Below are 54707 nucleotides of genomic sequence, written 5' to 3'. Positions count from 1 at the left end.
GCGGCGCTCCTCCCAGATTGCACGTTGGGAGAAATCTATGCCGGCCACCGTGGGGGCGCTTATCAATCAGTCTTGGGCGCTTATCGATGCGTCTGAAAAAGTCGCGCCGTCCACCGTTCGATGTGCGACCCTTACCGCCTGCCGACGCTTTCGAAAAATTACTCCAATTTTAGGTAGCGATACAAAGCTCTGATATCACCGGGTGGGTTTCCGTTTAGCCCCTTGAAGTAACGAACAATACGCTCTTGCTCACCCCAAGCTTGAAAATCGTACGTCGTCGAGCACGTAAGACGCAACGCCGCAGGAGCAAGACATGACGCCACGTACTCCATAAGTTGTGTCCCATTTATAAACCACGGTTGGTTCGGCCGCCTTGATTCTTTTTCGGGACTGAACAACAGCGCTCGAACCCGCGTCCTCTGTGAACCTTCTACAACAGGATGGTCGTTTGAGTTGGCCGTTCCCGAGAGAAGACCCGCCAGCTTACCAGCGATTTGAACGACTTCCTGCTCATCGAAGGCACCGCACCACCTAAGAACAGTAGCAAGAGCGGCGGCATCCGAGGTCAGCGCTTTGTTAAAGCGTATCTGCTGCCCACTGCTTTTGACTTCACATATAAGAATATCGGTCCACTCTTTTGATGTTTTAAGGTTGGGGTCAGGGCCGACGACACGCTCCGGCTCCGCACTATGAGGAAGCCTAATCGCAATTGCATCCATCTCGGTTTTGTTTTTTCCCGAGACTGACGAATGCACGATGAATTTTGTGACAAAGTAACCGTTCAGCCGCAAATAAAGATTTACCAGATCTTCTTGCGCTCTGACTTGTTCGCGTCTTTTGTCCATTGTCATTTTTAGCCGATAGAACTCAACGCCGCGTGCAATTGGCACAAAATTATAATAGCGGCGGCCAGCCTACGCCGTCGCCCGCGCCGCTTCCCGATAGATCGTCGGCGGCACGCCGGCATGGTCGCGGAAGAAGCGGGTGAAATTGCCTTGCGAGGTGAAGCCGAGGTTGCAGGCGACGGAGGTCAGCGAATCCTGCGACTGGAGCTGCTTCAGCGCCTCCTCCATGCGCAGCGTGTTCCAGTAGACGTTGGGCGTCAGGTTGGTCTGTTCCTTGAACAGCGCGAAGAAATGCGGCCGCGACAGGCCGACGCTCCTCGCCACGTCATCGAAGCAGATGCGCTCGCAGACATTCGATTTCATCAGCTCGATGGCCTTGCGCACGCGGTGGTCTTGCAAAGCGCCGGCGCCCGCGGGCGCCTTGCGCGGCCTCGCCATGTCGGCCGCGTCGATCAGGCTGTCCACCAGCCGCTCGGTCTCGTAGCTCGCCAGCTCATCTCCGGCGCCGTCGTTGAGTTCGTCGTAGAGGCTAACCGCCGCGCGGTAGAGCCAGCCGTCCAGCGGCAGCGCCGGCATGGCGAACAGCGGCACCTTCGGCGCCAGGCCGAGGCGGCGGCGCGCCCAGTCGGGATCGATATAGAAGGCGAGGAACCGACCGGGCGCGCTGCCGTCCGACAGCGCGTGGCTGTGCGGCTGGAACGAGTTGATGCAGGCGGCCATGCCGGCGCCGAGCCGCACGACCTCGCCGCCGATCGTCATTTCCCCGGCGACACCGTCCAGCCAGATGATGAGGTGGGCCTCGGCATGGGCGTGGGTGACGAAATTGCTGCTGACGTTCAGCATGGAGACATGGCCGAACGTGCCCCTGAAGAGCCTGATCGAGCTCGACATCATTTCCTCCCAGAGCTTCGTTTCATCCGATGCGTGGCTCTGATTTCATTTTTGCGGCAAATCTTGAGGCCGCGCCGAAGGACCGTCAAGAGCGCGACGCGCTTCTCGCACCGCCCTCGCCCGAAAATGACCTTGCGGAAAGCATTGTGCAGCGCAGCACATTTTCCCCCTTGCGTGTTTAGTAAATTCTGTTTCAACTAAACAAAATTACTCAACACGCCGTGATGCGTGTGGGCGCCTTCGGGAGGGGCGGACTGGTTCTTGAAGCCGTCATTCGGACGGTTTCGCACATGGGAGGTAGGGATGAAATCGACATTGAAAGTGTCGCTCGGCCTGGTCGCGGGGCTTGCCGCCTCGACGGCCATGACGGGCGTTTCGCAGGCCGAGGATCTGACGCTTTGCTGGGCCGCCTGGGACCCGGCCAATGCTCTGGTCGAGCTGTCCAAGGACTTTACCGCGCAGACCGGCATTGGCATGAAATTCGAGTTCGTGCCTTGGACGAACTACGCCGACCGCTTCCTCAACGAGCTCAACTCCAAGGGCAAGCTGTGCGACCTGATCATCGGCGACAGCCAGTGGATCGGCGGCTCGGCCGAGAACGGCCACTACGTCAAGCTCAACGATTTCTTCGACAAGGAAGGAATCAAGATGAGCGACTTCGTCGACGCTACCGTGGTCGGTTATTCGGAGTGGCCGAAGAACACGCCGAATTACTGGTCGCTGCCGGCCTTTGGCGATGTGGTCGGCTGGACCTATCGCAAGGATTGGTTCGCCAAGCCGGAACTTCAGGCCGCATTCAAGGAAAAATACGGTCGTGATCTGGCCGTGCCCGCGACCTTTGCCGAGTTGAGGGACATTGCGGAATTCTTCCAGGGTCGCGAGGTGGACGGCAAGAAGGTCTACGGCGCCTCGATCTATACCGAGCGCGGCTCCGAAGGCGTCACCATGGGCGTCATGGACGTGCTCTATTCCTTCGGCTTCAAGTACGAAAACCCCGACAAGCCCTACGACATGGAAGGTTTTGTCAATTCCGAGAAGTCGGTGAAGGGCCTCGAATTCTACAAGGCGCTCTACGACTGCTGCACGCCGCCCGGCGCGTCGAACAGCTACATGGGCGAAGGCATCGACGCCTTCAAATCCGGCCAGGTGGCGTTGCACATGAACTTCGCCTTCACCTGGCCGGGACTGCAGAAGGACGAGATGGTGGGCGGCGAGAAGGTCGGCTTCTTCGCCAACCCGGCGGGTCCCGACGGTGAGAAATTTGCCCAGCTCGGCGGCCAGGGCATCTCGGTCGTGGCTTATTCGGACAAGCAGGACGCCGCGCTGCAGTACATCAAGTGGTTCGCCACGACCGACGTGCAGAAGAAGTGGTGGTCGCTCGGCGGCTTCTCGTGCCTGAAGTCGGTCGTCGAAGACCCTGGCTTCGAGGCCAGCCAGCCCTACGCCAAGACCTTCCTCGACTCGATGGCCATCGTGAAGGACTTCTGGGCCGAGCCGAGCTACGCCTCGCTGCTGCAGGCCTCGCAGAAGCGCTTCCACGATTATGTCGTCGCCGGCCAGGGCACGGCAAAGGAAGCGCTCGACGGCCTGGTCAAGGACTGGACCGAAGTGTTCGAAGACGACGGCAAGATGTAACCACGTCCTCCCAACTCCGCCCCGCGCCGTGTTAGCCTGGCGCGGGACGGAGACCGCTCATCATGCAAGACCTGCCCGGCAGAAAGCCCGTCGTGACCGACACCCACCCTTCCCTACTGGATCGGACCATGGAGGCCGCCGCCCGGGCAACGCCGGAGCCGCTGGCCAAGACGGTGCGCGGGCTTTCCGACCGGATGGTCGCCTGGCTGTTCATCGCGCCGACCATCCTGCTGCTGCTCGCCATAAACATCTTCCCGCTGATCTGGGCGATCCAGCTTTCCTTCACCAATTACCGCGCCAACCGCCCGAACGAGGCGGTCAAGAACATCGGCCTGCAGAACTATGAGCGAATCCTGACCGACAACGACACCTGGATCGCGATGCAGACGACGGCGCATTTCGTGTTCTGGACGATCCTGCTGCAGACGCTGATCGGCTTCACTCTGGCCTATCTGATCGACCGGAAGTTCCGTGGCCACGCCTTCTGGACCACCATCATCCTGGTGCCGATGATGCTCTCGCCGGCCGTGGTCGGCAATTTCTGGCGCTTCCTCTACGAGCCGCAGATCGGGCTATTCACCTACATCGTGTCGTTTTTCACCGGCATCCCGACGACCGACATATTGATGCTGTCCAATGTGAAGCTCGCGCCGTGGGCGATCATCATCGTCGATACCTGGATGTGGACGCCCTACGTCATGCTGATCTGCCTGGCGGGGCTGCGCTCCATTCCGGACTACATCTATGAGGCGGCCGAGGTAGACCGCGCGTCCAACTGGCGGCAGTTCTGGTCGGTCACCCTGCCGATGGCGCTGCCCTTCATCATGCTCGCGGTGCTGTTCCGCGGCATCGAGAATTTCAAGATGTTCGACATGGTGAACCTCCTGACCGGAGGCGGGCCCGGATCGACCACCGAGGTCGCCTCGATCACGCTGAAGCGCGAAGCCTTCGAGAAATGGCGCACCGGCTTCTCCTCCGCCTTCGCCATCATCCTGTTCGTCGCCGTCTTCGGGCTGGCCAACATCTACGTCAAAGTCCTGAACCGGGTGAAGAGCCGATGAGTGCCGCCGCCCATTCCGTCGTCGAGCCGAGCACGACCTCCAAGCGCGTCGCAGCCACGCTGGTGATCGTCTATGCGGTGGTGTCGATGATCCCGCTGTTCTGGATTTTTGCCACCAGCTTCAAGACGCCGCCGGATTCGATCGCCTATCCGCCGAAGGTCGTCTTTACGCCGTCGATCGAGGGTTATTGCAACCTGTTCACGACGCGCACGCGGCAGACGCCGGAATACATCAACTCGCTGCCGCCGGCGACGAGCTTCTGCGACGAGACCACGCGCAAGCGCAACATGGTGATTGCCGGCCCGTCGAACTTCCTGCCGCGCTTCCTCAACTCGATCATCATCGCCTTCGGCTCGACCTTCCTCGCCGTGTTCCTCGGCACGCTGGCCGCCTACGGTTTTTCGCGCTTCAAGGTACCGCTGGCCGACGACCTGCTGTTCTTCATCCTCTCGACCCGCTTCATGCCGCCGATCGCGGTCGCGATCCCGATCTATCTCATGTATCGCGAGCTTGGTCTCTCCGACACGGCGCTGGGCATGATCCTGCTCTACACCGCCGTCAACGTGTCGCTCGCGGTATGGCTGCTCAAGGGTTTCATCGACGAGATCCCGCGCGAATACGAGGAAGCGGCGATGATCGACGGCTACACGCGGCTGCAGGCTTTCTGGCGGGTCGTGCTGCCGCAGGCCACGACCGGCATCGCCGCAACCGCCATCTTCTGCCTGATCTTTGCCTGGAACGAATATGCATTCGCGGCACTGCTGACCTCCGGCACCGCGCAGACCGCCCCGCCCTTCATCCCGACCATCATCGGCGAGGGCGGCCAGGACTGGCCGGCCGTCGCGGCGGGCACGACGATCTTCCTCGTGCCGATCCTGGTGTTCACCATCCTGTTGAGGAAACAACTCCTGCGCGGGATTACGTTCGGGGCGGTACGGAAATGAGCAGCCTTAGCACTCCGTCCAACACCCCTCATCCGTCTCACCCTTCGGGCTCGACACCTTCTCCCACAAGGGGAGAAGGAAGAGCGCGCCTTTCCTTCTCCCCTTGTGGGAGAAGGTGGCCGAGCGAAGCTCGGTCGGATGAGGGGTATTCCAGCTTGGCGGAGCGGCTGTAATGAGCAACTCCAGTTCAACGAGAAAACGCTCCTCCTGGCCCCGTGCCCTCCGGCGCGGCCTGCTCGAAAACATCGCCACGGTGGTGATCGGGCTGGGCTTCCTGATGCTGTTCCAGTCTTTTGCGATCCAGCTCTACACCTGGTCGTTCGTCACGATGCTCGCCGGCACCGTCATGTTCATCGTCGTCTCGAAATTCCCGGAATAAGACGATGGCCGAAATCCGCGTGCAGAACCTTCGCAAGGAATTCGGATCGTTCATCGCGGTCCAGAATTCCAACTTCGTCGTCGAGGACGGCGAGTTCTTTGTCATGCTCGGGCCGTCGGGCTGTGGCAAGACCACCACGCTGCGCATGATCGCTGGTCTCGAACTGCCGACGGGCGGAAAGATCCTGCTCGGCGGCGAGGACGTCACCATGCTGCGCGCCCGCGAGCGCGACATCGCCTTCGTGTTCCAGCTCTTTGCGCTCTATCCGCACATGAACGTGCGCAAGAACATCGGTTTTCCGCTGCTTGCCCAGGGCATGGCACGGGCCGAAATCCGCCAGCGCGTTGAGGAGACGGCCAAACTGCTGCGCATCGACCATCTGCTCGACCGGCCGGTATCGGGGCTTGCAGGCGGTGACCGCCAGCGCGTGGCGCTCGGCCGCGCCATCGTGCGCCGCCCAAAATGTTTTTTGATGGACGAGCCGCTGGGTACGCTCGACACGGAATTCCGCGACGTGATGGTCCACGAACTGCGCGAATTGCACAACCGCATCCACGCGACCACCGTCTATGTCACCCATGACCAGTTGGAGGCCATGTCGATGGCCGACAAGATCGCCGTGATGAACCACGGGGTCATCGAGCAGTTCGGCACGCCGAAGGAGATCTACGACCGGCCCGCCTCGATGTTCGTGGCCGACTTTATCGGCTCGCCGCCGATGAATTTCCTGAAGTTCGACGGCGGGCTGCGGCGCGGCGCGAAGGAGATCGTCGTGCAGGGTGCGACCGTCAGTGTGCCCGAAATCCACGAGGATTTCCTGCCCGCAGAATTCGCGCTTGGGGTGCGCCCGGAACATATTCGTTTCGACGAAGGCTCGAAACTGCGCGGCGCGATCTACGGCACGGAATATCTCGGCACGACCCAGATCGTGGCGGTCGAGACGGCCGGCGGAATGGTCAAGGCGCGGGTGCCGGCGGAAATCCAGTTGCGGACCGGGGAGCCTGTGGGGCTGGCCTTCAACGCAGCGCGCGTGTCGCTGTTCGAGCGTCAATCCGGTCGCGCCGTCCGCACCGGCCTGCATGAGGGGACGGCGCATGGCTGATGTATCGCTGCGCGGCGTCTCGAAACGCTTCGGCGAGACCGAGGCCGTTTCGGAGCTGAACCTCCATATCGCGAATGGTGAGTTTGTCGTGCTGCTCGGCCCGACCGGCGCTGGCAAGACGACGACGCTGCGGCTGATCGCCGGGCTGGAGCGGCCCGAGCAGGGCTCCATCGTGATCGCCGGTCGCGACGTCACCAAGCTGGAACCGGCGGGTCGCGACGTGGCCTTCGTCTTTCAGCAATATTCGCTCTATCCGCATCTCACCGTATACGAAAACCTGGCCTTCCCGCTGCGCTCGCCGACGCGGAAGCGGTCCGAGGAGGAGATCAAGGCGCGCGTCGCCGAGATCGCCAAGCTCGTGCGGATCGACCACAAGCTGGAGAACAAGTCGACGCGGCTTTCCGGCGGCGAGATGCAACGCGTCGCCATCGGCCGGGCGCTGGTGCGGCGGCCGGCGATCTATTTGATGGATGAGCCGCTATCCTCGCTCGATGCGAAGCTGCGGGGAGAACTCCGGCTGGAGTTGAAGCGCATCCAGACGGAGCTCGGCTCCACCCTGCTCTACGTCACCCACGACCAGATCGAGGCGATGACCATGGCCGACCGCATCGGCATTCTGGCCGAAGGCAGGCTGGTGCAGATCGGCACGCCGCGTGAAATCTATACGCAGCCCGCCAACCTGCACGTCGCGGCGCGGCTCGGGCAGCCGGCGATCAACCTGCTGCCGGCCGGCCTGCTGCCGGATGCGGCGCCGGCGGGGACCAAGACGGTCGGCGCGCGCACCGAGCACCTGAAGATCGAGAAGGCGGCGAACGGCCATGCGGACGGCACCATCGACTGGATCGAGCATCTCGGAGACCAGAATCACCTGCACCTGACCGTCGGCGGCCGCAGGCTGGTGACCTTGACGGACCCCGACACATCCTTCCAGAAGGGCGACCGCGTGACCGTGCGGTTCCGCGCGCCGCTCTATTTCGACGGCGCGGGCAACAGGATCGCGGGATGAGTTTGGATACGACGATGCACAGGATCGACCTGCCAGCCCTGATCGCCGCCGTAGCGGACACGGTGTCGGCGCATGCCGACGAACTGACGGCGCTCGACCAGGCGATCGGCGACGGCGACCACGGGCTCAACATGAAGCGCGGCTTCGAGGCGGTTCGCGCCGAGACCGCCACTCTTGCCGAAAAGCCCCTGCCCGACGCGCTGAAGGCGATCGGCACGAAGCTGGTCATGACCGTTGGCGGTGCGTCCGGCCCGCTGTTCGGCACGCTGTTCCTCGCCCTCGGCAAGGAACTGCCGGCGGAACCCGGCCGGGCCGAACTGGCTGCCGCCTTCGGCAAGGCGGTCGATGCGGTGGCTGCGCGCGGAAAATCGCAGGCGGGCCAAAAGACGATGCTCGACGTGCTCTATCCTGTGCAGGCGGCACTTGCCGCAGGCAAGACAGGCGCCGAAATCGCCGACGCGGGGGACGCAGCCGCTGAGACCACCAAGCCGATGAAGGCAATTCGCGGCCGCGCCTCCTTCCTCGGCGACCGCTCGATCGGCCACGTCGATCCCGGCGCGCGCTCCTCCGCGCTGATCGTGCGCATCGTCACCGAAACCCTGGAGCGGGACGCATGAAAAATGTCGGTATCGTCATCGTCTCGCATTCGGCCAAGGTTGCCGAAGGCACCGCCGACATGGTGCGGCAGATGGTCGGCGACGAGGTGCCGCTCGCCTGGTGCGGCGGCAACCCGGAGGGCGGGCTTGGCACAAGCGTGGAAGCGATCATGCAGGCGATCGACAGCGCATGGTCGGAGGCCGGTGTCGCCATCCTGGTCGATCTCGGCGGCGCCGAGACCAACAGCGAGATGGCAATCGAAATGATTGGCGAACCCAGGGCGGGCAGGATCGTTGTCTGCAACGCGCCGATCGTAGAGGGCGCGGTGATGGCTGCGACGGAGGCTTCGGGAGGAGCGTCGCTCAAAGAAGTCGTGGCGACGGCGCACGAATTGGCGCCGGCTTGAATGGATCGGAATTCTTGATGACGGCGCTTGCACAAAAAGCGGTTGAGATCACGCATGAGGTCGGCCTGCATGCCCGCCCCTCCGTGAAGTTCACGAAACTGGCAAAATCGTTTCCGGCCTCGATCGAGATGGCGCTGGCGCCGGAGGGTCCGTGGTTCGACGCCAAGAGCATCGTCAAGGTCATGGCGGCCAAGGCGCCTAAGGGCACGGTGCTCCATTTGCGCGCCAGCGGGGAGGAGGCGGAACTCGCCGTGGACGCTCTGGTCGCGCTGGTCGGGCGCGATTTCGACGAGGCCGAAGCCCATGCCCGGACCGCTTAGACTGACGGGAATCCCCGCTTCGCACGGTTACGCGAAAGGGCTGTTGTTCAGGCTCGACGCCGCAACGAACGCCTATGTCGCCAAAGGTTCGCCAGAGGCTGAAGCCCGCGCGCTTGCGCTTGCCATCGAAGGCGCGTCCGAACAGCTTGCCGCACTCGCCACGCAGACCCTCGGCGAGGCCGCCGACATGCTGGAGTTCCAGCTTGCCATGCTCGCCGACGAATCTCTGGCTGCGCCCGCCTTCGCGGCGATCGAGGACGGCGGTCCGGCCGACCAGGCCTGGCGCGCTGCGCTCGACGCCGAGATCGCAGGTTACGAAGCCTCCGACGACGATTATTTTCGCGCCCGCTCCGCCGACCTGAAGGACATTCGCCAGCAGGTCCTCGACGTCCTTGTTCCCGCCAGCGACCTGTCGCTGCCAGCCGGCGTCATACTTGTCGGCGACGATATCGGGCCGACGCGTTTTCTTGCCGTCGACTGGTCGCAGGGCGGCGGCATCGCGCTGGCAAAGGGCAGTTCGGCGAGCCACGTCGCCATGCTGGCAAGGGCGCGCGGCGTGCCGATGGTGGTCGGCCTCGGACCGGTGCCGAGCGATTTCAAGCTTCCCGCCTTTCTCGACGCGGAGCACGGCCACGTGCTGCTCGGACCCAGCGACGAGGCCGAGGCCCTTTTCCATAGGGCGGCTGAGGCTTTTGTCGCGCGTCGACGCGCGGCGGAGGAAAGTTCTGCGAAGCCGGCGGCAACCGCCAACGGCACGCCGGTGCGCGTGCTCATCAATGTCGCCGATCCGTCCGATGTCGAGCGCATCGATGTCGCAACCTGCGATGGCGTCGGGCTAATGCGCACTGAATTCCTCTTCGGAAAGCCGGAAGGCCTGCCGGATGAGGAGACGCAGTACCGCGCTTATCGCAAAGTGCTGGAATGGGCGGCCGGCAAGCCGGTCACCATCCGCACCGTCGACGCGGGCGGCGACAAGCCGGTGCCGAACTATACGGTGGACGAAGGCAATCCGTTCCTCGGTCTGCGCGGCATCCGCCTGTCGCTGGCGCGGCCGGAGATCTTTCGTGTGCAGATCCGCGCGCTGCTGCGCGCCGCCGTCCACGGCAATCTGAAAATCATGTTTCCGATGATCGCCGTTCCGGAGGAATTTACCCTCGCTGCCGCGCTTTTCGCCGAGGAGGCGGAGAGTCTGGCCAAGGCCGGCATCGAGCATGTTTTGCCGCCGCTCGGCATCATGGTCGAAGTTCCGTCCGTGGCGATCGCCCCCGAGCTTTTCGCCGATGTCGCCTTCTTCTCCATCGGCTCCAACGACCTCACCCAGTACGTCATGGCAGCGGCACGTGACAACACGGCGGTGGCGGCGCTCAACTCCGTGCACAATCCGGCCGTGCTGCGCCTGATCGCCTCGGTCGCGGCCTTTGGGAGCGCGAACGACATTCCGGTCAGCCTGTGCGGCGACGCCGGCGGCGATCCGGCAGCTATCCCGGCGTTGCTGGAAGCCGGCCTGCGCGACCTCTCCGTCGTGCCGGCGCAACTGGCGCTCGCCAAGGCCGCGATTGCCGGCGTCACGCTCTGACGATGGCGAAACGGCCGCAGCCCGAGCCAAAGGACGCCGAAGCGGCGATCCGCGCCTATAAGACGATCCTGTCCATGGTGATCGACCAGCGCCCCTCCGGCACGCGCCAGCGTTTGGCCGACGCACTCGGAAAACACCGTAGCTTCGTCACCCAGATCACCAGCCCGACCTATTCGACGCCGATCCCGTCAAAACACCTGCAGACAATCTTTTCCGTCTGCCATTTCAGCGCGCAGGAGCGCGACGCCTTTCTCGCCGACTACCGCGCCGCGCATCCGGGCAAGGCCGCCCAGGAGGCCGGACTCAGGCGCACCCGGCACATATCGCTGGTGGTGCCCGACCTCGGCGACGACAAGCAGAATGCGGCGCTCGACCGCGCCGTCAACGAATTTATCCAGAGGATCACCAGCATCGCCGGCAAGGGCGGCTAGCTCGGAAGAAATGGGAGGAGGACAATGAAGAAGCTCATAAATTCGGTCGACACCGTGCTCAGCGAAAGCCTCGACGGTTTTGCAGCAGCACATTCCGACATCCTGGCGCTCGGCGGTGGCCATAAGTTCGTCCGGCGCAAGGCGCTCAAGCCCGGAAAAGTGGCGCTGATCTCGGGCGGCGGATCGGGCCACGAACCGCTGCATGGCGGGCTGGTCGGGTTCGGCATGCTCGACGCCGCCTGCCCCGGCCAGGTTTTCACCTCGCCGACACCCGACCAGATGATGGAGGCGGCGGCGGAAGTAAACACCGGCGCAGGCTGTCTGTTCATCGTCAAGAACTACGAAGGCGACGTCATGAATTTCGACATGGCAGCGGAAATGTCGGAAGGCGTCATGCAGGTCATCACCAATGACGATGTTGCCGTAGAGGATTCACTCTATACGACCGGACGGCGCGGCGTCGCTGGCACGCTTGTCGTCGAAAAAATCGTCGGCGCGGCGGCCGAAGAAGGCCGTGCGCTGAAGGACCTCAAGGAGCTTGGCGACCGGGTCAACCGGCAGACGCGCTCGATGGGCGTGGCGCTGACTTCCTGCACCGTGCCCGCCGCCGGCAAGCCGAATTTCGAGATCGGCGACGACGAGATGGAGTTTGGTGTGGGCATCCACGGCGAACCCGGCCGCCGCCGCGCGAAACTCGCATCCGCCGACGCCATCGCCGAAGAAATCTGCGCGGCCATTGCCGACGATCTCGGCGCAGCCGCCAAGGGCAACGCGCTGCTTTTCGTCAACGGTTTCGGCGGCACGCCGTCGATGGAACTCTATCTGATGTACAACAGCGCGCGCCGGCAGTTCGAAAAGCGCGGCATCACGATCGCCCGCTCGCTTGTCGGCTCCTACGTGACCTCGCTCGACATGGCCGGCTGCTCGATCACAATGTCGATGCTGGACGACGAGGCGGCCCGCCTGTGGGACGCGCCGGTCCACACGGCGGCGCTGCGCTGGGGCATGTGAGATCGGAATCGGCAGACGTGCGGCGAGACGCCTATGATGAGGACTGGGGCGCCGCGTGTCTCTCCGGCCGGCGGCGGGGCAATCCTGTCCCAGATGGCGCCGAAAGTCGTAACACCGGTTGGGATGACGGGGCGAACGAGCAGAACGCTCGCGCCGGTTCCGGGCACAAGCATAATCGGTCAGCGCGCGCAGCAAAGGCTTTGAGATACTTGGTATTGGAAATGCCTCCCTGAATGCAGCCAAAAAACGGCGGCCAACCGGTCACAGCGCCTTCCGGACATCGAAGACATCCATCAGCGTGACCGACCGAAAATCCGACACGAGCACGGTGACACGAACGATCCAGAACCCGTCCAGGGGCAGGATGAAACCGTCGGCACGATAGGTCCCGTCGCTTGCCTTCGAGGCTTCGCGGGTGAACGGGCCGATGCCGTAGGACGGCTTGTCGAGATCAATGATGACGCTGACCGGCGCGAACGGTTCTCCGTCGAGGAACAGGTCTGCTATCTCGACCCTGACCGGACCGGCAATTGGTGGATGGATCGACAGGACGGCGCTGACGCCATCTTTCTCGGCGCGGACTTGCTGGACCTCGAACAAAGCTGGGTTTGTCGCGATGGCGCGCGGAGGCGGCGTAAAACGCCACAGGCCGAGCACCGCGATGACAGCAGTCGCAACGACGATCTCGGCACCGACGCTACGTGCCAGCCGCCGTGTCGCGCGGGCGTCGCCAACGGCTGCGGGAGCGGTCAGGAAAAAACGGTTGAGCGCGGCGAGCAGCAAGAGCGCCGCGATCAAGGCGAGCTTGGCCACCAGCACGCGGCCATAGTCGGTATTCCAGAGCGCGGGAATGGTCTGCACCTGCACGGCCGCCAGCAACAGGCCGGACAGCGCGAGCACCGCCACGACCGCCGGAATGACGCGGGAGAACCGTCTCAGCACGATCGGCAAATCTGGGCGGCCGCGGACAAGTATGGCCCCTAAGGGAACCAGAGCGCCGATCCACAGTACGGCGGTGATCGCATGGAGGAACACGGCGGACGCCGTGAGATATCGCGGCGGCGCGGTCGAGGCATGTCCCGCGCTGGCGACCGCCACACCGACCAGGAGCGTTGCCGCGACGGCAAGCGGGATTCCGAGGCGGGAGCGGTAGCCCGCCTGACCGGCGGCACAAGCAATGCAGATCGCCATGGCCGCCAGTAGCGTCGAGCGTCCATAACTGGTCCCAAAGAGGCCGGTCTTCCAGACTTCGGCGGTCACCAGTTCGAAAAACGGCGCACCCAGCGCGTCGAGGCCTTGGAAGCCGACGAATACCGGCGCGGCCAGCAGGCCGGCCAGCAGCGCACCTCTCACTGCGCGCGCACCCGGCGCCGGATCGGAGCGGCCGATCAGCGCGAAAAATGCTGTGCCGCCGACGCCGAAGATCAGGCCGGCGAGCAATGCGAAGCGCGCCACCCACAACCCGATCCGCACCGCCGGGTCGGGTTGCACGACCGCCGCCGGCGCGACCGCGCTCGGTGCGCCGACCGAGAACAGCAAGCCGCCACCGATCGGATGGCCATCGGACGAAGCGATGCGCCACGATAGGAAATACGTACCGCTTTCCAGGCCGCCCGGCAGGGTCAGCGTGATGACGGAGCCCTTCTGGCCGATGTCCTTCAGGACATCGGTCCGTCCGCCGGGATGAATCAGCCGCGCCACGAGCGGACGGGCGGGCTCCGAGAACGTCAATATCAACCGCTCGGGCGCCGTCTCAAGCACGGTCCCGTCGGCGGGATCGGCGCTGATCAGTTGCGCATGGGCAAGCGCCTGCCCCGCCGCCCCGACAAACAGAGCGGCGGCGAAGAGGATCGCCGCCGCCAGGCTTTTCAAGAAATTACGGTGCATGCGGAGCCCTAGGGGCAAATCCACTTCAGGGAACGACCTTTACCGAAGGCGCCGGGAACTTCAGATCGTCGGACGATCCGCCGGATACCGGCACTTCTATCCAACGTTCCACACCGGTCTCGCATTGCTGGACGATCGGAATGAACAGGTCGCTGCCTTTCGCCGAGGCGTCGACCTTGGCGCGGAAGACGAACTCGTCATAATAAGCGTCTTCCAGCCTGCCGCCCGACCAGGAAATCTCGTTGATCGCCGCGCCATGGGCACCCGCATGGGCGTCGTGCCCGGCTTCTGTCGATCCGGTCGTCTCGGCGTCGGCGCGAAGAATGTCGAGCGTCCAGCCGGGTTTTGGCTGCGGTTTTGCGTCGCTGAGCTGCTCGGGAATCGAGATGCGGACCGCCGTCGTCGGCGAGCCGGCGCAGCCATGCGGCACACGCAGCACGAATTTCGCCGTGGCGCCGGCCTTGACCTCCTTGGCCTCGAAGGTGATGTGCGCCGCCGCCGGCTGCGTGAGGCCGGCGGCGGCCGCGGCGAGCAATATCCGCCAGAGTTTCGTATAGGGTTTGGTCATCGACAATTCCTTTGGTGGGAGAACTACCAGGTGGCGGCCAGGCCGAGATGGCCGAGCGCCTCGCGGCGCAGTTCGGCGAGCCTCGGGTCGCCGCGATGGCGGGGATAGGGCAGGTCCACGGCGATATCGGCGACGATGCGCGCCGGGCGCGGTCCGAACACCAGCACGCGCTGGGTGAGGAACAGCGCCTCCTCGACATCGTGGGTGACCAGAAGCGCGGTGAGCCCCGCCTCCTGCCACAGTTTCACGATCTCGCCCTGCATGGTGAGACGGGTCAGCGAATCCAGCTTTCCAAGCGGCTCGTCGAGCAGCAGCAGCCTCGGCTCGTTGACAAGGGCGCGGGCAAGGGCCACGCGCTGCGCCATGCCGCCGGAGAGCTGGTGCGGATAGGCCTTTTCGAAGCCGGAAAGACCGACCAGCCGCACCGCATTGTCAACGCGGTGGCGGGCGTTTCTCAAAATGCCCTGCGCCTCCAGGCCGAGCGCCACATTGTCCCAGACGGTGCGCCACGGGAACAGCGTCGGATCCTGGAAGACGAGGATGCGCGACGGATCGGGATCGCCGACCGGTTCTCCATCGACCTTGACCGCGCCGGCGGTCGGGTGGTCGAGGCCGGCGAGCAGCCTCAGCAAGGTCGACTTGCCGCAACCCGAGGGTCCGAGCAGGGCCACGAAGGAACCCGGCTCCACCGAGAAGCTGACATTGTCGAGCACGGGCAGAGGCGCGCCCTTCAGCTCAAACTGGTGCGAGACGTTTTCCAGGTCGATCTGCTGGCCGGCGACGGTCGCGTCAGGGACCGGTTGCAAGGCGAGCGCTACCATCTGACGAGGCCTTTCTGCCAGGAGAGCGTCCAGTCGCGGAGGCGGAACAGGATGGTGATCAGACTTGAGCACATCAGCGCCATGACCAGCAGCGCGGCATACATGTTGTTGTAGGCGGCCCAGCCCTGCGCCCATTGCAGGTACCAGCCGAGACCCGCCTTGACGCCCAGCATCTCGGCCACAACCAGCACGGCAAACGAGGTGCCCAGGCCCATGAACAGGCCGACGAAAACATGCGGCAGCGCCGCCGGTATCGCCACCTTCAGGATGAGGAAGGCGGGTTTCGCGCCGAGCGTCCTGGCGATGTCGTAATAGTCGCGGTTGACGCTGGCGATGCCGGACCAGGTCAGGATCGTTACCGGGAAGGCTGTGGCGAGCGCGATCAGGAAGACGCTCGCCGAACCGCTGGTCGGGAAGATGAAGAAGGCGAGCGGTAGCCAGGCCGTCGCCGGCAGCGGACCGATCAGGCGCAGGACCGGATGCACCCAGTAGCTCGCCGCCTGCGACCAGCCGATGGTGACGCCGGTCAGGACCCCCGCCAGCGCACCGATGAGATAACCCTTGGCGAGCAGCAGCACGGAATACCCGATGCTGATGCCCAGCCGGTCCCAATCGTCCAGAAACACCTCCAGGATGCTCTGCGGCGAGGAGAAGAACGGCACCGGCAGCCAGCCGGTCTTGGCCGTCACGACCTCCCAGACGGCGAGAAGTGCTGCCGCCGCGATGAACCACGGACCGTAATAGCGGACCGTGTCGGCGGCGGCGCCAAACAGCCGCCCCGTGGCCACCACCACGACCAGCACGGCGGCGATCGCCAGCGCTATGCCGGCCAGTTCGCGGCCATAGGGCTGGGGGATGGTTTCCGGCCACAGCTCGATCAGCGCGGCGACGCCGATCCACCCGGCGGCAGCCAGGAGGCCGAGTGGCCAGACAGCGGTCCAGTTCCATGCGGATGTCCGGAAGGAACCATGGGCGCGCTCGGGGAGCGCCGGGTCGATCGATGCCATATCAGCCTCCTTACGCCGTCAGCACGTCCGCATAGACGCGGTCGGCAAACTGCTGCGGATCGGTCGAATGCTTGAACACCTGAACGTCGCGCAGTTCCTGCGCATAGAGCGCGATCTCCGTGCGCAGGTCGGCGCCGGTCGGGTTGTGGCCGTGCGTCTGGTCCTTCAGCACGCCGACAAAATCGGCGACCGTCTTGTCCTTCGGCGCCTGTGGCAGGAAGGCTTCGGCAGCGAGTTTCGGCTTGGCGACGGTAAGATCCTGCGCTTCGAGAAGGGCGCGGGTCAGCGCGGAGGCGGTCGGCAGATCGTCGCGGATCAGGCTGCCGCGCAGGCCGACGATGCAGCAGACGCGGTTCTCGAAGCCGTGATCGAGGTTGGAGGCGATCTGGATGTATTTGGGGTCCTGCAGCCAGAAATAGGCTTTTGGATCGCCGTCGGCGATGGCGTGGATCTCGCCCTTTTCGGCCGCCAGCTGCAGCAACTCGCCGGGATATTGCCGCCATTCGACGTCGGCGACCGGATCGATACCTTCCTTGTGCAGCAGGATGGAGAAGAAATTCTTGCCGGGGCTGGCGAGGTCGGAAATGCCGATCGTCTTGCCCTTGAGCTCGGTGAGATTGGCGATGCCGGCCGATTTTAGCGCGACCAGACGGGAGCAGCCGCCATGCGTGCCGGCGGTGATCTTGACGTCAAAGCCCTGCTCCAGGGCCTTCAGCCAGCGCAGGGCCATGCCGACGCCGCCATCCGCCTTGCCGGTGGCGATGGCTTCCAGCAGCGCCTCGGTCGAGGCGCCGAAATTCACCAGTTCCACCTCCAACCCGTATTTCGTGAAAATGCCGTGCTGCTGGGCCACGAACACCGGCGCCAGGCAAATGGCGGTGGCGTTGGTGGCGAATTTCACCTTCTTCAGCTCTGCGGCGGGTTCGGCGGCCTGCGCGAAGAGGCTGCTGGCGGAGACCGCGCCCAGCGGCGCGGCAAGGCCGAGCGCGCCCACCGTCTTCAGGAACGAGCGGCGGTCGAGACCGCCGATGAATGCGTTGCCGCGTGGCGATGCGAAAGTCTTCCAGGTCATCGTCGTTTCTCCTGCGCTTGGCTTGTCTGGTCGTCTGACTTGTCGGATTGATCGGACCGCGCGTGCCGTTCCCGGCGCCGCGCAAAATGCGCCTATTCCGCTGCCTGCACCCGCAAGGCGGCTGCTTCCCGCTCAGCGACGAGGGCGCGGACACGCGGGATGAGGTCTCGGCCGTAGTGGAAGGCGTCCTCCAGCGGATCGAAGCCGCGGATCAGGAAGGTGCTGACGCCAAGCCCATAGTAGTCGAGCATGGCGTCGGCGACCTGGTCCGGCGTGCCGACCAGCGAGGTGGAATTGCCCGACGCTCCGGTGAGCGCGGCGATCTCGGTCCAAAGCCGCTTGTCGAGGCGTTTTCCTTGCGCGGCGGCCGCCAGCAAGCGGCGCGAACCCTCGTTGGCCGGCTGGTGGGTCGGGCTGTTGCCCTTGATCAGCCTTTCGCCACTGGCCCGCAGAGCCTTCGCGCGTTCGAGGATGCGGCCGGCCTTGGCCCAGGCTGCCTCCTCGGTATCGGCAAGGATCGGCCTCAACGACAGGCTGAAGCGCGGCGAGCGGCCATAGGGAGCCGATGCAGAGCGGATGCGGCGGATCGTTTCGGCGACCTGCGCATAGGTCTCGCCCCACAGCGCATAGATGTCGGCATGCTTTCCGGCTACCGCGAGTGCTGCGTCCGACGAGCCGCCGAAATAGATCGGGATTCCGTCTGGACCCTGCGGCTTGACCTCAGAGAAGGCGCCGGCGACGCGGTAATATTTGCCCTCGTAATCGAAGGGTTTTGCGCTTGTCCATTCCTGGCGGACGATGTCGAGATATTCGCTGGTGCGGGCGTAGCGTTCGTCCTTGGTGAGATGATCGCCGTCCTGCGCCAGTTCCTGGTCGTTGCCGCCGGTGATGATGTGGACAGCGATGCGCCCGTCGCTCAGGTGATCGAGTGTCGCCAGTTGCCGCGCGGCGAGTGTCGGCGCCGTAAATCCCGGCCGGTGGGCGATCATCAGCTTCAGGTGCCTCGTGCGCTGCGTCACATGCTGCGCGACCAGGATGCTCTCCGGCGAGGTCGAATGGAACGCGAGCAGCACGCGGTCGAAACGGCCATTCTCATGGATGGCCGCCGCCGCCGCGATATGGTCGCGGTCGATGACCGGGCCGCTGCGAGGGAGCGTCTCGGACGCGTTGTGATTGCCGATGTAACCGATGAATTCGACTGGCATGGGAACTCCGTCTTTGCTGGTCAGAGGCCGAGGGCGAGCTTGCCGGCGGAAAGCCGAACCGTGTCTTCCTGCGGGCTGTGGATGCGCCCGCACAGCACGTCGCGGTGGTGGCGCTCGAGCGGGTTGTTGCGGGAAATGCCGTGATTGCCGGTCAACTTCAGCGCCTTCTCGACCGCGGCGATGGCGTTTTCGGTGGTGACGACCTTGATCAGCCCGGCTTCGGACAGGCTGAAGGGACGGCCTTCGTCGACGTCGCGCGCCGCCGAAGCAATCAGCCGGCGGTTGACGGCGATAAGCTCCTCGATCTCGCCGACCGCCTGCTGGATGCGGGGAACCGTGGCCAGCGGCGCGCCGAGATTGGTCGGCACGCGCTCCTTCAGGAAACGCACCAGCCAGTCGCGCGCCGCTTCCGCTACGCCGGTGTAAAGCGCGCCGGGCAGCGTGCCGAACCATGCCGCCTGCCCTTCGCCGCGCGTATCCCATTCGGATGGAAGGCGAATATCGGCGGCATGGTCGAAGGGAATGCGGACATCCTCCAGAACTACGTCGTGGCTGCCGGTGGCGCGCATGCCGAGCGGGTTCCAGGTCTTTTCGATGCGCAGACCGGGCGCATTGGCCGGGACCAGGAAGGCGCCGACGCGCGGCTCCGCCTCGTCGGTCCGCGCCCAGACGATAGCCCAGCTCAGGCCTTCCGCCCCGGTCGAATAGATCTTCCGGCCGCTGATCGACCAGCCGTCGGCGGTGCGCCGCGCCGTGGTGGCCGGTAGGCCGCCGCGCACCGGCGTTCCCAATTCAGGCTCGACACGGAAAGCATTGATAAGAGCACCGTTTTCCACCGCGTCGCCGATGACTTTTCGCACCAGATGCTCGGGCCAGCGGCCCTTGGGCAGCGTGGCGAGATTGATGTATTGCATGATCAATATGAGCGCGGTCGACGGCTCGCCGCGGGCGACTTCGCGAATGACGTCCGTGGCTTCGCCCAAGCCGGCGCCGCCGCCGCCGAACTCGGCGGGCGCCGTCAGGCCGATGAGGCCTGCCTCATGCAAGCGAAAGATGTTCTCGTGCGGAAAGGCGGCGCTCTCGTCGTATTCGCCAGCGGTTTCGGCGAAAGTTCTGGCCAGATCGGCAGCGATTTCCCCGGCAGTGCGGACGGAAAGCGTTGCTCTCGGACGCAGCGGAGTGACCGTCATATCGGCATTTCTCCGGCTCTGGGAGAGCACGCTCCAACCGGTTTCAAACCAAGCATGCAGATCCCTTCCTCATTGAAATTAAACGGCTTTCGAGACAAAAAGGCACTTTACGCCGCTCGTTTCGACCTCACGGCGCTTTAATGTCTATAATATTTATAGAATTTATTGATCTGTAGCCGTGAACGTTTCGAATGTCGGCGGCCGGTTAGAAAATCGTGCTTGGTGCGCAGCTATCCATGGAAACGGTGCGCCGTCGCCTTCCGGCCGCCGGCGCAGCGGAGGAGGTCTTGCACAACCGGGCGCCGGGCGCTGCGGCAAGTCCGGAAGACCAAGCGATTTCATGATCTTAACCCGAAAGGAATAGGTGGAAAGCCGCTTTGCGCTGACGCAGCCCCTTCGCGAGCTTGCCGCAATGGCACGTTCAGGCATTTCGGGCTGGCGGCGGTCCCGACCTGCCGGACCAATATGACCCAACCGGGATCGGCTGCGAGATCGCGGTTCGTCCCCGCGGGGACTCCGATCTCCAGAGCCGTTGATTGCCTGGCGTCAGGACCATCCCGACGCGGGAGCAGTCATTCGAGCTGCCTCTTTAGACAAATCGTTTCGCAGCGAAATCCCGTACGCAATTTCTTGCCTCGCGCTGCGACCCTGCAACCCTATCCTTTTGTAGATGCGATGGCTGGGCCATCGTTCAATCCGTTTCGGCGGCAAAATCCCAACATGGAGAAACCGATGGCAAGCGCGCAATCGCTCAACCAGATCCTCGCCGACTTCCAGGCCAAGCGGGCGGAGACGATGCCGGCCGACAAGTTGAAGATCAATGTCGACCAGCGGCGGCGGCTCGTCGAAACCGCCGACCGTTCGGCCTTCGTCAAAGCCGGCGACCACATCGAGTCGTTCGACCTGACGGAAGTGGATGCCGGGCCGCTGTCGCTTGAGGCAATCCTCAAAAACGGGCCGCTAGTCCTGATCTTCTTCCGCTTCGCCGGCTGTCCGGCCTGCAACATCGCCCTGCCCTATTACGACCAGTATCTCGCCCCCGAGTTGCGGCGGCTCAGGTCGACGTTGGTCGGCGTCAGCCCGCAGGTTCCCGACAGGCTGCGGCACATCAAGGAGCGCCACAATCTGGATTTCCTGATCGCGACCGACACCGACAATCAATTGGCGCGCCGCTTCGGCATCCTCTATTCCTTCGACGAACCGTCGCGCCGGGCTTCGATCGAGAGCGGCAGCCCGATCGGCGAGGTCACCGGAACCGGAACCTGGGAACTGCCGATGCCCGCGGCGATCGTCATCGACCGGACGGGCACGGTGCGGTTCGCCGATGTCAGCCCGGACTGGCTTGTGCGCACAGAACCCGGCGATATCATCGCGACCGTGCGGGAGATTTCAGAGCGCGCCGCCGCCTGAACTGGAAATAGGTGAGACGAACGTGAGCAAAGATCACAGCCACCACGGCCATCATCACGACCACGAGCATGAACACGAGCAAAGCCATGCTCCGGTCGACTGGCGCGAGCACGGGGTGAAGGTCATCCCCGGCAACTCGCTCGACCCCAACACGGCGCAGACGCCCGGCATGAACCGCGCCACGGCGATCAGCAAGGCACGGGCGGGTGCCGAAAAGATCTGGGCCGGCACGGTGACCATCCACGCCAACGCCAAGACCGGCGCCCATCACCATGGCGACCTCGAAAGCATCATCTATGTCGTAAAGGGCAAGGCGCGTATGCGCTGGGGTGAGAACCTTGAATATGTCGCGGAGGCCGGCCCCGGCGACTTCATCTTCGTGCCGCCCTATGTGCCGCACCAGGAGATCAACGCCAGCCGCGACGAAACGCTGGAATGTGTGTTGGTTCGCTCAGGCCAGGACCCGGTAGTCGTCAATCTCGACATCGAACCGATGGAGGCGCCCGAGGAGGTGCTGTGGATCGATCCCATTCATAGGTGAGAAACGGCTTGGCCGGGCGAGAATGGATGAACGCCGTACGCGATTGATCCGCCGCGTGGCGGTTACCTTGAACACTTGGTTCAGTCGGTGAGTTTCTGCCAAATGATGGTCTTGCAATCCGCGGGCGTATCCTTGGGCAGGAATTTGCATTCCAGCACCTTGGGGTAATAGGAATTGCCGTTCATGTATTTCCGCCAATCCTTGTCGATTGGCGTGCCCTTGGCGTCTACGGCGACCGCGATCCGCTGGCCGAAACGGTCATATTTGTCGAGCCATCCGTTTCGTCTCGGCATCGTGTGATGGACGGGATGCAGCTTGCCGGCGACAGTCGTCTGCTCGACGAGATAACAGGTGTTATAAATCGCCATATAGCCGCCGACGGTCAGCGCATCGAACATTGTCGAAACGGAATCATTGAACCGCCTGAACGGGTAGATGTGGTCGATCCTGTCGCGCGTGTGGATCGCCGGCCAATCGACAAGAACATTCATCGCGACGATCGCATCGAAAGGGCCGAGGCGCAGAATGGCATCGCGGGAACTTTCGAAAATATGGATTCCGGCTTCCGCGCACTCTCCGCGCGCGATCTCCAAAGCGTCGGCATCCACGTCGCATCCGTAAACCTCGGCGGAAGGCGCAAGCCGCTTGAGGTCCAACGGCTCGATGCCCTTGGAGCATCCGAACGAGAGCAACTTCAACCGGTTCGAATTACCAGCCGCCAAAATGGAAACGATCCGTTCAAAGGTGCGGTCGTTGCGGCGGGGGAAGCTATATGTCGATTTCTGCGCCGGCCACTCAGCATCCGCGTTTGGCTCTCTGGCGATTTCGCCGGTACTCAATGCCCCGCCCCCAGAGGTCTCTTCGCAATGCCCGCGAGATGAAAATTGACCACCGGCGATTAACGAAGATCGGGATGGACGGCAAGGATATAGAAGAGCAGCCGGGGTTAGGCGTCACCACAGCGGCGCTTTCGCCGCAGTTCTTGGGGGCATATGAACGTGCTTCCGCATTCGAGGTGCCCATCGTGCCGCGGCCGCCCATGCTCGGCCCCGCTCCCGGAGCCTAACGGCACACTCGGTCTGCTGAGGCCTCGAAACTCCGCGCCGACCGATCCTTCATCGCCTATCGGCCCTTGCTGTTTCCCGCTAGAAGCAGTTTGACCGATTGCAGAGAACGAACGGAGACGGCGCGCCGATGAAGATCAGTGCGATCAATGCCTGGCGTATGCTGCAGCCTTTCGTCGCCGGGCCTTACCGGATGTCGAAGGGGCGGCACGCGGACTCTTTCGATTCCGTCATCGTGTCGATCACATCCGACGACGGCGTCACCGGCTGGGGCGAGATGGCGCCGCTCGGAACGTTCTATTCCGCCGCCTTCGCGGCCGGCGCCGAGGCCGGCGTGGCGGAAATCGCGCCGCATCTGCTGGGTCAGGACCCGCGCGCCCTGGCGCAGATCGGCCGGCTGATGGATACGGTGTTCAAGGGCCACCCCTATGTGAAGTCGGCGCTCGACATGGCCTGCTGCGACCTCGCGGCGCGTAGCGCCGGGATGCCGCTGGTGACCATGCTCGGCGGGCGCGAGAGCGACACCGCCGAACTCTACAAGGTGGTCACGCATGGCACGGCCGCATCGATGGCCGACCATGCGAGACGGATCATCGCCGACGGCTTCAGGCGCATCCAGGTGAAGGTCGGCGGCGATGTTCACGGCGATATCGAACGGGTCGTGGCGGTCGCGGCGGCGGTGCCGGTGGGAACAGTGATCTTCTGCGACGCGAACGCGGGCTGGACACCTTTCCAGGCGCGGCAGTTCGCCGATGCGACACGGCAGATCGACTATGCGTTCGAACAGCCCTGCGGGACGATCGAAGAATGTCTCTCGGTCAGGCGCATATTTGCCAAACCCATGGTGCTGGACGAGTCCGTGCAGTCGCTGCAAGACCTGCTGGAAATCCAGCGCACCGGCGCGGCCGACGGCGTCACGCTGAAAATCTCCCGGCTGGGCGGCGTGTCGCGCACGCGGCAGTTGCGCGACCTCGCGGTCGATCTCGGCCTGATGGTCACGGTCGAGGATACGGGCGGCGCCGAGATCGACACGGCGGCGATGGCGCATCTTTCGCTGTCGACGCCGGAGGAGCGGCGCCTGCACGCCATCGCCTTCCATGAATGGGTGACAGTGCGGACCGCGTCGAACGCGCCGCCTGTAAACGGGAGCCGAATGGGCATTCCGGACGGTTTCGGCCTCGGCATCGACGTCTTGCCGGAATTGCTTGGCGTGCCGTTCCTCGACTTGTCGGCAAGCCGGTAGAGATCCACGCGGCCGCGGCGACCCCGATCACATCGTCATATCGCGCGCCGGTCGGTTGGACCGGAAGCCTTTTCGCGTTCCATGTTGGCGCGCCGCCTTCCCGAATAGCGCTTCGCGAATGACGTCCATCCACAAGCGTCGGCGCGCCGAAAAAAGGCCGATCATGTTGGAAACGATCCAAACCCCTGAAATAGCCTAGAAAGCGAAATCTTCTTATTAATTTCAATTACTTATTATAACGAAACACTTCATCGACCCGAGTGTCCAATGTTCGGTTGACAACATTTATTGAAACGATATCATTTCACAAGCCGTGCATTCTGGGAGGTACGAGCGAGCCATCAAAGTCGGGAGGACTTGGCTCCGAGCTCGAATAATACCGGCCCGACCGATTTCGGCGGGATCTTGCAGGCCAACAGGGAGGAGTTTTCATGCGCATGCTCAAATGGGCCGCGTCTGCCGCTCTCGCGGTGGCGTTGGCCACATCAGCCGCTTCGGCGGAGGACTACAAGATCGGCTATTCCGTGTTCTGGGGCACCAATCCGTTCCTCGTGACGATGGTGAACGGCGCCAAGAAATCGGCCGAGGAGTGGAAGGCCAAGGGCGTCAATGTCGACCTCATCGTCACCAATGGCGGCGATACGGACAAGGCCAAGCAGGTATCCGACCTCGAGGATCTGAACGCGCAGGGCATCGACGGCGTGCTGATCTTCCCCGGCGACAGCGTGATGGTGGCCGAGCCGATCAAGAACACCTTCAATGCCCAGAATATCCCGGTAGTGATCACCGACATCGGCATCCGTTCGGGCAAATATGAAAGCCTGATCATCACCGACAACTACAAGGGCGGGCAGCAGGCAGCCGACTACATGGCGACGCTGCTTCCCAAGGGATCGAAGGTGGTGACGCTCGACCATGCGCCGACCAACGACAACGGCCAGACGCGGCAGAGAGGTTTTGAGGAACGCGCCAAGGAACTTGGTCTCGAGGTCCTGCCGGAGCAGCCGGTGGCGTTCCTGACGCTCGACGCTGGACGGCAGTCGATGGAGGACCTGCTCGTCTCCGAACCCGACGTGAAGGGCGCTTTCGCCTTCAACCAGCTCGTCATCCAGGGTGCCTATCAGGCGCTGGAGCAGGCCAAGAAAGCGGGCGAAGTCAAGCTGATCGGCTTCGACCTCGATCCGGTCTCCTACAAGATGGTGCAGGACGGCAAGATCGACGCGCTGGTCGTGCAGGACCCCTACAAGATGGGCTACGAAGGCATGAACATCGTGCTGACCAAGCTCGGCGGCGGCGAGGTTCCGCACGACGTCGGTCTCGGCACAAAACTGCTGACGAAGGACAACGCGGCCGAGTTCGCCGAAGATCCCCAGGTGACCGGAAAATAACGCCACGCCATGCCGGCCGGAATCCGCGAGGGTTCCGGCCGCTTGTGCCAAAGACTCCGGACCAAGCCGTGCAAGCATCGACCGACCGAGCCGAACTTCGAGCCTCTGGAGCGCATCTGCCGGCGACCGAGTTGTTGCGCTGCCGCGGGCTGGTGAAGAGTTTCGCCGCCGTCAGGGCGTTGCGCGGCGTCGATTTCGCGATCGCCGCGGGCCGCGTGCGCGGTCTCGTCGGCGAGAACGGTGCCGGCAAGTCGACGCTGGTCAAGATCATCGCAGGCGTCTACGCGCCGGACGCCGGGACGTTCGAACTCGAAGGCGCTCCGATGCATTTTTCGGGCGCCGACGACGCGCTCGCCCGCCGTATCGTCACCGTCCACCAGGACATCAACCTCGTCCAGACGATGACGGTGGCGGAAAACCTGCTGCTGAACAACGAGCCGACCTACGGTTTTGGCATCATCCGGCGACGCGCGATGGCCGAAAAAGTGTCGCAACTGCTGCGCCTCTACGAGATCGACGTCGAGCCCGACGCGGTCGTCTCGGAACTGCCCAACGACCTCAAGAAGATGGTGCAGATCGTCAAGGGCGTGTCGCTCGATCCGAAAATCCTGATCCTCGACGAACCGACATCCTCGCTCACCGAATCCGAGGTGCAGGTCGCGCTTCGTCTGATCCGCCGCCTCGCCGAAAGCGGCGTCGGGGTTGTGCTGATCTCGCATTATCTCAACGAGATATTCGCCGTCTGCGACGACCTCACCGTCATGCGCGACGGCGAAGTGGTGGCCGACGGCCCGGTGGCGGAAACCAATCTGGCCCAGGTTGTGACGGCCATGGTCGGACGGCACGTCGAGACGCATCGGCGCGCGGAAGCGACACCGTCCCGGGCGAAAGAATCCAGTCCGCTGATGCGCGTCGAGGATTTGAGCATCCCCGGCCGACTCGACGCGATCAGCTTCGAGCTTGGACACGGCGAGGTGCTGGGCGTAACCGGGCTGGCCGGTTCTGGGCTCGGCGAACTTGCCAAGGCGATTTTTGGCGCCGACGCAAGCGGCCGGCTCGGCGGGCGTGTCATCCTCGACGGAAAAACGGTCCCGCCGCGCGACCCGGCGGCATCGCTGAAGGCGGGACTTGCCCTGATCACCGGCGACCGCCGGCGCGAGGGCCTGCTTCTCGATTTCACCCTGAAAGAGAACATCTGCCTGCCGATCCTGTCGCGTTTCACCGGCGCGGCGGGACGCCTCGACGGCTCGGCGATGACCGAGGCGACGACGCGCAACATTACGCGGCTGCACATCCGCGCGCCCGGTCCCGAGGCGCTTGCCTCGCAGCTTTCCGGCGGCAACCAGCAGAAGGTGCTGTTCGCCAAATGGCTGGAGACCCGGCCGAAGGTGTTCGTCATGGAGGACCCGACCATCGGCATCGATGTCGGCGCCAAGGCGGAAATCAGGGCCATCATCGACGAGATCGCAGCCGCCGGCGTCGGCATCGTGCTGATCACCACCGAACTGGAAGAACTGGTGACGCTGTGCGACCGGGTGCTGGTGATGTTCCGCGGCCAACTGGTCACGGAACTTACGGGCGCGGCGATCCGGCGCGAATCCATCCTGCACGCCGCGGCCTGCGGAGAAGAACTGGCGGTTCCAGCATGACGAGCGTCACCTCCCCTCCGCCGGCGCTCGAACCGAGCCGGCTGATGAGCCGGCTGAAACGCTCCTACAGCCTGATCCAGGCGCTGGGCGTGCTTTTGGCGCTGATCATCCTCATGCAGATCGCCAACGACCGTTTCCTGTCGCCCGTCAACATCGGCAATCTGCTCGGCCAGATGACGGTGATGCTGATCGTCGCGGCCGGCATGACGATCGTGATGATCGCCGGCGAGTTCGACGTCGGTGTCGGCTCGGTGGTCGGCCTGTCGGCGGCGGTCGCCGGCTGGCTGATGGTGCGCTGGTTTCCGGTGCCGACGGCGGACGATCAGGTCTGGTGGATCATCGTGCTGGGGCTGACGGTTCCGCTGCTCATCGGTCCGGTGATCGGGTTCTTCGCCGGCCTGATCGTCACCAAGGCACTGATCCCGTCCTTCATCGTCACGCTGGGCACGCTGATGATGGCGCGCAGCCTCACCCTGGTTGTCACCCAGGGCCAGCCGATACCCGACATTCCCAATGTCATCCGGGCTTTTGGCCAGGGCCGCTGGGTGCAGATTCCGCTGCCTTTCAATTTCAGCGGGCTGCTGGAGTCCGGCTCGCTTGGCGATCTGTTCGTCTGGCTGCCCGTGCAGAACATCGTGTGGGTGGCGGTCGTCGTCTACGCGGCGGCGTGGTTCCTGATGGAGCGCACCTCGTTCGGCAAGCGCGTCTACGCGGTCGGCTCGAACCGCACCGTCGCCATGCTCTCCGGCATACGCGCCGACCGGGTGAAAATCATCTGCCTGATGATCGTCGGCTTCACCGCCTCGCTCGGCGGGCTGGTCAGCATCTCGCGGCTCGGCGCCGTCTCGCCCAATACCGGCGAGGGCCTGGAGTTCGAGGTCATCGCCGCCGTCGTCATCGGCGGCACCAGCCTGTCCGGCGGCCAGGGGCGCGTGCTGCGCACCGTGATCGGCGTCGTCATCATCGCGCTGACCCGCAATTTCCTGAATTTGGCGCGCATCGAGATTTTCTGGCAGGGTTTTGCGACCGGAGCGATCATCCTCGCCGCCGTGCTGCTCGAAGCCTTGCAGCGCCGCATTTCGCGCCGCTCCTGACGGCCACAGAAACGGAGACCTTTTGATGGAACCCACGCAAAAGCGCGTCCTCGGCAAATCGGGCGTGTCGGTCACGCAACTCGGTTTCGGCGGCGCGGGGCTCGGCGAACTGTTCGTCCGAGTCGACGAGGCGACCGCGGCTGCCACGCTCGCGGCGGCGTGGGACGCCGGCATCCGCTACTTCGACACCGCGCCCTATTACGGCAGCGGTCTCAGCGAAATGCGCAACGGCCGGCTGCTCGACAACAAGCCGCGCGGCGAGTTCGTACTGTCCACCAAGGTCGGCCGTTGGTTCTATCCGCCGGCCGACCCCGACAATTTCCGGGCGCCGGGCTGGGTGGGCGGCCTGCGTTTCGCGCATGTCCACGACTACTCCTATGACGGCATCATGCGCGCCTACGAGCAGTCGCAGATGCGGCTCGGCATGAACCGCATCGACCTTCTGATCATCCACGACCTCGATTTCTGGTTTCACAAGACGGAGGCCAACGTCTCCGCCTATCTCGCGCAGCTCTACACCTCCGGCTGGCGGGCGCTGGACCAGTTGCGGTCGCACAAACTCGTTGGCGGCATCGGTGCCGGCATCAACGAGCTCGGCATGATGCCGCGCTTCCTCGACATGCTCGATCTCGACTTCTTCCTCGTCGCGCTGCGCTATACGCTGCTGGAACAGGAGACGCTGAAGGCCGAGCTGCCCTATTGCGAGCGGCGCAATGTCGGTATCGTCATCGGCGGCGTCTACAATTCGGGGATTTTGGCGACCGGCGCGGTCGAAGGCGCGAAATACAACTATGCAGACGCGACGCCGGAAATCATGCAGCGCGTCGCCAAGATCGAGGCCGTCTGCAAGGCGCACAACGTGCCGCTGGCGGCGGCCGCCCTGCAATTCCCGCTCGGGCACAAATCGGTCGCCGCTGTCATTCCCGGCGCCATCCATCCGGACCAGGTCCGCCAGAACGTCGAAAGTTTCAAGCAAACCATTCCGCCGGAGCTATGGTCCGACCTGAAGGCGAAGGGGCTGCTGGCTGAGGACGCGCCTTGTGACTTCTGAGGGAGACGTGCAGAAGCCCGTCCATTCGACGCTCCTTCAAACCGCGCTGCGTTCGCGCGATTCTTGGACGGCATGACTGTCCCTGGAACCGAAAGTGGAACCGAACCCCGCACTGCCTGGTTCGCTGCGCGATCGGCGGCATCCGGGGGGGCAAGCCGTCCGTATTGACTTTCGCGGCTGGAGTGGCCACGTTTGATGCCATGAACAGCACCGGCTGCCACCTTCTGCTTCTGACCAGGGTCTGCCCCATCGCGGGCGACTGACCCCCGGCCTGGGCGCGTCGCGGTCCGGCCGAGGGGCGGATCGTTATCGGGGTCGTCAATCCGACCGACAGCGGCAATCACATTCCAACCAACCGCAAGATGCTGCGCCCGCTGCGTGCGAGCGCATGGCTATGAGGTTCCCATGGCAAATCAGAACGACAAGCGGCGCAAGCCTCCGATCACCATTCTCCGCTCCGACCATGATGCGCTGACGCGGCTCGCCGGAGCGATCGCCGACAGCAACCCCGCCGTGTCCGAGGAACTCCTCTTTGAACTGGACCGCGCCAGGATCGTCGATGCCGCCCATCCCCCGGAGGGTATGGTGCGAATGGGCTCGACGCTGCGCTACACGACCGATACCGGCGAGGATCGCAACGTGACGCTCGTCTATCCGGCGGAGGCGGATATCGAGTTTGGACGCGTCTCGGTGCTCACCCCGATCGGCGTCGCGCTCATCGGCCTTTCGCAAGGGCAATCGATCGACTGGACGGCGCGCGATGGCCGCATTCACCGGCTGACGGTCGAAAGCGTTGGCCCGGCGGTGGCACGGAAGGAAATGCGGCAGGCCTCTTGATGCCGATGTCGCGGCTCGCCCTCTTCGGAGGCTGTCTCATCGCAGGATCGTGACCCCCTGTGCCGCATCGCGGCCAGGGGCTTCCCACCTTTGTCACGAACCGATCCGCTTGCGCCGCGGGCGATGGAGATTTGCGATGCCGCACGATTCCTTCATTCTCACCACAAAGGACTTCACGATTCTGGAGGTCATGTTCGACCGCGGCCTTGCGCCGACCGATGCCATGACTGCGCTGCTGCGCCGCAAGCTCCAAGCGGCGACAGTGGTTTTCCGCGACGACATCCCGCCGTACGTGGCGACGCTGAGCAGCCGGATTTCTTTCTCCGTCGACGCTGGCGCCCCAGACAGCCGCATCCTGTCGCATGATCGAATGAACGCGCCAACGGGACTGTTTCTGCCGATCACGACCATCCGAGGCCTGGCGTTGCTCGGGCTGTCGGAAGGACAGGCAATCGGCGTCCCCAACGATGAGGGTACGGATAAACTCATCCTGCTTGAGCAGGTGCTCTATCAACCCGAGGCCGCCCGGCGCGAGAAGGATGCCATCGCCGGACGGGCCACACCCGAGATGAGACGAGCCTCGTTGCGGGTCATTCCAGGAGCACTCGCACCTGATCGGCGGCTCGCCATCCACAGCCTGAATTTATCCGACGACGGCGACGATCCAGGGCCAACCGCAGCCTAAAGTGCGTTCGGATGGGCCAATATCATTCCCACTCGATCATCAACGAGGCATCTTAGTTATTGATATACAACATTTTTTTTCATGATCAAAATCGAAAACACCGTCGTTTTTACCGTCAAATCTAACTATGGCCTATGGTTGAGGAATTTGGGGTCGCTAGACGCGGCATTCATGTCGTGTGCTGCATCATCTATCGATAGGACCAACTCACTGATAAGTCACTGATTTTTCTGTACGCACTCAAACTCTCGGTCCAGCAGCGCTCGCTGCAATACATCATCAACAGGCAACGGACCCAGAACTGTCAACCCGTAATTAGTTGATATAAAAGAAAAACTTCTATGATTAGACGGCGGCTCCAACCGAAGAAAAATGACGGTATTGCGTTTTGGTTAGATCCGCCCCGAGCTAAGGGGGCGGTTCGCATCGCGCCGTGTTCTCGATGGATAAAAATTCGCACGTTGCTCCTCCCTATGCGACCAGTAGGTTTTGGTTTGCAGCCGAGCCTTGCGCTAGCAAACGCGTCTTTTCCTTTGATCTTCCTTAGAATCAGTCGCCTGTTCACTTTAAATTGGTCGGAATATGAGTTAAAGATGGACGCATGGCCAATTCGACATCGTCGCGTGCTTTCATCGATCGCAAGGTCCGTCCGCTCGTCGAGACCGCGCTCGCCGACACGCGCGTTGTCCTGATCACCGGCCCGCGGCAGGCGGGAAAGACGACACTCGCCCGACAATTCTCCGGAGCCGATCGACCTTACATCACGCTCGATGACGCTGGCGCATTGAGCGCTGCCCGCGCCGATCCTATCGGTTTCATCAGAGGGATCGAACAGGCCGTCATCGATGAAGTCCAGCGCGTGCCAGAACTCATGCTGGCGATCAAGGAGAGTGTCGATCGGGACGATGCACCGGGCAGGTTCCTCCTGACCGGCTCCGCCAACATCGCCGCTGTCCCTGCGGTTGCAGACTCCCTTGCCGGCAGAATGGCGACGATCTCCCTCCTGCCCTTCGCCCAATCGGAAATCCACGCCACGCCAGGACGTCTTCTGGATCGCCTGTTCGCAGGTGAGGAACCCGCGGTGGATGGAAACGCGTTATTCGGTGACGAATTGCTCACGATTGTCCTGCGAGGCGGCTACCCGGAAGCTCTACGCAGGTCGACTTCCGCGCGTCGTACTGCCTGGTTGGAAGACTATGTGACCCAGATCCTCGATCGGGATGTTCGCGACATCGCCAACATCGACCAACTCGATCGATTGCCTCGTTTGCTGGAAGTCCTCGCCGAACATGCGGGGCAACTGGTCAATCATTCCAGTTTCGGCGCAGCTCTCGGTCTGTCGAGCGTCACGGCACAGAAATATGTGGCGATCCTCGAGCGGCTCTTTCTTGTGAAGACCTTGGTCCCGTGGTCGAGCAACCGGTTGAGCCGCCTCATCAAGACGCCAAAGCTGCACTTCCTAGACAGCGGGCTCCTTGCGACATTGCGCGAGGACGAGGAAGAGGCGCTCAAAAAGGATCGCTCCCGGTTCGGGGCTTTGCTCGAGAGCTTCGTTGTCTCCGAGCTTCTGAAGCTGGCGTCGTGGTCGGAGCGACGGGTCTCGCTCTCGCACTACAGGACCAAGGACCAAGATGAGGTTGACGTGGTGGTCGAGGACCGTCGCGGCCGCATCGTCGGCATCGAGGTGAAAGCCTCGGCAACGGTACGACCGCAGGACTTCCGGGGACTGCGCCAGTTGCAGGACGCGGTCGGCGATCGGTTCGTGCGCGGACTTGTCTTGCACGATCATGACCGCGTCACGCCATTCGGCGAGAAACTACAGGCGGCACCCCTATCGGTCCTTTGGTCGATGTAGTTTCTTCGAACGGTTAGCTTGCAACAGCGACAGGCCGAGCCGGTCGGCCTGTCACTCGAAAAGCTGGTCCCGTCGTCAAGGAGCATCGGTTGGCCGTCGGACACGCAGTACCTCCATACTGCACATCAATTTGTGCATCGCAGCAACGATCGCGCGGCAGGGGCGTTCTGCATAGCATAAGCGGCGATTTCGGCCTGTTCCGAGGACTTCGCTTGAAATCACAAGATGATCATGGGGGCCGGCGGCATATATGAGACTGGCGATCCATCATAGGACGACCTATCGCTACGCACGTCCCGTCGTGCTCCAGCCGCACCGGATGATTCTGCGCCCGCGCGGTAGCCATGACATCGCCCTTTTGTCGAGTTCGCTGTCCTGCTCGCCCGTCGCGGAACTCGAATGGACGCAGGACGTCTTCGGCAATCTGATCGCGACCGGCATCTTCTCGCAGCCAGCCAGCGAACTGGTCATCACAAGCGAGTTCACGGTCGAGCAGTCGGCGGTGGCGTGGCCGGTATTCCGGATCGCGCCCGAGGCGCATTCCTTCCCGTTCACCTATTCCCCCGACGATATAGCCGATCTGGGCGCGCTTCGCATTCCGGAACATGGTGACCCGGAAGGACGGATGGGTGGATGGGCGCGCGCGTTTGTCAGCGGCGCGTCGACCGACACGCTTTCACTGCTGAAAGACCTCAATGCCGGCATCCTCGGCTCGGTGGCCTATCGCGTGCGTGACGAGGAAGGGACGCAGGCGCCGCTGGAAACGCTGGCGCTGGCAAGCGGCTCGTGCCGGGACATCGCCGCGCTGTTCATCGAGGCGGTCCGTCATCTCAGCGTCGGCGCCCGCGCCGTCTCGGGCTATCTGTTCGATCCGCAGCAAAGGGCTGACGACCCCGGATCGACCCATGCGTGGGCGGAGGTCTATCTTCCCGGCGCTGGATGGATCGCCTTCGATCCTACGCATCGCCGCCTCGGCGGCGCCAACCTCATCCCGGTCGCCGTTGCCCGCAGCAATCGCCAGATCATGCCGATCGTCGGCGGCTATATCGGCACGCCAGGGGATTTCCTCGCCATGGATGTCGCTGTGAGGGTCAGGCCGGAATCATAGCGATTGCACTACGAGCCTGCGACAGATGCGGGCTTGTGAAGCCTAGCCTTAGCAGACCGGCTTGCACTTCCGGAACGCTCATGAAGAGGCTCCAGAGCAGGCCACTGCGGAAATTCTCGATCATGATGACGATCGGTCCCTGATTGATCGCCAAATAGGTGCGCGCATACCAGTCGCGGCTTTCGCAGAACGCATCCACGAAGCCGAACCGACCCTGCATGCGATGCTTCGGCCTCGTCAGGAAATAGCGCAGCGCGCGCAGCGCCTCATCCGGCGCGTAGGGAAGGCTCGAAAGCGCAGCGCTTGGCGTGATCACTCCGAAATCCCTGGCTGGCGCATGCGCGACATACCCCTTCGGGCCGTGGCTGGAAGTCAGCCCCCAGCAATCAGGCCCGTATCCCGCATGGCCGTGTGGATTGGCGACGCAGTGCGCATAGTTGATGCGTGTGTGGCGAACATTCTGCTGCCAGTAGTCGGCATGGCGATCCGTGAGCCCTCGCGGGTCGAGACCGCAGAAGGAATAGTGCGCGATGAACAGCGGGCCGCCATGATCCATACCGAGCGGCAGCTCGATGCCATGGTAGCTTCGCCCATTGCGGAAACCCGGCCCTGACGCGAATCCCCCGTGATAGACGTCGGCGTCGATCTTATTTTCGGGCGCGCCGGCGGCAAGCACAAAGGCCAGCAGACCCTCGTTCCAGCCGGCGATTTTCCGATTCATCGCCCAGCCGTGCCTTGGGCTCCAGTGCCAGTAGAGATGGTTTCCTCCGTCCCGCCTGTACCAGTCCCACTCGGCTTCGAGCCAAAGCCGGTCGATCAGATGACGAAGGTCTCGTTCGGCGGTGCTGTCCCTGTCGAAATACTGGCGGACGCAGAGAAGCCCCTGGAACAGGAGCGCGCTTTCCACCACGTCCCCGCCATCGTCCTTGCGGCTGAAGGGAATGGTCGCTCCGGTCCGCCCGTTTATGAAATGCGGGAACATGCCATGATATCGCGGTGTCCGTTCCAGGCATGACAGGATCGTGCCGAGCCGGCTCACGGCATCGTCGCGCGAGATCCAGCCGCGCTCGACGCCGACGACCACCGCCATGACGCCGAAGCCCGAGCCGCCTATGGCGACGAGGTCGTTATTAGGGTCGCCGGTGGTTTTCTGGCGATCGCGTGCAAGCCCGCTGACCGGATGGGCGCCCTCCCAAAAGAAGCGGAACGTCTGCCTCTGGGCCAGATCGAGGAGGTCGTCATCCGTTTCAGAAAGCCGCGAGGCAAAGGCCTCCATTCGCAGGTTCATGAGAAGATCAATAGACGGCATCGCTGCGATCGGCCAGAACGCAGATCGCAGCCATGTTGGAGCCCGCACTGTCACTCCATAGGCATCGACCGAATAGCTCTTCGTCGTGGAGCGACCGGACCTTTCTGGTCCTCGCTCCGAGGGCTGCTAAATTGAGAACGCCCGTTCCATTCTTTTCAAGCATCTCCAAGACTATAGGAACCGGATGCCGGCCGTTTCATTGAGAGTGATGCGCATTGCGCACATCTCTCTCAAAGGAATTTCCATGGCCAAGAGCGCTAGACAGTTGCCGGGCACGCCCGCGACGATCCATGACCAGAAACTTGAGCGCGGCAATGGCGGCGAGCTGCACCAGATCGCGGAAGGCGATGCTCCTATCCTGACGACGGCTCAGGGCGTTCCGGTTGCCGACGACCAGAACACCTTAAAGATAGGCGAGCGCGGACCGACCCTGATCGAGGACTTCCACTTCCGCGAGAAGATTTTCCACTTCGACCACGAGCGCATCCCGGAGCGGGTGGTGCATGCACGCGGCTACGGGGCGCACGGGTATTTCGAGACCTATGAGTCGCTCGCCAAATATACGCGCGCTGACATTTTCCAGCGTGCCGGCGAGAAGACCCCTGCCTTCGTCCGCTTCTCCACTGTGGCCGGCAGTGAAGGGTCCGCCGACCTCGCCCGCGACGTGCGCGGCTTCGCCGTCAAGTTCTACACGCAGGAGGGCAACTGGGACATCGTCGGCAACAACATCCCAGTTTTCTTTATCCAGGATGCCATCAAGTTTCCCGACATCATTCACTCTGTAAAGCCGGAGCCCGACCGGGGTTTTCCGCAGGCCGCATCCGCCCACGACACTTTCTGGGACTTCATCTCGCTGACGCCGGAATCCATGCACATGATCATGTGGGTCATGTCCGACCGGGCGATCCCGCGCTCCTTCCGCTTCATGGAAGGTTTCGGGGTGCACACCTTCCGTTTCCTCAACGCGAAGGATGAGTCGACCTTCGTCAAGTTCCACTGGAAGCCCAAGCTCGGCCTGCAGTCGGTGGTGTGGAACGAGGCGGTGAAGATCAACGGTGCCGATCCGGACTTCCACCGTCGTGACCTCTGGGAGGCGATCCAGTCGGGCAATTTCCCCGAATGGGAATTGCGCGTCCAACTCTTCGATCAGGACTTCGCCGACAGTTTCGACTTCGACGTGCTCGACCCGACCAAGCTCATCCCCGAAGAGGTGATCGAGCCGATCGCGGTGGGCCGCCTGGTTCTCGACCGCATGCCGGACAACTTCTTTGCCGAGACCGAGCAGGTCGCGTTCATGACGCAAAACGTACCGCCCGGCGTCGACTTCTCCAACGATCCCCTCCTTCAGGGCCGCAACTTCTCCTATCTCGACACGCAGATCAAACGGCTCGGCTCGACCAATTTCACGCACCTGCCGATCAATGCGCCGAAATGTCCGTTCCACCATTTCCAGCAGGACGGCCACATGGCCATGCGCAATCCGGTCGGGCGGGTGAACTACCAGCCGAACTCGTTCGGCGAAGGTGCAAGGGAATCGCCACAGAGCGGCTTCCGGTCATTTCCCGAAGCCAGGGATGGCCAGAAGGTCCGGCTGCGCTCGGCAAGCTTTGCCGATCACTACAGCCAGGCGCGCCTGTTCTTCAACAGCCAGACCGCGCCAGAGCAGAAACATATCGCCATGGCGCTGACCTTCGAATTGAGCAAGGTGGAGACGCCGGTCATTCGCGAACGAATGATTTCACATCTCCTCAACATCGACGAAGGACTGGCCGAAACGGTCGCCGACAAACTCGGTATCAAGGAACTACCCAAGCCAGCGGACGCCGCAGTTGCGCCACGCGACGATCTCGAACCGTCACCGGCGCTCAGCATCCTCGCGAACGGATCGGATAGTTTCGCGGGCCGCAAGATCGGAGTGCTGGTCAGCCCTGGCGCTGACGCGTCGCTTCTGAAGAAGCTCAGAACCACGATCGAGAAAGAAGGCGCGACGATGGAAGTCATCGCTCCAAGGGTTGGCGGTGTCGAAGCGGCGGACGGAACTACAATCCCCGCCAAGCACATGATAGATGGCGGGCCTTCGGTCCTGTTCGACGCCGTGGCGCTGATCCTCTCCGAGGAAGGTGCCGAACGCCTCACAGGCGAGGCCTCGGCGCGCGACTTCGTCGCCGACGCCTTTGCCCATTGCAAGTTCATCGGGTTTACGCCCGGCGCCGCGACGCTGTTGCGGAAAGCCGGCGTCGATCCGGACGCCGATGAGGGACTGATCGGTCTCGGCGATGCGAAGGCGATCGCCGGGTTCATCGAGTCCTGCCGAAAGCTCCGCCTCTGGTCTCGAGAGGCGGCGGTCAAGCTCTAGACGGTTGCCTGAGCAGGGCCGAGGGAGCTGGCCAAGGCTGGCTCCCTCGCTAAGACGCTCCGATACGGGAGAGCGATCAGCGCATCAGCCCGGCGGTCCGCAAGGCGTCCTCGATAATCTTCTGCACACCTGACGCTGGTGACGCCTCCCGCTTCGGAGCCGTCGATATCTCCGAAGATCGCGCCGGCATCCTTGGTCCGGCATTGGATCGGGCACCGACGGGCGGCTGGGAATAGACGACGATGTCCCGCCGCTTCGACGCGGCAGAAGTCCGTGCCTCTCCGTCCGCGATCTCCCAGAACCGCGCGATCTCCTGCGTCGAGGAGATGCCGACATCCAGCATGTAGGGTCCCGGCGTTCCGTAGCCATTCTTGTCGATCGGCGTGCCATGGCCCATTCCGGCGATCATGTTGACCTCCAGCACGACCTCTCCGCTGGAATCGCACCAGACCTGCCGCGTGTTCTTGCCCTCGGCGCGAGTGTGCGTAGGCGGGTTTTGGATCTGGTGGACGCCCCACCACTGGCTGGCGATCGTCTCGGCATTGGAAGCAGCGACGGTTTGGTCGCTCGTCCCCTGCCAGATCGATATCCTGGGCCACGGCCCTCGATGAGACGATGCGCCACGCAGCATGCGCCGCAACTCCTCGTCCGAGGGGCTGCCATGACCTCGCATGCGGTCAAAGGCTTCCGGAACCGTCGACGCGCTCCCGTAGGCGAGCCCCGCGATGATTGCGCCACCGGCGAAGACATCAGGATAGGATGCAAGCATAGCCGCGGCCATGGCGCCACCGGCAGAGAGGCCCGTGACGAAGATGCGTTTCCGGTCCAGCCCGTGCGCCTTCACCATCGCCTCGATCATCTGGCGTATTGAAAGCGCCTCGCCGGCGTCCCGCCTCACATCGGCAGGCTGAAACCAGTTGAAGCAGAGGTTTGGATTGTTGCTTCGCTGCTGTTCCGGATAGAGCAGCGCGAACCCGGCTTCATCGGCAAGTTGCGACCAGCCTGAATGATGGTCGTATCCTGCCGCGCTCTGGGTGCAGCCATGCAGCACCACGACGAGCGGCGCACCTTCCGGCAGGTCATCAGGAAGATAGAATTTTGCCTTCAAGGCACCGGGGTTGGAGCCGAAGCCGGTTAGCGCCGAAAGACGGTCGGGCGCGCCGAGGTGCACGCGCGAAGCTGCGTTTCGGGCCTGAAGCGCGGCAAGCCGCGCGATTGTGTCGGAGATTTTTCGCAAGTGGGCCGTCCTTGTTGTGACGCCCGGAATTGGACGGCAATGGGTGCAACGCACCCGCAGCAATATCGTTGCTGCACTGCACAATAACAAGGACTGTGCTTCGATGGACTTGATTTCTGACGTCAAGCGATGAGCTTGCCTGCCGCATCCACTAGCTTCCTCACGATTCCTGTGCGGCCAAAAGCGAACAGCCTTGCGTCCGTATCGTCACGCCCGGCGATGGCGGTTGCAATGATCTCCGACGCGATCTGCGAAAAGGTAATTCCGTTGCCGCCATAGCCCTGGACGGCGAAGATGCCGGGATGACCGGGCAGTTCCCCGATATAAGGCAACCCCGTCGTGGTGGTGCCGAAGCACCCGGTCCAGGAGAACTCAGCGGTCGTATCCAACTGCGGAAACAGATGCTTCAGCTTGGTGGAAATCGTCCGCGTCTTGGCTGCGAGCAGATTGTCCCGCTTCGCCTCGTCGACGAAATCCTCGTCCTCGCCGCCGCAGATCACCCGTCCGTCGGCGGTCGCGCGCATGTAGAGATAGGGATCGGACGCCTCCCAGACGAAAGCCGCACCGGGCCAAAGCGCGCTCGTCTGCGGCTTTGTGGCGATGGCGTAGGTGGAAATGACGGAATGGGTGTCGGAGGGAACGATGTCCAGGAATTCGTAGCCCGTCGCCAGCACGACATGTCTGGCGGAGATCACCGGCCCGTCCTTGGTTTCCGCGCGAACGCCGGTCGGCCCGATGGCAAGGCCTGCGACCTCGACGGGAGCGTAGAAGCGGGCTTTTCGGTCGAGCGCCTTGCCGAGAAAGCCGGCGGTGAGCTTGCGCGGATCGAGGGCCAGATTGTCATGGCTGAGAATTGCGCCCTTGCGGTCGATGCCGAACTTCTCCTTGAGAACAGCGGGCGTCAGATAGCTCGCACGTATTCCAGCGTTGGACCTGGCCTCCGCCTCCAGCCGCAATTCTCCGGGATCGAGAGCATTCCCTTCGAGATACAAGGATTGGGTTCCAGTCATGTCACAGGCGATACCGAGTTCACTGATACGACCGCGCAGGTTGGTTACCGCCAGACGCGATCGTCTCCACGCCTGTTCGGCGTCGGGTTTTCCGATCTTCCGGCTGAGGCCAGAGAGCGGTTGATCGATCTCGAACTGCACCAGAGCGGTGGTCGCCGGCGTAGAGCCGAGCATGCTGCCACGGCGATCGACGCCGATGACCTCGAGACCCTGGGCGGTCAACGCCTCGACCAGCATTGCGCCACTGATGCCGAGCCCTACCACAAGTAGGTCGCACGTGACGTCTCGCGTCAGCTTTTGCGTCGGTATGCGGGGAGCGCGGTAGGCCTCCCAAACAGGAACGCCGGTCCGCAGGTCGAGCTTGCGCGTCATCGTGGTCGCCAGGATATGAGGGAAAACATGGACCCGGCGAATGATCACCGGGGTCCATCGAAGATAGGTGCTGGCCGAGCATGCCGAGCAGGCCCGGCCGACAACCGGCTATCGCGATGTCGTCACGTGGGCGATCTCGTCATCGTCACGCTGCCTGCCGCCGAGCGCTGCGGCGGCACTGGCGATAAAGGCGCCGATCAGCAACGACAGCGCGCCGACCAGCGCGAATGTCGCTCCGGCCTTGCGTGCGGTGTCGGTAGCTTCCTGCGCGGTGGCCTTGGCCTGCTCGACTTGGGCCAGGACGGCATCGACGCGCGCGGTCGCATCGGCTTGAGACAATCCCGTGCGGGCCGCTACGAGTTGACCAAGATAGACCTTGTCGTCGGCCGACATTTCGCCTGCCGCTGCGCTGGCGATGAGGATTCGCGAGGCCTGCGCGGCCGCGGCCGTATCACCTTCCGCTCCCGGCGCCGCCAGTCTTGCAGCATCGGTGGTACGGAACAGGGAGTCGACGAAATAGGAGGTCGCATCGGCTCCACCGCCATCTCCGGCATTTGCGGATGCTCCCGCCGAGGCGCCCATCGCAGCTCCGGAGGCAACTGTGGACGCAGCCTGAACGCCTGTGCCGATTGCCGACGAGAGTGCTGAGCCCAGCACGAAGACCACCAACAGGGTCGCCAGCGCCCAGGCCATGAAGCCATGCGCGGTGTCGCGGAAGAAGGTCTCGTCGGTATGGATGCCGACCCATTTCGTGCGAAGACGGCCGGTCAGGTAGCCCCCGAGCCCGGACGACAGCCATTGCACGATGACGAGCCAGATGGCCGTAGAGACCGCGAAGGTAGTGACGCTGGCGCCCGTGTTGGACCATGGTGAAACCATCGTGAGCCCAAGGCCGGAGCCAAGAAGCATCAGGATGAAGGTGAGCGTGGCGGCCGCGAAGGAGCCGGCAATTATAGCTCCCCAGCTGACGGCTGATGAGGACGACTCGACCGGGGCGGCCACGTCGGTGGCCAGGATGGTTGAAGCCATGATTGTCCTCCTATCGCATGAACAGAGCGAGAAGGATGATGATCGGAATCGGAACCCCGAGCAGCCAGAGCAGAATGCCGCGACCCATGATAGTCTCCTAGCGGATAGATGAGAGCTGAAAGAAACCAGCCACCGCGGTGGCGCCGGGTGGCTGAATGTGGGTCAGGCGGCCTTGGCCATCTCGTTGGCGGATGCGTCCGCCAGGCCGGTCAAGGCCTTGTCGGTCATGGACTCCTCGCCGAGCGTCTGGTCGAGCAGCTTGGCGGCGTCTGCCATGCCGAGCACCTCGGCCCAGCGTTTGAGCGTGCCGTAGCGCGTGATCTCGTAATGCTCGACCGCCTGGGCCGACGAGATGAGACCGGCGTCGATCGCTGCCGTGCCCTTAAAGGTTTCGATGATCTCCTCGCCTTCGGAGATGATGCCTTCGATCGCGTCGCAGGTCTTGCCCTGAGGCCGCTTGCCCATCAGCTCGAAGACCTGTTGCAGACGATCGACGTGGCCCTCGGTCTCGTCCTTGTGCTTCTCGAACGCCGCCTTGAGTTCAGGCGAAGATGCGGCGCGGACCATCTTGGGAAGAGCCTTCAGGATCTTCCGCTCGGCGTAGTAGATGTCCTTCAGCGTATCGTGGAAGAGATCTTCCAGCGTCTTTTCTTTTGCCATGGGAGTTTTCCTTTGGTGCGCATCTTGTGTGCGCTGCCATTCACGGGGTCGTGAAGCGCATCATATAGCGTCCCGCAAACGGAAAGGTTCCAATGCCCCGCTCAGGACAAGGCCGACGGTCCTTTTGGCCGATGGAGTTCACTGTGCGGCGAGAGCGCTCTGAAGCGGATGAACTGATCCGTAGTGTGCTTTCGGAAGCGATCGCTAGTTTCCGCCATCCAGTTCGGCAAGCACTCTGTGAAGGTCATGCGTCGTGAGCGGTTTTCTGATGAACCGGCTGCCTTCGGCCATATCGGACTTGTTCGGTCTCCTATGGCCAGACACGACAATGAGATGACAAGGCGGCCACCGGTCCCGAACCAGAAAGGTCAAAGCGAGGCAGTCCATGGTCCCCGGCATGTCCACATCCGTGATTACTGTCGTAATGGCAGGATCAGATTCCAGCATCGCGATTGCCGCGGTGGCATTGGCCGCTTCAAGAACCGGAAAGCCCATATCTTCCAGCGATGCCACCAGATCCATCCGGATGAGCGGCTCATCCTCGACAACGAGTATCTTGGCTGCAGGGCGGGAGGTCACTGAGGCTCCATATGATGCAGAATTGCATCCAAGCCTCCGCGCATCGGGAATGGCAGCTCGCTGCAAGTAGAGGGAACCGCCCGTTTAGTCGTTTGGTTCCGGATGGCTGGAATTATTCCGAGCCGGCGGTGTTGCGCGGATATCCAGAACAAATCTCGTCGATACTTCGCCCGACGTCACTTCAAGGGTTCCGCCATGGGCCTTCGCAATCTCGGAAGCGATGAACAGCCCAAGGCCGAGACCTTCGACATTCCGTCCACCTTCGCCTCTCGCGAAGGGCTCGAAAAGGTTTGCAAGAGTGTCTGCCCGAATTGGGGTGCCGCTGTTCTCCACCGCGAGTTCGAAACCCGAGTTATCCGCTTTTGCAGACACACGGACCGGCTTATCCAAGTCCCCGTAGCTCAGGGCGTTGCCGATCAGATTGGAAAGAAGCTGTGCGATGCGACCGTGGTCCAGCGGCACGGGTTGGTCCACCGAGACCTCGGCAATTATCGACCGATCAGGGTGCGCGGTCCGTAATTCGTCGACAACCTGATCGAGCGTTCGCTCGAGGAGAGCGGCATCCGCCTCCAGGTCGAGCGTCAGCCCGCCTCCCAGTCGGGATCTCGCGAAGTCCGCGATATTGTCGATCAAACCACGCATGCGTAGCACGCTTCCCTGCATCAGCAGCAGGATGTGTCTGCTGTCGGGTTCCGCCTCATGCCTGCGCATCAGCAGCTTGGCTCCGGAGACGATAGAGGCTAGCGGATTGCGCAGATCATGGCCGAGCACGGCGATAAACTTCTCCCGCATCGCGCCGAATGCCCTTTCCCGTGCAAGCAATTGCTCGCTCACGGCGATCTGATCGATGGAATCGAGATGGGCGGCGATCAGTTCTGCAAAGAGCCTGAACATGCCGACGATTTCCGGATCCTTGAGCTTGGCCGGCTTCGGATCGATAGCGCAGAGCGTCCCGAAGAAGGAGCCGTCCTTGCGCACGATCGGCATTGAGATATAGCTCTGGAAGCCATACATCGCCGGCGTCGGATGACCGCAATAGAGGGGATCCTCGGCAACGTTGTTGATGATGACGGGATCTCCGCTCTGGCGAATCTCGTGGCAGATGGTGGTTTCGACCTTCAACTCACCGCCGGGCTGAAGGCCGAACGCGATATGGTCCAGCACGCTGCACGCGATCCAGCGATCCTCGGTGACGCGCGCTACAGCCGCAAATCCCATTCCCGTCGTTCGGCACACCACGTCGAGGATGGTCGGCACTGCGTCGATCTTCCCGATGGCGTCGATGTCCCTTTGATAGTCGCTTTTCAATTGTTGGCTTTCAGTGAGATTGTAGGGGAGACATCTCCGTGCCGGCGACGCGCTGAGACGAACTCGCCGCCGATGGGGATATCGATCTTAGAATGCGTGAGCCAGAGACGGGCCGCAATTGGAAACACGACTTGCGGCAATCGCAAAGAGTCTCTTGTCGGATGGAAGATGCCGGACATTTTTGGCGAACGGCGCGAGCCATATCGCCGACCTGCCCGTGCGATGTTTCGCGGACTCGGCGGATATATTCATGAACGGCGACGATAGTGTGGTCCGTTTATAGCCTTTTCTCGTGATAAAGGCTATGGTGCCGTCTGTGGTTCGCCGCTTGGTAGACCGGCAGGGCGCCGACCGTTAACGGCGGTTGAACCGGCTTCAAGGCTTCGCTCATCTTCCTGAGGGTTACTCCAATGCCGGCCGGCCATGGCGAGGACGAGATCGGGGTCATCTGTCCTGTCTGCGACTATGAGACCAGTAAGAGCATCGACTGGATCCGCAACCACACGCAGCTCGAATGCTCCGGATGCGGACAGGTGATCGACATCGAGAGCAGGAACTTCCGCATAGCCGGCCGAACCAGGGGCCTGGCAGACTGACGACAGCCTTGCCGGTGTTTCAGAGTTGAATCTCACGGCGCGTCTGAGAGCCGGTTGAAAAGTCCTGCGAAGATGCATGCCTCGCTGCGTTCGACGGCGCCCGCGCATCCGTTCGGGCCGCTGCCGTGAGGCTCTACAAGGGGCTGCAGCCAATCATCCATGTCGCGTCAGCGCCGCCGACCTCACATTACGAATGAGGGCTTCTGGAATTCGAGTCTCCTGCAATGGCTTCCTTTTCCGGCGGCAAAAAGTTTATTCGCGAGTGTGCCTTGTTTCGAACGTCGTTGTCGCCTATTTTCCCAATATCGATCTTGCTTGTCGAACTTTGTTTCTGGCGCAAACAGCGTCTTCTGCGATCTTCCTCTCAAAATCGACCTGAACCGTTTGCCGTGCACCTTGCGCGGCAAAGCAATATTCTGTGAGTTATTGAAAGGAAATCGTCATGAATACTGGGACCGTGAAGTTCTTCAACTCGACCAAGGGCTTCGGCTTCATTGAACTCGGCAACGGCCAGCCCGACGTGTTCGTCCATATCTCTGCCGTGGAGGGGGCTGGCATGAATGCGCTGGTCGAGGGTCAGAAGGTCAGCTTCGACGTCGTGAAGGACAACCGCAACGGCAAGAGCGCGGCCGAGAACCTCCAGGCTGCGTAACGGGATTGCGCTTCTGATCCTTGACCACGGATGTACTGGCACTGATCATCGAGGCGCATTGGAGAGGCCGGGTTCGCCCGGCCTTTTGCTTTCTGGTGAAGAGGCGGATATGCGAAAATCCATCAAAGAGCATGAGCTGTTCAAACCCAAGTCGTCCAAAGCCGAGACCAAGGCCGACATCACGGACCATGCGGCACGCGCCCTCATCGGCGCGGAAGCCGAGCGCCGCGAGGCCAAGACCGCCAGGCTGCGGCAGGCGCGGATGGAGGCCGAGGCAAAGCTGTCACCCAGCCCGGGACTCGCAAACAAGCCACGCCGGATGAAGGCTTCTATGCCACGCCATTCCCGAACTTCGCTATAGCACTCGCGCGACCTGCCGAATGCTGCTAGGGTCAAAGCGTCGGCGGCTTCGTTCAGGGCGCTGCCGGTTGAGGGCGGCCATCGTGCCCTTGCCCCGACCGCGAAAGGAGGACGTCATGTCTTCCGTTCCCCAGCAGCAACAGCATCTGACATCGGCCGATATGAACATGATCATGCGCGTCCATGCAGACGCCTGCACACGCAATGCGATCTCGGCCGGGAGCGTCGACGCGAAGCGCCTCGCCGCCCCGCTGGTCAGGGAGTTCCAGCATGGCGTGAGCGAGGAGGCGGGCCTTCTGGCCGCCTTCACGGCAGGCGGCGCATTGAAACTAGGCATTCCCGTGAGCAGGATGGGCAAGTTCATCGGCACTGCGCTGAGCGAGTGGGAAGCCGAGAATGGGACGGCTCCTCTCAGGCTCCTTCCCCACCCACACGATGAGGCCGCCGCGTGAGATTTCTCGCCCGGCTGAATGCCGATCCGTCCGCTTGGCTGCTCGTCCTCATGGTCGGCAGCGTGACCGGCACGCTTCTCTATATCGTGCTGACCAGCATCACCTTCTGATGACGGCCGGGCGCAGGATTTCCGCATGAGCAATGTCTTCACCTTGCATGCGGACAAGCGCTGGAAGGCCGTCATCGACTATAGCACCGACGAAGGGCCGAAGAGCGTCGAGCACTATTTCGAGGAGATCACCGACTTGCATCTCATCATCGAGCACGGCCCGAACTGGAATTTCCTGATCCGTTGCACCGTCACATTGAACCGCCCCGACGACGGCGAGGAGCAGAACAGCGTCGAAAAGGCGCTTCGGCAGGAGCGCCAGCACTGATTCATTGGGCATGCCGCAAGCCGTGGAAATTTCTGACCCGTCGTGCATCGCTACCGTCGAAAGGTATCATGAGCAGCCTCAAACCGACGACCAGTCGCTACGCCCGACGCATTGACACGGATGGGACCTGGACGGTCTTCGATGCCTTCACGGGACGCCCGGCTGAAGTCGGCAGCCGACAGACGACCGGGATGCAGATGCGTGACGCCGAAGAGATGGTCGCAATCCTGAATCGTATTCACCCTGCAGATGGTGCGAGCACGATTCACTGAGACCCAAGATTAGAACGATTCTCACTGCCTCGCTTCGAGGCTGCAGGCCGTCAACGCCTTCCTCATAGCCGCTGGTCGGCTTCGATCCCACGCCGATAATCGGATTTCTGTCAGCGGAGGCTGCTACTCATGGCAACGTGATGTTGCCCGACGCTACCTTGGTGGTGTTGCTTGGCGTGCCTCACGAAACGAGATGAGGCGCCGGCTGAACTCGTCCCACAGGACCAGCTTCACGCAGCGAAGGCTCTCGACGATGGTTATCCGGCCGATGGCGCTTAGTTCCGGATAGTCCCTGAGCACTTCCGGCAGCCGATAATAGGGCACCCGGCTAGAGAGATGATGGACGTGGTGGATGCCGATATTGCCGGTCAGCCACTGCAGCGCCCACGGCAGGTCGTAGTAGGAAGAGCCGTGCAAGGCGGCATCCTGGAATTGCCATTCCGGACCTTGCGACCAGTGTGTTTCCTCGAACTGATGCTGAACATAGAACAGCCAGACCCCCGCCGATCCCGCCAAAGCAACGATCGGCAGGTGCACCAGGATGAACGGCCCCAGGCCGACCAGCCAGATCAGGCCGGCCGCCAGAACCACGATCGCCAGGTTGGTCGCCATGGTCGAGACCCAGGGCTCCATGCCCGAGCGCATCATGCCGAACGGCAGTCTCTGCTTGAACAGGAAAAGCCAGATCGGGCCAATGCCGAACATCACGATCGGGTTGCGGTAGAGTCTGTATGCGAGCCGACGGGCGCTGGACAGCGACCGATATTCGGCCACGGTCAGCGTCGTGATGTCGCCAACGCCGCGCTCATCGAGATTGCCGGCAGACGCATGGTGGGCCGCATGCGCACGGCGCCAGCAGTCGTAGGGTGTCAGCGTGAGGACGCCGAGCGCGCGGCCGGTCCAGTCATCCACCGTGCGGTGGGCGAAAAAGGAACCGTGGCCGCAATCGTGCTGGATCATGAACAGGCGAAGCAGGAAGCCCGCGGCCGGGATGGTCAAAAAGACGCCCCACCAGAAACCATTGTGGATAGCAATCGCCGCAAGCGCCCAAAGGCTCACGAACGGGACAAGCGTCACCGCCAGTTCGAACAGGCTGCGGCCTCTGTGAGGTTTCCGATATTCGGACAGGATCCTGGGCCAGGCACGCTTGCCAACTTCGTTCTGGGACATCGATGCAAGGACGTTCGTCAACAGTATTCAGACTCCAACGGTTCGATGATCACGGCAAGCAGCAGCGGAATTCCCAATCGACATCCACGCCGATTGGGCTCTGCTTGAAGGGCTCACGATGCTCAATGTCCTTCACCCGCTACCCAAAGCCTCGCCGGCAAGCAGCGGGCACCTTGACCTGTGCGCGGGATGGTCGCCGCAGCTCTCTCATATGAGGCGGTTGTCCTCGGCTGTCTGGCGGGCTCGACGGCGCGTGCCGTCGGTATCCGACTTGCGATGCCGTTCAGCCGCCGCCTTCCGGATCTGCTCGTAGCGATTGTCGTCGACGTGCTCAGCCGGTTGCTGCGGATCCGGCTTTTTCACAAACGAGATCATGGTTCACGCTCCTTTGGTCAGCGGATTGAAGCGCTCCGGCGTTTGCCCGAGCGCCGTTTGGAAATCGGCTTGGCCTCAAGCGGAAAGAGCGGTGGCGCATGCCTGCGCACCCAGCCTGTCGGGCGATGTCTGTCCCGGCATCGTCGCCCAGCCACCGGCTTCAACGAACTGCCGCTTCTTGAAGCTGTCCGGTATCGCCTTGAACTCGGCAAGTTTCGCTGCGGAATCCGGCGCCGCGTTGAACCGTTCAACGCATATGGCGGATGCCAGCTCTCCGCGCGCCGTGTCGCCAGCCGCTTTCGCCATATTTTGCGAAGTGCCGCCGGTGACCCAGCCGCCCCAGCTGAAGCCGACGACGATCGTGGCGATCACCGCCGCGATGCATGCCCAGACCAGCATGGTCTTCGAAGGCTGATAGTCTTCCCACCGACGGGAGAAAGATGGTTTCGTCGTGCTCTGTGTAGCCATGGAGCTCTTCCTTCCAGATTGTGGTGAGGATTGCTTTGTCCGGCCGCGCCGGCCGAACGGTTCAAGCACTGCTTTCAGTATCCCATGCCGCCGTTGCCGGCCGACGGGGTGGATTCCTTCGCGGGAATGTCGGCGATCATCGCCTCGGCGGTGATCAGGAGCGCTGCGATCGAGCCCGCATCCTGCAGGGCAGTTCTCACGACCTTGGCAGGATCGACGATGCCGGCCTTGATCATATCGACATAGGTTTCGGTCTGCGCATCAAAACCTTGGTTGCGGTCCTTGCTGTCCGTCAGCTTGCCGACCACGATCGAGCCTTCGACGCCGGCATTCTCGGCGATCTGCCGGATCGGAGCCTCAAGCGCCCTAAGCACGATGGAGATGCCTGCGGTTATGTCGGCATTGTCACCTGTCAGCGAGGCCAGCGCGGTCCTGGCGCGCAGCAGCGCCACGCCGCCGCCCGGCACGGTGCCTTCCTCGACAGCCGCTCGCGTAGCGTTGAGCGCGTCGTCGATGCGGTCCTTCTTCTCCTTGACCTCGGTCTCGGTCGCGCCGCCGACGCGGATCACGGCGACGCCGCCGGCAAGCTTCGCCAGCCGCTCCTGCAGCTTCTCCTTGTCATAGTCGGAAGTCGTTTCCTCGATCTGCGCCTTGATCTGGCTGATGCGCGCGGCGATACCGGCCTTGTCGCCGGAACCGTCGATGACCGTGGTCGTATCCTTCTCGATGACCACGCGCTTTGCTCGCCCGAGCATGTCGAGCGTGACGTTCTCCAGCTTGATCCCGAGATCCTCGGAGATCAGTTGGCCGGCGGTCAGCACGGCGATATCCTCGAGCATGGCCTTGCGACGGTCGCCGAAGCCGGGAGCCTTGACGGCCGCGACCTTCAAGCCGCCGCGCAACTTGTTGACGACGAGCGTGGCGAGCGCCTCGCCCTCGACATCCTCGGAGATGATCAGCAGCGGCTTGCCGCTCTGCACCACCGCTTCTAGGATCGGCAGTATCGCCTGCAAATTGCCGAGCTTCTTTTCGTGGATCAGGATGTAGGGGTCCTCCAGCTCCGCGCGCATCTTCTCGGCATTGGTGACGAAGTAGGGGGAAAGGTAGCCGCGGTCGAACTGCATGCCTTCGACCACGTCGAGTTCGGTATCGGCGGTCTTGGCTTCCTCGACGGTTATGACGCCTTCATTCCCGACCTTGTCCATTGCCTTGGCGATCATCTCGCCGACCGACGTGTCGCCATTGGCGGCGATGGTTCCGACCTGGGCGATCTCGCCCGAAGACTTGACCTTCTTCGCACGCGCTTGGATTTCCTTGACTACGGCGGCGACGCCGAAATCGATGCCACGTTTCAAGTCCATAGGGTTCATGCCGGCGGCGACCAGCTTGGCGCCCTCGCGCAGGATCGAGGCGGCGAGCACGGTCGCGGTGGTGGTACCGTCGCCCGCGAGATCGTTGGTCTTCGAGGCCACCTCGCGCACCATCTGCGCGCCCATGTTCTCGAATTTGTCGGCAAGCTCGATCTCCTTGGCAACGGTGACGCCGTCCTTGGTGATGCGGGGCGCGCCGAACGACTTGTCGATGACGACGTTGCGGCCCTTCGGCCCGAGCGTCACCTTGACGGCGTTGTTGAGCAGTTCGACGCCGCGCAGCATGCGGTCGCGAGCGTCGGTTGAAAATTTGATTTCCTTGGCAGACATGGTGTTTGTCCAGTTCGGTCTTAGGATTTTGTGATTGGAAAGCGACCGGTCAGGCGGCTTTCTTCGTTGCAACTTCGGTCTTCTCGACGATGCCCATGATGTCGGCCTCCTTCATGATCAGAAGGTCTTTGCCGTCGATCCTGACCTCGGTGCCGCACCATTTGCCGAACAGGATGAAATCGCCCGCCTTCACATCCAGGGGAACCAGCTTGCCGCTTTCGTCGCGGGAACCGGGGCCGACGGCGATCACCTCGCCTTCCTGCGGCATTTCCTTCGCGGTGTCGGGGATGATGATGCCGCCCTTGGATTTGAGATCGCCTTCCGCGCGTCGGATGACGACGCGGTCGTGGAGTGGCCGGAATTTCATGAAAGTTCTTTCTGGGGTCGGCGCATAGGGCGACCACTTCAGATACATAGCGACTTTGGCACTCGAATGATAGGAGTGCTAAATGTAATTCTATGAAGAATCGGGGCTTTGGGAAAATTACATCGCTTCTATCGATCCGATATTTGTTGTTTTCAATACGAATTTCCTGCCTTTTCAAGGATTTTTATTTTTATGGATGAGCCATTATTCAACCCGCTACGAAATAAAATCGGCGTGCTCCTTGCTTAAGTGGCGGGTAAAGCCCATATATAAATCTCGTTGATTTGGCCGACTTGGCTTATTGCGGTGTCAGAGACCCGCCATTCACCACCGAATTCTCGATAGCGAATGCATCAAGCGCCGACCCCGGCGTGCATATCGCTCTGTTCGAACCCAGGAATGAACCCGCCGCTGACCACGGATGTACTGGCAGCACGGGAGTTCGTTCCGGTTCGAATGGGGAAGATGCGGGAGGCGCGATGGCGCTCTTCTGCGGAGGTATCGACCATGACAACGCGCACCACGCAGACGATCGTCCGGTTCTCCGCACCCTTTATGCTACCCGGCTTCGAGACCGCGCAGCCTGCCGGCGACTATCGCGTGGACCAGGATGAAGAGTTGTTGGAGGTATCCTCTCGCCTCGCCTGGAGACGAGTCGGCGCCTTTGTTCACCTGCCCGCCATCGGCATTGATGGCCAGACACATCAGATGGCGCCGATTGATCTTGCAGATCTCGACGCCGCCCTCGAAAAGGATCACCAACAGTCATGATATCGACAAGTCCCATCCGGCGCACAGTCCGGTCCGCGCGGCAGGAAGCTCCTGCCCATCTCTTCACGATTGGACAAGCTGTCCGGCTCAAGGGCAGCTTCGTGAAGCCAGCATTGCCCGCTGATATCTACCACATCACCGGTACTCTGCCGGCACGGGGAGATTCGCTGCAATATCGCATTCGCAATGACGACGAGCGGCATGAGCGGGTGACGACGCAGGACAGCCTCGAGCCCGTCGACATGTCGCAATCCGGCAGTGGCGCAACTCTCATGGAAAGGACGTTCGGACATGGCTAAAGGCCAGAAACGAAGCAATCGCGAGATCAGAAAGCCAAAACAGGACAAGGCCCCACCAAAGCCTGAAGGCGCGTTCGGTAACCAGATCAAGCCTGCTGCGAACGCCAACGCGCCGCGGGGCAAGGGCAAGAACTGAATCCGTGATGCCTCCTGCGGGGCAAGGAAGAAACGCGATGCAATCGCTCAACATGCCGCAACGACCCAACGCCATGACGATTACCGATGGGGCCGGCGCGGGATCTATGCCGGCGCGCTCGAAGCCGACGTGCCGAACGGAGAAAGGACACGACCATGAACGCCCCCAACAGCAACCCGGAGCAGACACGCAAGACCGCGGACTTCGCCATCGATAGATGGGAAAACGAGGGCGGTGCGCACGGCCGTGACTCCCCGGATCTTCACTATGGCCGCCGTGTTGAGGCGGATCGCTCCTGGACCGTCTACCATGTCTTCACGGGGGTTCCGGCCCGCATCGACGGCAATACGATGATCGGGCTAACCCAGCGGGTTGCGACCGACGGCATGCTGTCGCTCAATCGCCGCAACGAAGCGAGCCGCCGAGATGGAGGCAGCCCAGGCATCCGGACCGCACCACGTACGGCAGAGGAATGCCGAGGGTGACGCTCGAATTTCCCAATCCGAGCCGCAGCTTCGACGAAGTGCGCAACGCCGTTCGCTTCATCGGACATGATGGTATGTTCGAGGTGCCGTTCTTTGTAGAGACCGCAGCGCTGGCAAAGCCTGGCAAGACGCAATTGTCCGAAGCCGATTCCCTGACGGCTTTCGATACGGCGCGCAGTTCGATTCACGATGTCGCGCGCGAGGCCTATTCCCATGGCCGCCGTACCACCTATACGCTGACCGCTGCCGATTTCCGGTAGAGGCACAAGTCAATGCTGATCCGCTATGGCTACGAGATCACGTTGACCTGCCAGCAGCCGACTGCCCTGGTGTGTCTGCTCTCGGTCCACGAGCACCGTGCCGCTGACATCAGGGTCCCGGAGACGACATTCACCACACCCGACGTGCCCGTATCGACCTACCGCGATCTCTTCGGCAACCGCTGCCGGAGGCTGGTCGCGCCTGCTGGCGACCTGACCATGTGGGGCGATGCAACCATCTGGGATAACGGACAGCTGGACAGGGTGCTGCCTGACGCACGCGAACTCGCGGTTCCGGAACTGCCGGACGATTGCCTCGTCTACCTGATGGGAAGCCGCTACTGCGAGACTGACCGCCTCAGCCAGATTGCGTGGGACCTGTTCGGCACGATCCAGCCCGGCTGGGGTCGCGTGCAGGCGATCTGCGACTTCGTCCACAACCACATACGCTTCGACTACATGCAGGCCCGTTCGACGCGGACGGCTTTCGAGACATTCAACGAGCGCGTCGGTGTGTGCCGCGACTTCGCGCATCTGGCGGTCGCGTTTTGCCGATGCCTCAACATCCCCGCTCGCTACGTCAACGGTCACCTCGGTGACATCGGCGTCCCGGTCGTCGATCCGATGGATTTCAGCGCCTGGATGGAGGTTTTCCTCGATGGCGAATGGCACACCTTCGATCCTCGCAACAACGTCCCTCGGATCGGCAGGATCGTGGTAGCACGCGGCCGCGATGCGACCGACATACCACTCGTCAACTCCTTCGGCCCGCACATCCTGAAGGGGTTTCGGGTATGGACTTATGAGGTACCGGCCCTGATGGCATGAGACGCATGTCTCAATCGGATTTTGCGATCACGAGATGCCTTAAATATTGATATTCAACATCTTTTTCCACAATTGAAATTTAAAACACCGTCAACCATCTATCGACAGCAGCAATATGTTGATAAGTAACCGATTGCACTATAATTGCCAAACTCGCTCATATATAGGCTCCCGCCTTTGCCACATCGAGCCTCTCCAACCGAAGAAAAGTGTCGGTCTGGTCATTTAGAAAGGCGGTTTCGTATTTGGCGCCAGGAGCTGGAAACGCCCACCTGTTGAAGCGTCTCGAGCCATCCATCGGAAATACGCCGCGCCGCGTCGCGGATCATTTGGCGAGCGTCGGGTTTGTTGACCTCGAAAAACTCGCAGGCCTCCAGCGCCAGACGGATCGACCGGTCATGCGCGCCACGCTCCATGATTGCCGTTTCGAGATGCGGATTGCGATCCGGCGCGGGGTTCACATCGAAAACCGGAGCCAATCGCCAATGGCCGGCTCCTACATAGAGAAACCGTGATTCTTTAAATGGTCGTCCTTGTTCGAAACGAGGATCGTGAAGATCAGGTGCAGAAAAAGCTCGCGGAAATCAGCTTTCGGGTCGGCGGCATTTGACCTCATGAAATCGACGATCCCGGCACGCGTACGGACCCATGCATGGCTGAAATGGGGCCGAAGACCTTACCTCTGTCCTTCCAAGCTCACCGACGGCTTCCCAAAGCGATCGTTCCCCGCACACCCAGCTGTCGTTGTGATCGGCGATAGTTCCGTCGAACGAAAGGACCACATTGGTGCCACGAAAACGACCAGCAACCGGCGCGGCGCCAAGGTGGTGTCTAGCGGCGGAGCGATCGGCGCTGCCACCCGACTTGTGCCTACACCCGATCGCGAGATTGAATGCGACCGCCACCTTGGTTCGCGGGCGGCTTCACTCACTTCCACTAGACTTCTACTTGGAAGTCATCTGTGGCACGGCTTCCAGTTAAGACTTCCGCAGCCCCCATTCTATTCCATAACAGCTTTGCCGAACCAGGCTCCAAGCGCGTCAGTGAGACCCCCAGTGTCTCCCTTCCCGACCCAGACCGCATGCCCATCCGGCCGGATCAGCGCGGCGGCTGGTGTCTCGATCACGCCGATCACCGGAAGCTCGCACACCCCGTCGAATTTCGCGTCGATCAGCTTAACGCGATCCGTCCATCCTGTGATGTCTAGCGCTCGTGGACAAACGTTGACTGAGGAATCCGGTTTTGATTCAAGGCTTCTTTTTGGAGGGAGCCTTGGGCGAACGCGTTGGACTGACGGACGAGGAATGGGCGCTGATCGGGCCTTTGCTGCCGCCTGAGCGCGGACGCGGGTGTCGGCCGGCACAAGACAACCGGCTCTACTTCGAAGGCATGATTTGGA

General features: G+C 62.5%; 60 protein-coding genes and 1 pseudogene. 36 read left to right on the top strand and 25 right to left on the bottom strand.

Going from position 1 to position 54707, the window contains the following annotated elements:
• Positions 1-158: 158 nt before the first annotated feature.
• Positions 159-845 carry a hypothetical protein gene (locus ABMA59_RS30275; protein ID WP_349009102.1) on the bottom strand — a complete coding sequence of 229 codons (687 nt, stop codon included), beginning with the start codon at positions 843-845 and terminating at the stop codon, positions 159-161.
• Between the two features lie 69 nt (positions 846-914).
• On the bottom strand, positions 915-1736 hold the full coding sequence (locus ABMA59_RS30270; protein WP_349009101.1) for a helix-turn-helix domain-containing protein: 822 nt from the start codon (positions 1734-1736) through the stop codon (positions 915-917).
• Positions 1737-2099: 363 nt separating this feature from the next.
• Here ABMA59_RS30270 and ABMA59_RS30265 point away from each other — a divergent pair, with 363 nt between their 5' ends.
• The 12 genes from ABMA59_RS30265 (at position 2100) to dhaK (ending at position 12204) form a co-directional block, all read left to right on the top strand.
• The gene (locus tag ABMA59_RS30265) at positions 2100-3371 is read left to right on the top strand and encodes an ABC transporter substrate-binding protein (RefSeq protein ID WP_425476007.1); all 1272 of its coding nucleotides are present in this window, start codon (positions 2100-2102) and stop codon (positions 3369-3371) included.
• 128 nt (positions 3372-3499) lie between these two features.
• Complete coding sequence (locus ABMA59_RS30260; RefSeq protein ID WP_425476006.1) at positions 3500-4432, top strand: carbohydrate ABC transporter permease; 933 nt, start codon at positions 3500-3502, stop codon at positions 4430-4432.
• Positions 4429-5376 (top strand): carbohydrate ABC transporter permease, encoded by a 948-nt coding sequence (locus ABMA59_RS30255; RefSeq protein ID WP_349009098.1) that lies wholly within the window; start codon positions 4429-4431, stop codon positions 5374-5376. The genes ABMA59_RS30260 and ABMA59_RS30255 overlap by 4 nt, the downstream gene beginning before the upstream one ends.
• A gap of 172 nt (positions 5377-5548) precedes the next feature.
• A complete protein-coding gene (locus ABMA59_RS30250; protein WP_349009097.1) occupies positions 5549-5755 on the top strand; it encodes a hypothetical protein in 207 nt (68 codons plus the stop codon).
• 4 nt (positions 5756-5759) lie between these two features.
• Positions 5760-6857, top strand: a complete 1098-nt coding sequence (locus ABMA59_RS30245; RefSeq protein ID WP_349009096.1) for an ABC transporter ATP-binding protein — start codon at positions 5760-5762, stop codon at positions 6855-6857.
• Entirely contained in the window at positions 6850-7863 is a 1014-nt protein-coding gene (locus ABMA59_RS30240; RefSeq protein ID WP_349009095.1) for an ABC transporter ATP-binding protein, read from the top strand. The genes ABMA59_RS30245 and ABMA59_RS30240 overlap by 8 nt, the downstream gene beginning before the upstream one ends.
• Complete coding sequence (gene dhaL, locus ABMA59_RS30235) at positions 7860-8480, top strand: dihydroxyacetone kinase subunit DhaL (protein ID WP_425476003.1); 621 nt, start codon at positions 7860-7862, stop codon at positions 8478-8480. Before ABMA59_RS30240 ends, dhaL begins: the two co-directional genes overlap by 4 nt.
• Complete coding sequence (dhaM, locus tag ABMA59_RS30230) at positions 8477-8866, top strand: dihydroxyacetone kinase phosphoryl donor subunit DhaM (protein WP_349009094.1); 390 nt, start codon at positions 8477-8479, stop codon at positions 8864-8866. Before dhaL ends, dhaM begins: the two co-directional genes overlap by 4 nt.
• A 17-nt stretch (positions 8867-8883) precedes the next feature.
• Complete coding sequence (locus ABMA59_RS30225; RefSeq protein ID WP_349009093.1) at positions 8884-9186, top strand: HPr family phosphocarrier protein; 303 nt, start codon at positions 8884-8886, stop codon at positions 9184-9186.
• Positions 9170-10762, top strand: a complete 1593-nt coding sequence (gene ptsP, locus ABMA59_RS30220) for a phosphoenolpyruvate--protein phosphotransferase (protein WP_349009092.1) — start codon at positions 9170-9172, stop codon at positions 10760-10762. Before ABMA59_RS30225 ends, ptsP begins: the two co-directional genes overlap by 17 nt.
• A 2-nt stretch (positions 10763-10764) precedes the next feature.
• A complete protein-coding gene (locus ABMA59_RS30215; RefSeq protein ID WP_349009091.1) occupies positions 10765-11193 on the top strand; it encodes a hypothetical protein in 429 nt (142 codons plus the stop codon).
• A 24-nt stretch (positions 11194-11217) separates the two neighbouring features.
• Complete coding sequence (dhaK, locus tag ABMA59_RS30210) at positions 11218-12204, top strand: dihydroxyacetone kinase subunit DhaK (protein WP_349009090.1); 987 nt, start codon at positions 11218-11220, stop codon at positions 12202-12204.
• A gap of 261 nt (positions 12205-12465) precedes the next feature.
• Here dhaK and ABMA59_RS30205 read toward each other — a convergent pair whose 3' ends face one another.
• From ABMA59_RS30205 to ABMA59_RS30175, 7 genes are all read right to left on the bottom strand, one after another.
• The gene (locus ABMA59_RS30205; protein ID WP_349009089.1) at positions 12466-14091 is read right to left on the bottom strand and encodes a copper resistance CopC/CopD family protein; all 1626 of its coding nucleotides are present in this window, start codon (positions 14089-14091) and stop codon (positions 12466-12468) included.
• A 25-nt stretch (positions 14092-14116) separates the two neighbouring features.
• Positions 14117-14659, bottom strand: coding sequence for a YcnI family copper-binding membrane protein (locus ABMA59_RS30200; protein ID WP_349009088.1), 543 nt, complete (start codon positions 14657-14659; stop codon positions 14117-14119).
• A gap of 23 nt (positions 14660-14682) precedes the next feature.
• Complete coding sequence (locus tag ABMA59_RS30195) at positions 14683-15480, bottom strand: ABC transporter ATP-binding protein (protein ID WP_349009087.1); 798 nt, start codon at positions 15478-15480, stop codon at positions 14683-14685.
• On the bottom strand, positions 15474-16487 hold the full coding sequence (locus ABMA59_RS30190; protein WP_349009086.1) for an ABC transporter permease: 1014 nt from the start codon (positions 16485-16487) through the stop codon (positions 15474-15476). The genes ABMA59_RS30195 and ABMA59_RS30190 overlap by 7 nt, the downstream gene beginning before the upstream one ends.
• A 10-nt stretch (positions 16488-16497) precedes the next feature.
• Positions 16498-17559 (bottom strand): ABC transporter substrate-binding protein, encoded by a 1062-nt coding sequence (locus ABMA59_RS30185; RefSeq protein ID WP_349009085.1) that lies wholly within the window; start codon positions 17557-17559, stop codon positions 16498-16500.
• A gap of 92 nt (positions 17560-17651) precedes the next feature.
• Positions 17652-18764 (bottom strand): LLM class flavin-dependent oxidoreductase, encoded by a 1113-nt coding sequence (locus tag ABMA59_RS30180; RefSeq protein WP_349009084.1) that lies wholly within the window; start codon positions 18762-18764, stop codon positions 17652-17654.
• A 20-nt stretch (positions 18765-18784) separates the two neighbouring features.
• Positions 18785-19954 (bottom strand): acyl-CoA dehydrogenase family protein, encoded by a 1170-nt coding sequence (locus tag ABMA59_RS30175; RefSeq protein WP_349009083.1) that lies wholly within the window; start codon positions 19952-19954, stop codon positions 18785-18787.
• Positions 19955-20686: 732 nt separating this feature from the next.
• Between ABMA59_RS30175 and ABMA59_RS30170 the strand changes: the two genes are divergently transcribed.
• Positions 20687-21364, top strand: coding sequence for a peroxiredoxin-like family protein (locus ABMA59_RS30170; protein WP_349009082.1), 678 nt, complete (start codon positions 20687-20689; stop codon positions 21362-21364).
• Positions 21365-21386: 22 nt separating this feature from the next.
• Positions 21387-21905, top strand: a complete 519-nt coding sequence (locus tag ABMA59_RS30165) for a cupin domain-containing protein (protein ID WP_425476002.1) — start codon at positions 21387-21389, stop codon at positions 21903-21905.
• 80 nt (positions 21906-21985) lie between these two features.
• Here the strand turns inward: ABMA59_RS30165 and ABMA59_RS30160 are convergent, their stop codons facing one another.
• Positions 21986-22744 carry a class I SAM-dependent methyltransferase gene (locus ABMA59_RS30160; RefSeq protein ID WP_349009081.1) on the bottom strand — a complete coding sequence of 253 codons (759 nt, stop codon included), beginning with the start codon at positions 22742-22744 and terminating at the stop codon, positions 21986-21988.
• A gap of 355 nt (positions 22745-23099) precedes the next feature.
• Here ABMA59_RS30160 and ABMA59_RS30155 point away from each other — a divergent pair, with 355 nt between their 5' ends.
• The 9 genes from ABMA59_RS30155 (at position 23100) to ABMA59_RS30115 (ending at position 33879) form a co-directional block, all read left to right on the top strand.
• A complete protein-coding gene (locus tag ABMA59_RS30155) occupies positions 23100-24212 on the top strand; it encodes a mandelate racemase/muconate lactonizing enzyme family protein (protein ID WP_349009080.1) in 1113 nt (370 codons plus the stop codon).
• Between the two features lie 431 nt (positions 24213-24643).
• Positions 24644-25600, top strand: a complete 957-nt coding sequence (locus ABMA59_RS30150; RefSeq protein WP_349009079.1) for a substrate-binding domain-containing protein — start codon at positions 24644-24646, stop codon at positions 25598-25600.
• A 68-nt stretch (positions 25601-25668) separates the two neighbouring features.
• Positions 25669-27249: a sugar ABC transporter ATP-binding protein gene (locus ABMA59_RS30145; protein ID WP_349009078.1), complete on the top strand. Its 1581-nt coding sequence runs from the start codon at positions 25669-25671 to the stop codon at positions 27247-27249.
• Positions 27246-28343 carry an ABC transporter permease gene (locus ABMA59_RS30140; protein WP_349009077.1) on the top strand — a complete coding sequence of 366 codons (1098 nt, stop codon included), beginning with the start codon at positions 27246-27248 and terminating at the stop codon, positions 28341-28343. Before ABMA59_RS30145 ends, ABMA59_RS30140 begins: the two co-directional genes overlap by 4 nt.
• A gap of 25 nt (positions 28344-28368) precedes the next feature.
• Positions 28369-29394: an aldo/keto reductase gene (locus ABMA59_RS30135; RefSeq protein WP_349009076.1), complete on the top strand. Its 1026-nt coding sequence runs from the start codon at positions 28369-28371 to the stop codon at positions 29392-29394.
• A 405-nt stretch (positions 29395-29799) separates the two neighbouring features.
• Positions 29800-30231, top strand: coding sequence for a nucleoside diphosphate kinase regulator (gene rnk / locus ABMA59_RS30130; protein ID WP_349009075.1), 432 nt, complete (start codon positions 29800-29802; stop codon positions 30229-30231).
• Positions 30232-30367: 136 nt separating this feature from the next.
• Positions 30368-30916, top strand: coding sequence for a GreA/GreB family elongation factor (locus ABMA59_RS30125; protein WP_349009074.1), 549 nt, complete (start codon positions 30368-30370; stop codon positions 30914-30916).
• A 601-nt stretch (positions 30917-31517) separates the two neighbouring features.
• The gene (locus ABMA59_RS30120; RefSeq protein ID WP_349009073.1) at positions 31518-32771 is read left to right on the top strand and encodes an ATP-binding protein; all 1254 of its coding nucleotides are present in this window, start codon (positions 31518-31520) and stop codon (positions 32769-32771) included.
• 250 nt (positions 32772-33021) lie between these two features.
• A complete protein-coding gene (locus ABMA59_RS30115) occupies positions 33022-33879 on the top strand; it encodes a transglutaminase family protein (protein WP_349009072.1) in 858 nt (285 codons plus the stop codon).
• Here the strand turns inward: ABMA59_RS30115 and ABMA59_RS30110 are convergent.
• A complete protein-coding gene (locus tag ABMA59_RS30110) occupies positions 33863-35167 on the bottom strand; it encodes a glucoamylase family protein (RefSeq protein ID WP_349009071.1) in 1305 nt (434 codons plus the stop codon). The genes ABMA59_RS30115 and ABMA59_RS30110 overlap by 17 nt on opposite strands.
• Positions 35168-35432: 265 nt before the next feature.
• On the opposite strand from ABMA59_RS30110, the gene katE reads away from it, so the two are divergent.
• Positions 35433-37544, top strand: coding sequence for a catalase (katE, locus tag ABMA59_RS30105; protein WP_349009070.1), 2112 nt, complete (start codon positions 35433-35435; stop codon positions 37542-37544).
• A gap of 76 nt (positions 37545-37620) precedes the next feature.
• On the opposite strand, the gene ABMA59_RS30100 is transcribed toward katE, so the two are convergent.
• The 6 genes from ABMA59_RS30100 to ABMA59_RS30075 form a co-directional block, all read right to left on the bottom strand.
• Positions 37621-38781, bottom strand: a complete 1161-nt coding sequence (locus ABMA59_RS30100) for an extracellular catalytic domain type 1 short-chain-length polyhydroxyalkanoate depolymerase (RefSeq protein ID WP_349009069.1) — start codon at positions 38779-38781, stop codon at positions 37621-37623.
• A 122-nt stretch (positions 38782-38903) separates the two neighbouring features.
• Positions 38904-40163 (bottom strand): NAD(P)/FAD-dependent oxidoreductase, encoded by a 1260-nt coding sequence (locus ABMA59_RS30095; RefSeq protein ID WP_349009068.1) that lies wholly within the window; start codon positions 40161-40163, stop codon positions 38904-38906.
• Positions 40164-40271: 108 nt separating this feature from the next.
• A complete protein-coding gene (locus ABMA59_RS30090; protein WP_349009067.1) occupies positions 40272-41192 on the bottom strand; it encodes a hypothetical protein in 921 nt (306 codons plus the stop codon).
• 162 nt (positions 41193-41354) lie between these two features.
• Positions 41355-41852, bottom strand: a complete 498-nt coding sequence (locus ABMA59_RS30085; RefSeq protein WP_349009066.1) for a YciE/YciF ferroxidase family protein — start codon at positions 41850-41852, stop codon at positions 41355-41357.
• 204 nt (positions 41853-42056) lie between these two features.
• Positions 42057-42431: a response regulator gene (locus tag ABMA59_RS30080; RefSeq protein ID WP_349009065.1), complete on the bottom strand. Its 375-nt coding sequence runs from the start codon at positions 42429-42431 to the stop codon at positions 42057-42059.
• Positions 42432-42515: 84 nt separating this feature from the next.
• Positions 42516-43739: a GAF domain-containing sensor histidine kinase gene (locus tag ABMA59_RS30075; RefSeq protein ID WP_349009064.1), complete on the bottom strand. Its 1224-nt coding sequence runs from the start codon at positions 43737-43739 to the stop codon at positions 42516-42518.
• Between the two features lie 410 nt (positions 43740-44149).
• Here ABMA59_RS30075 and ABMA59_RS30070 point away from each other — a divergent pair, with 410 nt between their 5' ends.
• The 6 genes from ABMA59_RS30070 to ABMA59_RS30045 all read left to right on the top strand — a co-directional run bounded on the left by ABMA59_RS30070 (position 44150) and on the right by ABMA59_RS30045 (position 46449).
• On the top strand, positions 44150-44335 hold the full coding sequence (locus tag ABMA59_RS30070; protein ID WP_349009063.1) for a hypothetical protein: 186 nt from the start codon (positions 44150-44152) through the stop codon (positions 44333-44335).
• A gap of 442 nt (positions 44336-44777) precedes the next feature.
• Positions 44778-44987 carry a cold-shock protein gene (locus tag ABMA59_RS30065; protein ID WP_349009062.1) on the top strand — a complete coding sequence of 70 codons (210 nt, stop codon included), beginning with the start codon at positions 44778-44780 and terminating at the stop codon, positions 44985-44987.
• Between the two features lie 58 nt (positions 44988-45045).
• Positions 45046-45348 (top strand): hypothetical protein, encoded by a 303-nt coding sequence (locus tag ABMA59_RS30060; protein WP_349009061.1) that lies wholly within the window; start codon positions 45046-45048, stop codon positions 45346-45348.
• A gap of 115 nt (positions 45349-45463) precedes the next feature.
• The gene (locus ABMA59_RS30055; RefSeq protein ID WP_349009060.1) at positions 45464-45799 is read left to right on the top strand and encodes a hypothetical protein; all 336 of its coding nucleotides are present in this window, start codon (positions 45464-45466) and stop codon (positions 45797-45799) included.
• 135 nt (positions 45800-45934) lie between these two features.
• The gene (locus ABMA59_RS30050) at positions 45935-46177 is read left to right on the top strand and encodes a hypothetical protein (RefSeq protein ID WP_349009059.1); all 243 of its coding nucleotides are present in this window, start codon (positions 45935-45937) and stop codon (positions 46175-46177) included.
• A gap of 68 nt (positions 46178-46245) precedes the next feature.
• Entirely contained in the window at positions 46246-46449 is a 204-nt protein-coding gene (locus ABMA59_RS30045; protein WP_349009058.1) for a hypothetical protein, read from the top strand.
• Positions 46450-46602: 153 nt separating this feature from the next.
• On the opposite strand, the gene ABMA59_RS30040 is transcribed toward ABMA59_RS30045, so the two are convergent.
• The 5 genes from ABMA59_RS30040 to ABMA59_RS30020 all read right to left on the bottom strand — a co-directional run bounded on the left by ABMA59_RS30040 (position 46603) and on the right by ABMA59_RS30020 (position 50529).
• Positions 46603-47619 (bottom strand): fatty acid desaturase, encoded by a 1017-nt coding sequence (locus ABMA59_RS30040; RefSeq protein WP_349009130.1) that lies wholly within the window; start codon positions 47617-47619, stop codon positions 46603-46605.
• A 207-nt stretch (positions 47620-47826) separates the two neighbouring features.
• A complete protein-coding gene (locus tag ABMA59_RS30035) occupies positions 47827-47994 on the bottom strand; it encodes a hypothetical protein (RefSeq protein ID WP_349009057.1) in 168 nt (55 codons plus the stop codon).
• 75 nt (positions 47995-48069) lie between these two features.
• Positions 48070-48462: a hypothetical protein gene (locus ABMA59_RS30030; RefSeq protein ID WP_202314649.1), complete on the bottom strand. Its 393-nt coding sequence runs from the start codon at positions 48460-48462 to the stop codon at positions 48070-48072.
• 74 nt (positions 48463-48536) lie between these two features.
• Positions 48537-50162 carry a chaperonin GroEL gene (groL, locus tag ABMA59_RS30025; RefSeq protein ID WP_349009056.1) on the bottom strand — a complete coding sequence of 542 codons (1626 nt, stop codon included), beginning with the start codon at positions 50160-50162 and terminating at the stop codon, positions 48537-48539.
• Between the two features lie 49 nt (positions 50163-50211).
• On the bottom strand, positions 50212-50529 hold the full coding sequence (locus ABMA59_RS30020) for a co-chaperone GroES (RefSeq protein ID WP_349009055.1): 318 nt from the start codon (positions 50527-50529) through the stop codon (positions 50212-50214).
• A 507-nt stretch (positions 50530-51036) separates the two neighbouring features.
• On the opposite strand from ABMA59_RS30020, the gene ABMA59_RS30015 reads away from it, so the two are divergent.
• The 6 genes and pseudogenes from ABMA59_RS30015 (at position 51037) to ABMA59_RS29990 (ending at position 53308) form a co-directional block, all read left to right on the top strand.
• The gene (locus ABMA59_RS30015) at positions 51037-51300 is read left to right on the top strand and encodes a hypothetical protein (RefSeq protein WP_349009129.1); all 264 of its coding nucleotides are present in this window, start codon (positions 51037-51039) and stop codon (positions 51298-51300) included.
• Positions 51297-51596: pseudogene (locus ABMA59_RS30010) on the top strand (hypothetical protein); the annotation flags it as partial. The gene ABMA59_RS30015 and the pseudogene ABMA59_RS30010, both read left to right, overlap by 4 nt.
• The gene (locus ABMA59_RS30005) at positions 51592-51735 is read left to right on the top strand and encodes a hypothetical protein (protein ID WP_349009053.1); all 144 of its coding nucleotides are present in this window, start codon (positions 51592-51594) and stop codon (positions 51733-51735) included. The pseudogene ABMA59_RS30010 and the gene ABMA59_RS30005, both read left to right, overlap by 5 nt.
• Positions 51736-51890: 155 nt before the next feature.
• On the top strand, positions 51891-52220 hold the full coding sequence (locus ABMA59_RS30000; protein WP_349009052.1) for a hypothetical protein: 330 nt from the start codon (positions 51891-51893) through the stop codon (positions 52218-52220).
• Complete coding sequence (locus ABMA59_RS29995) at positions 52217-52480, top strand: DUF1488 family protein (protein WP_184698892.1); 264 nt, start codon at positions 52217-52219, stop codon at positions 52478-52480. Before ABMA59_RS30000 ends, ABMA59_RS29995 begins: the two co-directional genes overlap by 4 nt.
• Positions 52481-52492: 12 nt before the next feature.
• Complete coding sequence (locus ABMA59_RS29990) at positions 52493-53308, top strand: transglutaminase-like domain-containing protein (protein WP_349009051.1); 816 nt, start codon at positions 52493-52495, stop codon at positions 53306-53308.
• A gap of 221 nt (positions 53309-53529) precedes the next feature.
• On the opposite strand, the gene ABMA59_RS29985 is transcribed toward ABMA59_RS29990, so the two are convergent.
• The 3 genes from ABMA59_RS29985 to ABMA59_RS37320 form a co-directional block, all read right to left on the bottom strand.
• The gene (locus ABMA59_RS29985) at positions 53530-53787 is read right to left on the bottom strand and encodes a hypothetical protein (protein WP_349009050.1); all 258 of its coding nucleotides are present in this window, start codon (positions 53785-53787) and stop codon (positions 53530-53532) included.
• A gap of 17 nt (positions 53788-53804) precedes the next feature.
• Positions 53805-53936: a HipA domain-containing protein gene (locus ABMA59_RS29980; RefSeq protein ID WP_425476005.1), complete on the bottom strand. Its 132-nt coding sequence runs from the start codon at positions 53934-53936 to the stop codon at positions 53805-53807.
• A 372-nt stretch (positions 53937-54308) separates the two neighbouring features.
• Positions 54309-54671: an aromatic-ring hydroxylase C-terminal domain-containing protein gene (locus tag ABMA59_RS37320; protein ID WP_425476004.1), complete on the bottom strand. Its 363-nt coding sequence runs from the start codon at positions 54669-54671 to the stop codon at positions 54309-54311.
• Positions 54672-54707 lie beyond the last annotated feature (36 nt).

The sequence above is a fragment of the Mesorhizobium yinganensis genome, from assembly GCF_040081985.1.
In the GTDB taxonomy this organism is placed as follows: Bacteria; Pseudomonadota; Alphaproteobacteria; order Rhizobiales; family Rhizobiaceae; genus Kumtagia; species Kumtagia yinganensis.
This window is presented reverse-complemented; position numbering and strand designations above follow the sequence as displayed.

What these genes read in the sequence shown, in the direction of transcription:
- ABMA59_RS30275 (WP_349009102.1), bottom strand. Translation starts at nt 845, where the DNA reads ATGGACAAAAGACGCGAACAAGTCAGAGCGCAAGAAGATCTGGTAAAT.
- ABMA59_RS30270 (WP_349009101.1), bottom strand. Translation starts at nt 1,736, where the DNA reads ATGTCGAGCTCGATCAGGCTCTTCAGGGGCACGTTCGGCCATGTCTCC.
- ABMA59_RS30265 (WP_425476007.1), top strand. Translation starts at nt 2,100, where the DNA reads ATGACGGGCGTTTCGCAGGCCGAGGATCTGACGCTTTGCTGGGCCGCC.
- ABMA59_RS30260 (WP_425476006.1), top strand. Translation starts at nt 3,500, where the DNA reads ATGGAGGCCGCCGCCCGGGCAACGCCGGAGCCGCTGGCCAAGACGGTG.
- ABMA59_RS30255 (WP_349009098.1), top strand. Translation starts at nt 4,429, where the DNA reads ATGAGTGCCGCCGCCCATTCCGTCGTCGAGCCGAGCACGACCTCCAAG.
- ABMA59_RS30250 (WP_349009097.1), top strand. Translation starts at nt 5,549, where the DNA reads ATGAGCAACTCCAGTTCAACGAGAAAACGCTCCTCCTGGCCCCGTGCC.
- ABMA59_RS30245 (WP_349009096.1), top strand. Translation starts at nt 5,760, where the DNA reads ATGGCCGAAATCCGCGTGCAGAACCTTCGCAAGGAATTCGGATCGTTC.
- ABMA59_RS30240 (WP_349009095.1), top strand. Translation starts at nt 6,850, where the DNA reads ATGGCTGATGTATCGCTGCGCGGCGTCTCGAAACGCTTCGGCGAGACC.
- dhaL (WP_425476003.1), top strand. Translation starts at nt 7,860, where the DNA reads ATGAGTTTGGATACGACGATGCACAGGATCGACCTGCCAGCCCTGATC.
- dhaM (WP_349009094.1), top strand. Translation starts at nt 8,477, where the DNA reads ATGAAAAATGTCGGTATCGTCATCGTCTCGCATTCGGCCAAGGTTGCC.
- ABMA59_RS30225 (WP_349009093.1), top strand. Translation starts at nt 8,884, where the DNA reads ATGACGGCGCTTGCACAAAAAGCGGTTGAGATCACGCATGAGGTCGGC.
- ptsP (WP_349009092.1), top strand. Translation starts at nt 9,170, where the DNA reads ATGCCCGGACCGCTTAGACTGACGGGAATCCCCGCTTCGCACGGTTAC.
- ABMA59_RS30215 (WP_349009091.1), top strand. Translation starts at nt 10,765, where the DNA reads ATGGCGAAACGGCCGCAGCCCGAGCCAAAGGACGCCGAAGCGGCGATC.
- dhaK (WP_349009090.1), top strand. Translation starts at nt 11,218, where the DNA reads ATGAAGAAGCTCATAAATTCGGTCGACACCGTGCTCAGCGAAAGCCTC.
- ABMA59_RS30205 (WP_349009089.1), bottom strand. Translation starts at nt 14,091, where the DNA reads ATGCACCGTAATTTCTTGAAAAGCCTGGCGGCGGCGATCCTCTTCGCC.
- ABMA59_RS30200 (WP_349009088.1), bottom strand. Translation starts at nt 14,659, where the DNA reads ATGACCAAACCCTATACGAAACTCTGGCGGATATTGCTCGCCGCGGCC.
- ABMA59_RS30195 (WP_349009087.1), bottom strand. Translation starts at nt 15,480, where the DNA reads ATGGTAGCGCTCGCCTTGCAACCGGTCCCTGACGCGACCGTCGCCGGC.
- ABMA59_RS30190 (WP_349009086.1), bottom strand. Translation starts at nt 16,487, where the DNA reads ATGGCATCGATCGACCCGGCGCTCCCCGAGCGCGCCCATGGTTCCTTC.
- ABMA59_RS30185 (WP_349009085.1), bottom strand. Translation starts at nt 17,559, where the DNA reads ATGACCTGGAAGACTTTCGCATCGCCACGCGGCAACGCATTCATCGGC.
- ABMA59_RS30180 (WP_349009084.1), bottom strand. Translation starts at nt 18,764, where the DNA reads ATGCCAGTCGAATTCATCGGTTACATCGGCAATCACAACGCGTCCGAG.
- ABMA59_RS30175 (WP_349009083.1), bottom strand. Translation starts at nt 19,954, where the DNA reads ATGACGGTCACTCCGCTGCGTCCGAGAGCAACGCTTTCCGTCCGCACT.
- ABMA59_RS30170 (WP_349009082.1), top strand. Translation starts at nt 20,687, where the DNA reads ATGGCAAGCGCGCAATCGCTCAACCAGATCCTCGCCGACTTCCAGGCC.
- ABMA59_RS30155 (WP_349009080.1), top strand. Translation starts at nt 23,100, where the DNA reads ATGAAGATCAGTGCGATCAATGCCTGGCGTATGCTGCAGCCTTTCGTC.
- ABMA59_RS30150 (WP_349009079.1), top strand. Translation starts at nt 24,644, where the DNA reads ATGCGCATGCTCAAATGGGCCGCGTCTGCCGCTCTCGCGGTGGCGTTG.
- ABMA59_RS30140 (WP_349009077.1), top strand. Translation starts at nt 27,246, where the DNA reads ATGACGAGCGTCACCTCCCCTCCGCCGGCGCTCGAACCGAGCCGGCTG.
- ABMA59_RS30135 (WP_349009076.1), top strand. Translation starts at nt 28,369, where the DNA reads ATGGAACCCACGCAAAAGCGCGTCCTCGGCAAATCGGGCGTGTCGGTC.
- rnk (WP_349009075.1), top strand. Translation starts at nt 29,800, where the DNA reads ATGGCAAATCAGAACGACAAGCGGCGCAAGCCTCCGATCACCATTCTC.
- ABMA59_RS30125 (WP_349009074.1), top strand. Translation starts at nt 30,368, where the DNA reads ATGCCGCACGATTCCTTCATTCTCACCACAAAGGACTTCACGATTCTG.
- ABMA59_RS30120 (WP_349009073.1), top strand. Translation starts at nt 31,518, where the DNA reads ATGGCCAATTCGACATCGTCGCGTGCTTTCATCGATCGCAAGGTCCGT.
- ABMA59_RS30115 (WP_349009072.1), top strand. Translation starts at nt 33,022, where the DNA reads ATGAGACTGGCGATCCATCATAGGACGACCTATCGCTACGCACGTCCC.
- ABMA59_RS30110 (WP_349009071.1), bottom strand. Translation starts at nt 35,167, where the DNA reads ATGAACCTGCGAATGGAGGCCTTTGCCTCGCGGCTTTCTGAAACGGAT.
- katE (WP_349009070.1), top strand. Translation starts at nt 35,433, where the DNA reads ATGGCCAAGAGCGCTAGACAGTTGCCGGGCACGCCCGCGACGATCCAT.
- ABMA59_RS30095 (WP_349009068.1), bottom strand. Translation starts at nt 40,163, where the DNA reads ATGACGCGCAAGCTCGACCTGCGGACCGGCGTTCCTGTTTGGGAGGCC.
- ABMA59_RS30090 (WP_349009067.1), bottom strand. Translation starts at nt 41,192, where the DNA reads ATGGCTTCAACCATCCTGGCCACCGACGTGGCCGCCCCGGTCGAGTCG.
- ABMA59_RS30085 (WP_349009066.1), bottom strand. Translation starts at nt 41,852, where the DNA reads ATGGCAAAAGAAAAGACGCTGGAAGATCTCTTCCACGATACGCTGAAG.
- ABMA59_RS30070 (WP_349009063.1), top strand. Translation starts at nt 44,150, where the DNA reads ATGCCGGCCGGCCATGGCGAGGACGAGATCGGGGTCATCTGTCCTGTC.
- ABMA59_RS30065 (WP_349009062.1), top strand. Translation starts at nt 44,778, where the DNA reads ATGAATACTGGGACCGTGAAGTTCTTCAACTCGACCAAGGGCTTCGGC.
- ABMA59_RS30055 (WP_349009060.1), top strand. Translation starts at nt 45,464, where the DNA reads ATGTCTTCCGTTCCCCAGCAGCAACAGCATCTGACATCGGCCGATATG.
- ABMA59_RS30050 (WP_349009059.1), top strand. Translation starts at nt 45,935, where the DNA reads ATGAGCAATGTCTTCACCTTGCATGCGGACAAGCGCTGGAAGGCCGTC.
- ABMA59_RS30045 (WP_349009058.1), top strand. Translation starts at nt 46,246, where the DNA reads ATGAGCAGCCTCAAACCGACGACCAGTCGCTACGCCCGACGCATTGAC.
- ABMA59_RS30040 (WP_349009130.1), bottom strand. Translation starts at nt 47,619, where the DNA reads ATGTCCCAGAACGAAGTTGGCAAGCGTGCCTGGCCCAGGATCCTGTCC.
- ABMA59_RS30035 (WP_349009057.1), bottom strand. Translation starts at nt 47,994, where the DNA reads ATGATCTCGTTTGTGAAAAAGCCGGATCCGCAGCAACCGGCTGAGCAC.
- ABMA59_RS30030 (WP_202314649.1), bottom strand. Translation starts at nt 48,462, where the DNA reads ATGGCTACACAGAGCACGACGAAACCATCTTTCTCCCGTCGGTGGGAA.
- groL (WP_349009056.1), bottom strand. Translation starts at nt 50,162, where the DNA reads ATGTCTGCCAAGGAAATCAAATTTTCAACCGACGCTCGCGACCGCATG.
- ABMA59_RS30020 (WP_349009055.1), bottom strand. Translation starts at nt 50,529, where the DNA reads ATGAAATTCCGGCCACTCCACGACCGCGTCGTCATCCGACGCGCGGAA.
- ABMA59_RS30015 (WP_349009129.1), top strand. Translation starts at nt 51,037, where the DNA reads ATGACAACGCGCACCACGCAGACGATCGTCCGGTTCTCCGCACCCTTT.
- ABMA59_RS30005 (WP_349009053.1), top strand. Translation starts at nt 51,592, where the DNA reads ATGGCTAAAGGCCAGAAACGAAGCAATCGCGAGATCAGAAAGCCAAAA.
- ABMA59_RS30000 (WP_349009052.1), top strand. Translation starts at nt 51,891, where the DNA reads ATGAACGCCCCCAACAGCAACCCGGAGCAGACACGCAAGACCGCGGAC.
- ABMA59_RS29990 (WP_349009051.1), top strand. Translation starts at nt 52,493, where the DNA reads ATGCTGATCCGCTATGGCTACGAGATCACGTTGACCTGCCAGCAGCCG.